Origin of the sequence: Dactylosporangium sp. NPDC049525, assembly GCF_040676755.1 — a bacterium.
Lineage (GTDB): Bacteria > Actinomycetota > Actinomycetes > Mycobacteriales > Micromonosporaceae > Dactylosporangium.
In genome coordinates this window covers 57,672-113,621 of record NZ_JBFAPO010000035.1, presented here as the reverse complement: position 1 = coordinate 113,621, position 55,950 = coordinate 57,672, and the positions used below count along the sequence as shown (strand labels likewise).

The 55,950-nt window shown below is 71.4% G+C and carries 53 protein-coding genes and 1 pseudogene (2 of these 54 running past the window's edge); 24 read left to right on the top strand and 30 right to left on the bottom strand.

Going from position 1 to position 55,950, the window contains the following annotated elements:
• The 4 genes from AB0K00_RS37220 to AB0K00_RS37205 form a co-directional block, all read right to left on the bottom strand.
• Positions 1-416 carry the 5' portion of a prepilin-type N-terminal cleavage/methylation domain-containing protein gene (locus AB0K00_RS37220; RefSeq protein ID WP_363530724.1) on the bottom strand. The gene continues 70 nt to the left of window position 1, outside the view, so 416 of the gene's 486 nt are visible here — the first part of the coding sequence; its start codon is at positions 414-416; the stop codon falls past the left edge of the window.
• A gap of 83 nt (positions 417-499) precedes the next feature.
• Complete coding sequence (locus AB0K00_RS37215) at positions 500-1,732, bottom strand: type II secretion system F family protein (protein ID WP_363530721.1); 1,233 nt, start codon at positions 1,730-1,732, stop codon at positions 500-502.
• Positions 1,733-1,744: 12 nt separating this feature from the next.
• Positions 1,745-2,830, bottom strand: coding sequence for a type IV pilus twitching motility protein PilT (locus tag AB0K00_RS37210; protein WP_363530744.1), 1,086 nt, complete (start codon positions 2,828-2,830; stop codon positions 1,745-1,747).
• Between the two features lie 46 nt (positions 2,831-2,876).
• Complete coding sequence (locus AB0K00_RS37205) at positions 2,877-4,547, bottom strand: ATPase, T2SS/T4P/T4SS family (protein ID WP_363530718.1); 1,671 nt, start codon at positions 4,545-4,547, stop codon at positions 2,877-2,879.
• Between the two features lie 189 nt (positions 4,548-4,736).
• On the opposite strand from AB0K00_RS37205, the gene AB0K00_RS37200 reads away from it, so the two are divergent.
• On the top strand, positions 4,737-5,906 hold the full coding sequence (locus AB0K00_RS37200; RefSeq protein ID WP_363530715.1) for a hypothetical protein: 1,170 nt from the start codon (positions 4,737-4,739) through the stop codon (positions 5,904-5,906).
• Between the two features lie 22 nt (positions 5,907-5,928).
• On the opposite strand, the gene AB0K00_RS37195 is transcribed toward AB0K00_RS37200, so the two are convergent.
• The gene (locus tag AB0K00_RS37195) at positions 5,929-6,777 is read right to left on the bottom strand and encodes an NAD(P)-dependent oxidoreductase (RefSeq protein WP_363530712.1); all 849 of its coding nucleotides are present in this window, start codon (positions 6,775-6,777) and stop codon (positions 5,929-5,931) included.
• 44 nt (positions 6,778-6,821) lie between these two features.
• Entirely contained in the window at positions 6,822-7,415 is a 594-nt protein-coding gene (locus AB0K00_RS37190) for a TetR/AcrR family transcriptional regulator (protein WP_363530709.1), read from the bottom strand.
• 104 nt (positions 7,416-7,519) lie between these two features.
• On the opposite strand from AB0K00_RS37190, the pseudogene AB0K00_RS37185 reads away from it, so the two are divergent.
• Both AB0K00_RS37185 and AB0K00_RS37180 read left to right on the top strand, forming a co-directional pair.
• Positions 7,520-7,924: pseudogene (locus AB0K00_RS37185) on the top strand (NAD(P)-binding protein); the annotation flags it as partial.
• A 172-nt stretch (positions 7,925-8,096) separates the two neighbouring features.
• Entirely contained in the window at positions 8,097-8,645 is a 549-nt protein-coding gene (locus AB0K00_RS37180) for an FAD-dependent monooxygenase (RefSeq protein WP_363530706.1), read from the top strand.
• On the opposite strand, the gene AB0K00_RS37175 is transcribed toward AB0K00_RS37180, so the two are convergent.
• From AB0K00_RS37175 to AB0K00_RS37165, 3 genes are read right to left on the bottom strand one after another with little or no spacing between them, the layout of a single operon-like run.
• Entirely contained in the window at positions 8,594-9,634 is a 1,041-nt protein-coding gene (locus AB0K00_RS37175) for a winged helix DNA-binding domain-containing protein (RefSeq protein WP_363530703.1), read from the bottom strand. The two genes, AB0K00_RS37180 and AB0K00_RS37175, sit on opposite strands and share 52 nt — an antisense overlap.
• 18 nt (positions 9,635-9,652) lie before the next feature.
• Positions 9,653-10,201, bottom strand: coding sequence for a Clp protease N-terminal domain-containing protein (locus AB0K00_RS37170; RefSeq protein ID WP_363530700.1), 549 nt, complete (start codon positions 10,199-10,201; stop codon positions 9,653-9,655).
• A complete protein-coding gene (locus AB0K00_RS37165) occupies positions 10,201-10,440 on the bottom strand; it encodes an HTH domain-containing protein (RefSeq protein WP_363530697.1) in 240 nt (79 codons plus the stop codon). Before AB0K00_RS37165 ends, AB0K00_RS37170 begins: the two co-directional genes overlap by 1 nt.
• 62 nt (positions 10,441-10,502) lie before the next feature.
• Between AB0K00_RS37165 and AB0K00_RS37160 the strand changes: the two genes are divergently transcribed.
• The 3 genes from AB0K00_RS37160 (at position 10,503) to AB0K00_RS37150 (ending at position 13,181) form a co-directional block, all read left to right on the top strand.
• Complete coding sequence (locus AB0K00_RS37160) at positions 10,503-11,477, top strand: 2-oxoglutarate and iron-dependent oxygenase domain-containing protein (RefSeq protein ID WP_363530694.1); 975 nt, start codon at positions 10,503-10,505, stop codon at positions 11,475-11,477.
• A 102-nt stretch (positions 11,478-11,579) separates the two neighbouring features.
• Entirely contained in the window at positions 11,580-11,705 is a 126-nt protein-coding gene (locus AB0K00_RS37155; RefSeq protein WP_363530691.1) for a hypothetical protein, read from the top strand.
• 66 nt (positions 11,706-11,771) lie between these two features.
• Positions 11,772-13,181, top strand: coding sequence for an LCP family protein (locus tag AB0K00_RS37150; RefSeq protein ID WP_363530689.1), 1,410 nt, complete (start codon positions 11,772-11,774; stop codon positions 13,179-13,181).
• Between the two features lie 9 nt (positions 13,182-13,190).
• Here AB0K00_RS37150 and AB0K00_RS37145 read toward each other — a convergent pair whose 3' ends face one another.
• Positions 13,191-13,832, bottom strand: a complete 642-nt coding sequence (locus tag AB0K00_RS37145) for a hypothetical protein (RefSeq protein ID WP_363530686.1) — start codon at positions 13,830-13,832, stop codon at positions 13,191-13,193.
• A 60-nt stretch (positions 13,833-13,892) separates the two neighbouring features.
• Between AB0K00_RS37145 and AB0K00_RS37140 the strand changes: the two genes are divergently transcribed.
• The 3 genes from AB0K00_RS37140 (at position 13,893) to AB0K00_RS37130 (ending at position 18,974) form a co-directional block, all read left to right on the top strand.
• A complete protein-coding gene (locus tag AB0K00_RS37140; protein ID WP_363530683.1) occupies positions 13,893-14,681 on the top strand; it encodes a phosphatase in 789 nt (262 codons plus the stop codon).
• Positions 14,682-14,797: 116 nt separating this feature from the next.
• Complete coding sequence (locus AB0K00_RS37135) at positions 14,798-15,832, top strand: S1 family peptidase (protein ID WP_363530680.1); 1,035 nt, start codon at positions 14,798-14,800, stop codon at positions 15,830-15,832.
• 52 nt (positions 15,833-15,884) lie between these two features.
• Entirely contained in the window at positions 15,885-18,974 is a 3,090-nt protein-coding gene (locus AB0K00_RS37130) for a BTAD domain-containing putative transcriptional regulator (RefSeq protein ID WP_363530677.1), read from the top strand.
• On the opposite strand, the gene AB0K00_RS37125 is transcribed toward AB0K00_RS37130, so the two are convergent.
• Positions 18,912-19,703, bottom strand: a complete 792-nt coding sequence (locus tag AB0K00_RS37125; RefSeq protein ID WP_363530674.1) for an ABC transporter permease — start codon at positions 19,701-19,703, stop codon at positions 18,912-18,914. The two genes, AB0K00_RS37130 and AB0K00_RS37125, sit on opposite strands and share 63 nt — an antisense overlap.
• The gene (locus AB0K00_RS37120; protein WP_363530672.1) at positions 19,700-20,653 is read right to left on the bottom strand and encodes an ATP-binding cassette domain-containing protein; all 954 of its coding nucleotides are present in this window, start codon (positions 20,651-20,653) and stop codon (positions 19,700-19,702) included. The genes AB0K00_RS37125 and AB0K00_RS37120 overlap by 4 nt, the downstream gene beginning before the upstream one ends.
• 144 nt (positions 20,654-20,797) lie before the next feature.
• Between AB0K00_RS37120 and AB0K00_RS37115 the strand changes: the two genes are divergently transcribed.
• The 3 genes from AB0K00_RS37115 to AB0K00_RS37105 are packed head-to-tail and all read left to right on the top strand — an operon-like array spanning position 20,798 to position 21,904.
• Positions 20,798-21,253, top strand: coding sequence for a cysteine dioxygenase family protein (locus AB0K00_RS37115; RefSeq protein WP_363530669.1), 456 nt, complete (start codon positions 20,798-20,800; stop codon positions 21,251-21,253).
• The gene (locus AB0K00_RS37110; protein WP_363530666.1) at positions 21,250-21,621 is read left to right on the top strand and encodes a rhodanese-like domain-containing protein; all 372 of its coding nucleotides are present in this window, start codon (positions 21,250-21,252) and stop codon (positions 21,619-21,621) included. Before AB0K00_RS37115 ends, AB0K00_RS37110 begins: the two co-directional genes overlap by 4 nt.
• A gap of 4 nt (positions 21,622-21,625) precedes the next feature.
• Positions 21,626-21,904, top strand: coding sequence for a Smr/MutS family protein (locus AB0K00_RS37105; protein WP_363530663.1), 279 nt, complete (start codon positions 21,626-21,628; stop codon positions 21,902-21,904).
• Between the two features lie 109 nt (positions 21,905-22,013).
• On the opposite strand, the gene AB0K00_RS37100 is transcribed toward AB0K00_RS37105, so the two are convergent.
• Positions 22,014-22,391, bottom strand: a complete 378-nt coding sequence (locus AB0K00_RS37100; protein WP_363530660.1) for a DUF6401 family natural product biosynthesis protein — start codon at positions 22,389-22,391, stop codon at positions 22,014-22,016.
• 163 nt (positions 22,392-22,554) lie between these two features.
• Here AB0K00_RS37100 and AB0K00_RS37095 point away from each other — a divergent pair, with 163 nt between their 5' ends.
• From AB0K00_RS37095 to AB0K00_RS37085, 3 genes are all read left to right on the top strand, one after another.
• The gene (locus AB0K00_RS37095; RefSeq protein ID WP_363530657.1) at positions 22,555-24,879 is read left to right on the top strand and encodes a M28 family peptidase; all 2,325 of its coding nucleotides are present in this window, start codon (positions 22,555-22,557) and stop codon (positions 24,877-24,879) included.
• 669 nt (positions 24,880-25,548) lie between these two features.
• Entirely contained in the window at positions 25,549-25,881 is a 333-nt protein-coding gene (locus tag AB0K00_RS37090; protein ID WP_363530655.1) for a hypothetical protein, read from the top strand.
• A 317-nt stretch (positions 25,882-26,198) separates the two neighbouring features.
• The gene (locus AB0K00_RS37085; protein ID WP_363530652.1) at positions 26,199-26,828 is read left to right on the top strand and encodes a hypothetical protein; all 630 of its coding nucleotides are present in this window, start codon (positions 26,199-26,201) and stop codon (positions 26,826-26,828) included.
• Positions 26,829-27,093: 265 nt separating this feature from the next.
• On the opposite strand, the gene AB0K00_RS37080 is transcribed toward AB0K00_RS37085, so the two are convergent.
• Positions 27,094-29,658 carry a SpoIIE family protein phosphatase gene (locus AB0K00_RS37080; RefSeq protein ID WP_363530649.1) on the bottom strand — a complete coding sequence of 855 codons (2,565 nt, stop codon included), beginning with the start codon at positions 29,656-29,658 and terminating at the stop codon, positions 27,094-27,096.
• A gap of 171 nt (positions 29,659-29,829) precedes the next feature.
• On the opposite strand from AB0K00_RS37080, the gene AB0K00_RS37075 reads away from it, so the two are divergent.
• A complete protein-coding gene (locus tag AB0K00_RS37075; RefSeq protein ID WP_363530646.1) occupies positions 29,830-31,083 on the top strand; it encodes a glycosyltransferase in 1,254 nt (417 codons plus the stop codon).
• Between the two features lie 209 nt (positions 31,084-31,292).
• A complete protein-coding gene (locus AB0K00_RS37070; protein WP_363530643.1) occupies positions 31,293-32,324 on the top strand; it encodes an RNA polymerase sigma factor SigF in 1,032 nt (343 codons plus the stop codon).
• A 20-nt stretch (positions 32,325-32,344) separates the two neighbouring features.
• Here the strand turns inward: AB0K00_RS37070 and AB0K00_RS37065 are convergent, their stop codons facing one another.
• The 4 genes from AB0K00_RS37065 to AB0K00_RS37050 are packed head-to-tail and all read right to left on the bottom strand — an operon-like array spanning position 32,345 to position 34,335.
• Complete coding sequence (locus AB0K00_RS37065) at positions 32,345-33,097, bottom strand: metallophosphoesterase (protein ID WP_363530640.1); 753 nt, start codon at positions 33,095-33,097, stop codon at positions 32,345-32,347.
• Positions 33,094-33,339: a hypothetical protein gene (locus AB0K00_RS37060; protein ID WP_363530637.1), complete on the bottom strand. Its 246-nt coding sequence runs from the start codon at positions 33,337-33,339 to the stop codon at positions 33,094-33,096. Before AB0K00_RS37060 ends, AB0K00_RS37065 begins: the two co-directional genes overlap by 4 nt.
• Before the next feature lie 11 nt (positions 33,340-33,350).
• A complete protein-coding gene (locus tag AB0K00_RS37055) occupies positions 33,351-33,938 on the bottom strand; it encodes a nucleotidyltransferase family protein (RefSeq protein WP_363530634.1) in 588 nt (195 codons plus the stop codon).
• 22 nt (positions 33,939-33,960) lie between these two features.
• Positions 33,961-34,335, bottom strand: coding sequence for a hemerythrin domain-containing protein (locus AB0K00_RS37050; protein WP_363530631.1), 375 nt, complete (start codon positions 34,333-34,335; stop codon positions 33,961-33,963).
• Positions 34,336-34,477: 142 nt separating this feature from the next.
• Between AB0K00_RS37050 and AB0K00_RS37045 the strand changes: the two genes are divergently transcribed.
• The 3 genes from AB0K00_RS37045 (at position 34,478) to rocD (ending at position 36,814) form a co-directional block, all read left to right on the top strand.
• The gene (locus tag AB0K00_RS37045) at positions 34,478-34,693 is read left to right on the top strand and encodes a hypothetical protein (protein WP_363530628.1); all 216 of its coding nucleotides are present in this window, start codon (positions 34,478-34,480) and stop codon (positions 34,691-34,693) included.
• 79 nt (positions 34,694-34,772) lie between these two features.
• Positions 34,773-35,606 carry a dimethylargininase gene (ddaH, locus tag AB0K00_RS37040; RefSeq protein ID WP_363530742.1) on the top strand — a complete coding sequence of 278 codons (834 nt, stop codon included), beginning with the start codon at positions 34,773-34,775 and terminating at the stop codon, positions 35,604-35,606.
• Positions 35,603-36,814: an ornithine--oxo-acid transaminase gene (gene rocD, locus AB0K00_RS37035; protein ID WP_363530625.1), complete on the top strand. Its 1,212-nt coding sequence runs from the start codon at positions 35,603-35,605 to the stop codon at positions 36,812-36,814. Before ddaH ends, rocD begins: the two co-directional genes overlap by 4 nt.
• A 196-nt stretch (positions 36,815-37,010) precedes the next feature.
• On the opposite strand, the gene AB0K00_RS37030 is transcribed toward rocD, so the two are convergent.
• The 5 genes from AB0K00_RS37030 to AB0K00_RS37010 form a co-directional block, all read right to left on the bottom strand.
• Positions 37,011-38,297: a nitric oxide synthase oxygenase gene (locus AB0K00_RS37030; protein ID WP_363530622.1), complete on the bottom strand. Its 1,287-nt coding sequence runs from the start codon at positions 38,295-38,297 to the stop codon at positions 37,011-37,013.
• A gap of 285 nt (positions 38,298-38,582) precedes the next feature.
• Positions 38,583-39,590, bottom strand: coding sequence for an ABC transporter permease (locus AB0K00_RS37025; RefSeq protein ID WP_363530619.1), 1,008 nt, complete (start codon positions 39,588-39,590; stop codon positions 38,583-38,585).
• Entirely contained in the window at positions 39,587-40,555 is a 969-nt protein-coding gene (locus AB0K00_RS37020) for an ABC transporter permease (RefSeq protein ID WP_363530615.1), read from the bottom strand. The genes AB0K00_RS37025 and AB0K00_RS37020 overlap by 4 nt, the downstream gene beginning before the upstream one ends.
• Positions 40,552-42,078, bottom strand: coding sequence for a sugar ABC transporter ATP-binding protein (locus tag AB0K00_RS37015; RefSeq protein ID WP_363530612.1), 1,527 nt, complete (start codon positions 42,076-42,078; stop codon positions 40,552-40,554). Before AB0K00_RS37015 ends, AB0K00_RS37020 begins: the two co-directional genes overlap by 4 nt.
• 104 nt (positions 42,079-42,182) lie before the next feature.
• On the bottom strand, positions 42,183-43,268 hold the full coding sequence (locus AB0K00_RS37010; protein WP_363530609.1) for an ABC transporter substrate-binding protein: 1,086 nt from the start codon (positions 43,266-43,268) through the stop codon (positions 42,183-42,185).
• 253 nt (positions 43,269-43,521) lie between these two features.
• Between AB0K00_RS37010 and AB0K00_RS37005 the strand changes: the two genes are divergently transcribed.
• Positions 43,522-45,627, top strand: coding sequence for an NPCBM/NEW2 domain-containing protein (locus AB0K00_RS37005; protein WP_363530606.1), 2,106 nt, complete (start codon positions 43,522-43,524; stop codon positions 45,625-45,627).
• Here the strand turns inward: AB0K00_RS37005 and galK are convergent.
• From galK to AB0K00_RS36980, 5 genes are all read right to left on the bottom strand, one after another.
• Positions 45,617-46,747 (bottom strand): galactokinase, encoded by a 1,131-nt coding sequence (gene galK / locus AB0K00_RS37000; protein ID WP_363530603.1) that lies wholly within the window; start codon positions 46,745-46,747, stop codon positions 45,617-45,619. The two genes, AB0K00_RS37005 and galK, sit on opposite strands and share 11 nt — an antisense overlap.
• Positions 46,744-47,829: a galactose-1-phosphate uridylyltransferase gene (gene galT, locus AB0K00_RS36995; RefSeq protein WP_363530600.1), complete on the bottom strand. Its 1,086-nt coding sequence runs from the start codon at positions 47,827-47,829 to the stop codon at positions 46,744-46,746. Before galT ends, galK begins: the two co-directional genes overlap by 4 nt.
• Positions 47,830-47,849: 20 nt before the next feature.
• The gene (locus AB0K00_RS36990) at positions 47,850-48,629 is read right to left on the bottom strand and encodes a DeoR/GlpR family DNA-binding transcription regulator (RefSeq protein ID WP_363530597.1); all 780 of its coding nucleotides are present in this window, start codon (positions 48,627-48,629) and stop codon (positions 47,850-47,852) included.
• A 241-nt stretch (positions 48,630-48,870) separates the two neighbouring features.
• Complete coding sequence (locus AB0K00_RS36985) at positions 48,871-51,033, bottom strand: ATP-dependent DNA helicase (protein ID WP_363530595.1); 2,163 nt, start codon at positions 51,031-51,033, stop codon at positions 48,871-48,873.
• Between the two features lie 49 nt (positions 51,034-51,082).
• Complete coding sequence (locus tag AB0K00_RS36980; RefSeq protein WP_363530592.1) at positions 51,083-51,733, bottom strand: DedA family protein; 651 nt, start codon at positions 51,731-51,733, stop codon at positions 51,083-51,085.
• Positions 51,734-51,794: 61 nt separating this feature from the next.
• Here AB0K00_RS36980 and AB0K00_RS36975 point away from each other — a divergent pair, with 61 nt between their 5' ends.
• On the top strand, positions 51,795-52,793 hold the full coding sequence (locus tag AB0K00_RS36975; protein ID WP_363530739.1) for a saccharopine dehydrogenase NADP-binding domain-containing protein: 999 nt from the start codon (positions 51,795-51,797) through the stop codon (positions 52,791-52,793).
• Here the strand turns inward: AB0K00_RS36975 and AB0K00_RS36970 are convergent.
• Positions 52,777-53,898: an alpha/beta hydrolase gene (locus AB0K00_RS36970; RefSeq protein ID WP_363530589.1), complete on the bottom strand. Its 1,122-nt coding sequence runs from the start codon at positions 53,896-53,898 to the stop codon at positions 52,777-52,779. The two genes, AB0K00_RS36975 and AB0K00_RS36970, sit on opposite strands and share 17 nt — an antisense overlap.
• A gap of 129 nt (positions 53,899-54,027) precedes the next feature.
• Positions 54,028-54,360 (bottom strand): hypothetical protein, encoded by a 333-nt coding sequence (locus AB0K00_RS36965; protein WP_363530587.1) that lies wholly within the window; start codon positions 54,358-54,360, stop codon positions 54,028-54,030.
• A 255-nt stretch (positions 54,361-54,615) separates the two neighbouring features.
• Here AB0K00_RS36965 and AB0K00_RS36960 point away from each other — a divergent pair, with 255 nt between their 5' ends.
• Positions 54,616-55,107: a DUF3145 domain-containing protein gene (locus AB0K00_RS36960; protein WP_363530585.1), complete on the top strand. Its 492-nt coding sequence runs from the start codon at positions 54,616-54,618 to the stop codon at positions 55,105-55,107.
• Positions 55,108-55,152: 45 nt separating this feature from the next.
• A protein-coding gene (locus tag AB0K00_RS36955; protein ID WP_363530582.1) for a glycoside hydrolase family 3 N-terminal domain-containing protein crosses the window boundary here: on the top strand, positions 55,153-55,950 show its beginning. Its footprint extends 879 nt past the window's final position; the window shows 798 of its 1,677 coding nt (coding positions 1-798); it begins with the start codon at positions 55,153-55,155; its stop codon lies beyond the right edge, outside the window.

Genomic DNA, 55,950 nt, shown 5'->3' with positions numbered 1-55,950 from the left:
CTGTACACGTAGACGGTCTCGCCGTCCTCGTTCGTGCCGCAGATCCGGTAGGCGCCGCTACCGAGGTTCGTGAAGCCCAGCATGTTGTTCGGCGAGACGGTGGCGACCTGCGTGATGACGCCGGCTCCCGCGGACGCGAGCGTGAACGTGATCTTCTGGCCCGGGCCGGTGGACTTGACGTTGTCCGGGTACTTGTTGCCGTTCTCCGTGTAGAACTGCTCGGCGGCGCTGACCGCGGCGCGCACGTCGGACTCGGCGGACTTGTTCGCCGCGCCCTTACGGTAGTTCAGATACATGGGGACGGCGATCGCGACGAGTACGCCGATGATCACGACGACAACGAGGAGTTCGACGAGCGTGAATCCGCCGTCTCCGGCGGCACGCTTCTTCTGCATCCTGCGCAGCGTTTCCTTCATGGTGAGCCTCCTGCTCCTGCACGGGGTGTGGGTATGGCGAGGCTCCGCTGCCTTGCGCCAGTCATGTGCACCGACGTTCTTCTTCAGTTGCTCTGGATGTTCTGGTAGATCGAGAACATCGGCAGGTAGAGGCAGATGATCATCCCGCCGACCACGCCACCCATGACGAGCACCATGATCGGTTCGATGGACGCGGTGAGTGCCTCAGCCGCGCTGTCCACCTCTCGGTCGTAGAAATCGGCAACCTTTTCCAGCATCTGACTGATTTGGCCGCTCTCTTCGCCGACCTCGACCATTTGCACGACCATCGATGGGAAGATCTTGTGCGCGCCGAGCTGCGAGGACATCGGCTGGCCCTCGCGCACGGCGTTCTGCAGGTCGGTCATGGCGGCGGTGATCACGGAGTTGCCGGTGGTGGCGCCGACGACGTCCAGGGCCTGCAGCACCGGCACGCCGACGCCGAGCAGGGTGCCGAGGTTGCGGGAGAACCGGCTCAGCGCGATCTTCGTGAACAGCGGCCCGAAGACCGGCAGTTTGAGCTTCATCCGGTCGATCCACAGGCGCACCGCCGGATTCACCGCGGCCGCCTTGCGCAGCGACACCGTGGTCACGACCAGCACCGCTATGACGAGCGGCCCCAGCCAGTACAGGGTGTGGCTGGCGTTGACGATGATGCGGGTCGGCAGGGGAAGCTCACCGCCGAGCTGTTTGAACATCTTCTCGAAGATCGGCACGATGAAGATGAGCACCGCGCTGATCATCACGACGGTGAAGACGAGCACGATCACGGGGTACGTGAGCGCGCTCTTGATCTTCCCGCGCAGGTGCGCGTCCTTCTCGAAGTTCGTCGCGATGCGCTCCAGGGCGCTGTCGAGGAAGCCGCCGGTCTCGCCGGCCCGGATCATCGCCACCATCAGGGTGGGGAACACCTTCGGGTGCTTGGACAGGGCCCCGGACAGCGACGTGCCGCCCTCGATGTCGAGCCGTACCTCGCTGACCGCCTTCTTCAGGCCCGCCTTCTGCGCCTGGTCCTCCAGCACCGCCAGGGACCGCAGCAGGGACATGCCGGACTGCGTCATGGTCGCGAACTGCCGGGCGAAGACCGACAGGTCCTTCAGGGTGGTCCGGTCGCCGAGCCCGGGGACCCGGATGTCGCGTTTCATCAGCGAGTCAGCGCTGGTGATGGCGAGGGGGGTCAGGCCCTGCTGGCGCAGCAGCTGCGCGGCGGCCAGCTCGTTGGAGGCCTCGATCTTGCCCTTGCCGCGTTTCCCGGCCTGGTCGATCGACTGGTAGTCGTAGGTTTTCGTGGCGGTCATGTGCTTCTCACATCACATCCGGCCGGCGAGACGGCGGAACTCCTCCGCCGAGTGACACAGCTCCAGCGCCGTCTCGTAGGTGACGAGCTGCTGGCGGACCCGTTCGGCCAGGTGCTGGTCGAACGAGAGCATCCCTTCGTTGCCGCTGGACTGCATGAACGACGGGATCTGGTGGTTCTTGCCCTCACGGATCAGGTTCCGGATCGCCGGCGTGGCGAACATGATCTCCGAGATGATCGTGCGGCCTTGCCCGTCGGCGCGCGGGGCCAGGGCCTGCGTGACGACGCCCTGCAGCGCATTGGACATCTGCGCCCGGACCTGCTGCTGCTGGTGCGGGGGGAAGATGTCGATGACCCGGTCGACGGTCTGCGCCGCGCTCTGCGTGTGCAGGGTCGCCAGGACCAGGTGGCCGGTCTCGGCCGCGGTCAGCGCCGTCGACGTGGTCTCCAGGTCGCGCAGCTCGCCGACGAGGATGATGTCGGGGTCCTGGCGCAGCGCGTGCTTCAACGCCATCGAGAACGACGTCGTGTCCGCGCCCACCTCGCGCTGGTTCACCAGGCACCGCTTGTGTTCGTGCAGGAACTCGATCGGGTCCTCGATCGTCACGATGTGCGAGGAGCGCGTCCGGTTCGCCAGGTCGAGGATCGCCGCGAGGGTCGTCGTCTTGCCCGAGCCGGTCGGCCCGGTGACGAGGACGAGACCGCGGTGCAGATGCGCGAAGCGGGCCACCTGCTCCGGCACGCCGAGCTGGTCGAGGGGTTTGATGTTGTGCGGGATCGCCCGGAACGCCGCGCCGAAGGAGCCGCGCTGCGCGTACAGGTTGACCCGGAAGCGCGACACACCCTCGATCGCGTAGGCGAAGTCGAGCTCCTGGACCTGCTCGAAATGCTTCCACTGGCTCTCGTTGAGCACGGCGGCGCGGACCAGCATCTCCGTGTCGTCGGGGGTGAGGTTGTCGTAGCCCGGCAGGTAGCGCAGCCCGCCGTTGATCCGCACCGTCGGCGGCGCCCCGACGGTCAGGTGCAGGTCGGAGCCGCCGACGCGGACGAGCGACACCAGCATCGCGTCGAGCGAGGCGCGCTCGTCGCTGGTCACCATGGTCTCCACACGCGGCCCATCGGCAGGCGCCGCGATGTGTTGAGGGTTACACGGCGACCCGGACGACTTCCGGGATCGAGGTCTGCCCCTCGGCGGCCTTCGCCAGGCCGTCCAGGCGCAGGTCGACGAGGCCCTCGGTGCGGGCGACGGCCTGGATCTCGTGCGCGGAGGCCCGGTTGATCGCCAGCTTCTCGATCTCGGCAGACACCGGCATGACCTCGTGCAGGGCGATCCGGCCCCGGTAGCCGGTGTTGGCGCAGGACCGGCAGCCGACCGGGCGCCACAGGTGCGGCGGGGTGCCGAGCAGGTCGTACGGCCAGCGCGCCCCGGCCAGCTCCGCCTCGCTCGGCTCGTATTCGGTGCGGCACCAGTCGCACAGCCGGCGCGCGAGCCGCTGGGCCAGGACGCAGTCCACCGACGAGCCGACGAGGAACGGCTCGATACCCATCTCGACGAGCCGGGTGACGGCGCTCGGCGCGTCGTTCGTGTGCAGGGTCGACAGCACCAGGTGGCCGGTGAGCGCCGCCTCGACCGCCAGCTGCGCGGTCGTGCGGTCCCGGACCTCACCGATGAGCACCACGTCGGGGTCGGAGCGCAGGATCGCCGGCAGCACCGCCGCGAATGTCAGGCCCGCCTTGTGGTCCACCTGCACCTGGTTGACGCCGGGCAGCCGGTACTCCACCGGGTCCTCGACGGTGATGATGTTGACCGTCGGCTTGCTGATCTCGGCGAGGGTGGCGTACAGCGTCGTCGACTTGCCCGAGCCGGTCGGGCCGGTCACCAGCAGCATGCCGTGCGGTTTGCTGTAGGACGCGGCGAACCGCTCCGCGTTGGCCTTGCTGAAGCCGAGCTTGGACAGCTTCAGGTCCATCCCGCTGGTGTCCAGGACCCGCAGCACGATCTTCTCGCCCCACACCGTCGGCAGCGTCGCCGTGCGCAGGTCGACGGCCCGCCCGCTGATCTCGACCGTGATGCGGCCGTTCTGCGGGATGCGCCGCTCGGTGATGTCGACGTTCGACATGATCTTCAGCCGGGAGATGAGCGCCGACTGCACGTGCTTGGGCACCGTGTCGACCTCGTGCAGGACGCCGTCGATGCGGTACCGCACCCGCATGCTGTGCTCGCCCGGCTCCAGGTGCAGGTCCGACGCGCGGTTCACGATCGCCTGTTCGATGAGCGAGTTGACGTACCGGACGATCGGCGCGTCCTCGTTGATCGTCGTCAGGTTCGAGATGCTCGGCGCGGCCTCCGCCCGCAGGCTCTCCGCGACGTCGCCGAGGTCGTTCTCCTCCCGCTTCAACCGGTCGATGATCTTGCGCAGCTCGGAGCGTGCCACCACGACCGGCCGCACCGTGAGCCCGGTCGCGGCGCGGACGTCATCCAGCGCCAGGACGTCACCCGGGTCGGTGATGCCGACGGTGATCTCGTGCTCATTCAGGGCGATGCCGAGCACCCGGTGCTTCAGCACCAGCGCCATCGGGATCTTGGTGACCGCCGCCGGATCGATCGGGTAGCCGACCAGGTCCAGCGTCTGGATCCCGTACGCGTCCGCGGACGCCTCGGTCAGCTGGTCCTCGGTGACGATGTGGTCGTTGATGAGGACGGCGCGGATCGACCGGCCGGTGGCCTCCGCCTCCGCGGCCGCCTTGTCGACCGCCTGCGGATCTGCCCCGCGTTCCTTCAGCGCGTCCAGCAACGGACTGAACGTCTGGTACATCTCACCCCCGAGTCCTCACCGGCATCATCGGCACCGGTTCGGGTGACTTTCGGGAATCACCCCCGCCGGATGGACGACGCTCGTTGACGCGCCCCGGCGACGTGATGAGGATGCTTCGCTGTGTCGGTTGCCGTCGTCGAAGATCCGTTGCCCGGCAAAATCAGTGTGTGGCGCGCCAGATGGGTCCTGATGCGCTACGGACGTCCGCCCGAAGCCCCGCCCGAGGGAGTCACCGCTACCGGACACCTGCTCGCCCTGGTCGCCGAGGTCGCCGCGAGGGTCGGCGTGGCCGCCCCGGACGCCGTCCTGCTGACCGGCCACGGCGCCATCCGCTCCTGGGCCAGCCGCCGGCGCCGGCTCCTGCTCGTCGGCCTGCCGCTGCTGTACTGCCTGACCGTCGACGAGATCCGCGCCCTGGTCGCGCACGAGCTCGCCGTCGTCGACCACCGCCGCGCCCACCTCGTCGCGCGGCTGCGTGACCTGTACGAAGAGGCCGCCGACCCGTCCAGGGTCGAGCTGCCGCCGCGCGCGGCGGCCGTGCTGCGCGCCACCCGCGAGTTCGCCACCGCCCTGGAGCGCAAGGCCGATCAGGCCGCCAGCAGCGCGTCCGGGCTGCACACCGCCGCCCGCGCGGTGGTCAAGGCCGACCTGGCCGAGTTCGAGTTCGCCGACCTCGCCTTCGACCTGGAGGAGCAGGTCTGGCAGCACGCCGCCGCGGCCATCCAGGACGTCCACGACGGCTGGCGGGCCGCGATCCGCGCCGGCGCCGTCAACGCCACCGTCGACGACGACACCCGGACCGAGTTGATGAGCCGGCACCCCAACCTCGCCGGCGCCATCGCGCCGCTGACCGACGCGCATCTCGTGCTGCGGGCCGCGGACCTGGTGCCCGTCGACCCCCTGTCGGCCGCCGACGAACGGGCCCTGGCCCGGCACGTTCTGCGCCGCTCGCCGGCGGAGTGGACGACGTTCGCCGCGGTGCCGGCCACCGCCTGGCCCGGCTGGGTCGTCCGGCAGGCCCGCGCCGTGCACGACCAGGTCGCCACCCTCCTGGGCCGCCAGCCGACCGGCCCGGCGGAGGTCGTGCAGGTGCTGCTGACCCGCCTGGACGAGCTGGTCGCGGCGAACTGGCCGGCCCAGCCCGAACCGCCGACCGAACCCGAGGACCTCGACGCCACCCCGTCCGTGGTCGTGGTGATGGAAGCGGCGCTGACCTCACGCGGCTGGCGCCGGATCCACCCGGCCACCCCGGGCGTCCTGGTCTCGGCGTCGGGGATCGAGTGCAACCTGCACGAGCTGGCCGCCGCCCCGACGGCCCTGGCCGACCTCCTGGCCCTGCTGCAGGCGTCGCTCGACTGACGCGCTGCGGGGCCCGGTGCGGCTACCGCTGCAGCTCGGTGCGCCAGGAGTGCTGCGGTGCGTAGCCGAGGACCTCACGGGCCCGGTCGATGCCCAGCAGCGTCTCGAACCCGGTGAGCTCACGGGTCAGCGGCACGTCGGGGAAGACCTCGCGCATCAGCTCGGCGGACGGCCGGTCCATGATCGTGTCCGCCGCGGCGATCACGTACGAGCTGGCGCCCGTGACCGGGGCATCCAGGGCGAGGCGGCACGCGGCGGCGACGTCGCGCACGTCGACGTAACCCCACAGGTTCCACTTGCGCAGGTGCGGGTCGGACCAGTAGCCCGGGACCGCCGCGTAGTCGTCGGCGGCGTGCACGTTGGACAGGCGCAGCCCGACGAACGGGATGCCGCTCCACCCGGAGATCTCCCGGGCCAGGGTCTCGCCGACGACCTTGGACAGCGCGTAGGTCGTCGTCGGGAACGGGAAGTGCTCCTCGTCGACCGGCGCATACCGCGGGGGAGTGTCGAACGGCAGGCCGAGCGTCGTCTCGCTGGAGGACCACACGACCCGGCCGACCCCGGCCTGCTGCGCGGCGTGGAACACGTTGAAGTTCATGGTCGAGTTGCGGTTGAACGTGACGGCCGGCGGATACATGCCCGGCGCCGGGATGTTGGCCAGGTGCACGACCGCGTCGGCGTCGGTCAGCACCTCGACCGCCTGCCCGTGGTCGGTCAGGTCGGCGACCAGCATGGGCGTGCCGAGCTCGCTGAGGTGGCCGGCTTTGCCCACGGCGTCGGTCGCGACGACGTGGTGGCCGTGGGCGAGCAGGTCGGTGACGACCGCCCGTCCGGTCTTTCCGTGCGCTCCGGTGACGACGATCCTTGCCATGCCTACAGTCTCCTGCTTCCCGCCCACCACTGCGCAGGCGGGTCTCAGCCTTGCAGGCCGCGCAGGAGCAGGGCGGTCAGGGTGTCGATGGCCTCGTCGTCGGGGAGGCGGGGTTCGGGCGCCGTGAGGTGCGCGTAGGCGAACATGGCCAGCATCGCCCCCATCGCGTCGGCGACGACCGCCGGGCGGCCCGGTAGCCGGTGGCCGCGGGCCTCCAGGAACTCCAGGTGCTGGCGGAGCATGCCGGTGTCCTCGGCGAGCCGCGTGCGGGCCAGGCCGCTGAACGGGGCCTCCAGCATCGAGGACTGGAAGAGGGCGACCATCACCGGCAGGTGGGTCCGGAACGTGTGCCAGGCCGCGGCGACGTGGAAGCGCAGCTGCGCCTCGTCGGACAGGTCGTGGTCCGGGTCGTGGTCGGGCAGCGCGGAGTCCGCGGTGTCCTGCATGTCCGCGAAGAGCGCCTGCAGCAGCTCCTCCTTGCTCGCGAAGTGGTCGTAGAACGAGCCCACCGCGCGGCCGGCCTCGGCCGTGATGTCGCTGATCTTGGTGTTGAGGTAGCCGCGGGTGGCGAACAGGTGGCGGGCGGCGTCCTTGAGGGCGGCGGAGGTCTGGGCCGCCTTCTCCTTGCGCGTTGCCATCGCCATCACAACCTTGTCACGCCCCAGCTCTTGACGCCCGACGGTAGCAGCCCGTAAAACTGAATCGTAATTCACCGAATGCAGATTCACTAAGGAGTGCGGGCATGGAAGCCATGGTCATCGGTGGTGGGGTGGCGGGGCCGGTCGCGGCGATCGCACTGCGCCGGGTCGGCTGGGACGTGACGGTCTACGAGGCGTACACGGACCCGGCCGGGGACGTCGGGTCCTTCGTGAGCCTCGGCGACAACGGGCTGCGGGCCCTCGATGCGATCGGCTGCCGGGCGGCGGTCGAGGCCCGCGGCACCGAGCTGCCGCTGCTGCGGCTGCACAGCGGGCGGGGCAGGCAGCTCGGCGAGGCGTCCCGCCGCCGGGTGACCCTCATGCGCGGGCACCTGGTCGAGACGCTGCGCGACCTCGCCGCCGGTGCCGGGGCGAGGATCGTCACCGGCCGCAGGCTGGTCGACGTCGGCGCCGGCCGCACGGCCGTGTTCGCCGACGGAGGCACCGCGGGCGCCGACCTGATCGTCGGCGCCGACGGCATCCACTCGCGGCTGCGCACCGTCATCGACCCGGGTGCGCCGGTCGCGGGGTACGCGGGCCTGTGGACCGTCGGCGGGCGCTCAGCACACCGGGTGGACCCCGGCGCGTTCCACATCATGTTCGGCGCGAAGGCCACGATGGTTGTACGCCCCGACCGCCGCCGGCACGCTGTGGGCCGCCCAGGTGCCCGCGGACCGGCCACCCGCGGCCACTCCCGGGCGGGACGAGCTCGCCGCGCTGTTCGCCGGGGACCGCGGGCCGGCGGCGGAGCTGGTCCGGCGGACCGGGCAGTGGCATCCACGCACCGTGATGCAGGCGATGCCGGGTGGCGTGCCGCGCTGGCACCGCGACGGCATGGTCCTGCTCGGCGACGCGGCCCACCCGATGGGCGCCGGCCAGGGCGCCAACCTCGCCGTCGAGGACGCCGTCGTGCTCGCCAAGTGCCTGCGGGACGGGCCGGAGGGCGCGCTGCCGCGGTACGAGCAGCTGCGCCGCCCCCGCACCGACCAGATGCTGAAGGTCGCCGGCGCGAACCGGGACGCGAAGGTCGCCGGACCCGTCGCGGCCCGGCTGCGGGACGTCGTGATGCCGTTCTTCTTCAAGCGGTTCGCGGAGAAGGGCGGCGCCTGGATGCACGACTACGACGTCGAGTGGAACGCCGACAGCGCTTCGGCCTCCGCGTCGACCTGACGGCGCACCGACGCCGGCAGCTTCGCGAACGGCTCCCATGCCACGACGCCGCTCTTGTTCACCGTCCAGGTGCCGGCGACCTGGCCGTCGACGAGGAACGTGCCGATCGACTGCGGCATCCGTACATGGAACACCTTCGTGCGGTGCTCCTCCGGCAGGATCAGGGTCCGGCGGGCGTGTGCCAGGAGGGTCGCGTCGTAGGTCGGCAGGAACCGCACCGGCGCCGGGGTGTCAGGGTCCGGCAGCGGCTGGTCCGGCAGGTCGACGAGCTCCCGGCCCCGCTCGTCGCGGAACCGGCGCAGGTCCATCGTGGACAGGACCTTGGTGATGTCGGTGACGCTCAGGCCGGCCCAGTCGGCGATCTCGGCGCGGTGGGCCGGGCCGAAGCCGCCGAGGTACCGCCGCACGAGCAGCTCACGGGCCTCGGCGACGGTGACGCCGGTCGGCGCGACCCAGTCCTCCGCGAGCCCGAAGAGGTCGGCGCGGCGGCGGGCCCAGGTGCCGGACGGGGGCACCCGGACCATGTCGAGATACATGCCGACACCCCCGCGCACCTCCGCGCCGTAGAGCTGGTCGATCTCGGTCCGCCGCAGCGGCCGTTCCCGCAGCAGCGCCTCCAGGCCCTTCGCGGCCTCGGCGAGCTCCGCGGGCCCGACGTTGTTGCGGATGACGCGGTGGTACCAGTCGCGCCGGGCGTCGCGGACGGCGATCACGAACGGCCAGAAGTCGGACCGCGACACGAGGTGGATGGTGGCCCGCAGGAGGGTCGCCTGGACCACCTCGCGCGATTCGAGGAGCCGGGTCAGCGACTCCCGCTCGAACCCCTCGATCCGGGTCCACAGCCCGATGTACATCGAGGGTGCGTACTGCGCCTGCAACCCGGCCATGCGCTCCAGGACGGTCGCGGCGTCATCCGGTGCCCGGGAGATCAGCGACTGCCGCGCCAGCAGGGCGCGATTCAGGTCCCGCCACGTCAGTGTCCGCTCCATGCGGAGCAACGCTAACGGTTACGCCACGTCGCGCAGCGCGGCCCTCACGAGCTCCATCGTGCGCTCGTAGCTCATGCCCTGCTCGCGCAGCAGCCGGCCGCCGGTGCCACGCTCGTCGCGCAGGACGCCCAGCAGGAGGTGCTCGGTGCCGATGTAGTTGTGCTTCATCGACAGCGCGATCCGCAGCGACAGCTCGAGGGCCTTCTTCGCGTCGTTGCCGAACCGGTTGGACAGCTTGCTGCGCCGGAACAGGAACCCGCCGCGGCGGGGTGGCTCGGCCTGCTCCAGGGCGCCCGGCCCGAACGTCTGCTCGACGCTCTCGCGCACCGCGTCGAGGTCGATGCCGATGGAGCGCAGCGCGGCCGCGTCGTCGCCGGCGGCGAGCGCCGTGCGCAGCTCGTCGGCCTCGATGCCGCAGGCGTGCAGCACGTCGGCGGCGATCCCGCCGGCGCTGAACATGGCCAGGACCAGATGCTCGGTGCCGACCGTGCGGTGGCCGAGGGCGTCGGCCTCCTCGTGCGCGGTGTGGACCACCGTGCGGGCCCGAGTGGTGAACCGCTCGAACATCACTGCTCTCCCATCTCTGCGATCACTGGGTTGCGGCCGGCGTGCTTCTTGTGCACCGCCTGGCGCGACACGTCGAGGGCGTCCGCGATCTCCTGCCACGACCAGCCGTGCCGGCGCGCGTTGTCGACCTGGAGGTTCTCGAGTGCGTCGGCGAGCCGGCGCAGCGCGACCGCGGCCCGCAGTCCGATCCTTGGGTCCGGGCTGGCCGCGGCGTCGGCGAGATCGCCTGCTTCCGTCATGTGTCAACCGTAGTTGACAACCCGACGAGTGTCAACGTTGGTTGACAGATAGTCTCCGTCGCATGGACGCGCTGCCGGTCATCGACATCTCCGACCCCGCCACCGCCGCCCCCGGGATCGAGGCGGCCTGCCGCAGCAGCGGCTTCTTCTACGTGACCGGCCACGGCGTGCCGGCCGCGCTGATCGACCGGCTCGACACCGCCGCCCGCGCCTTCTTCGCACTGCCCGAGCAGGACAAGCTGGAGATCGCGATGGCCCGCGGCGGCCGGGCCTGGCGCGGCTTCTTCCCGGTCGGCGCCGAGCTCACCTCCGGCGTCCCCGACCGCAAGGAGGGCGTCTACTTCGGCACCGAGCTCGGTCCCGACGCCCCGCAGGTGCGCGCCGGGCTGCCGCTGCACGGCGCCAACCTGTTCCCCGCGCAGGTGCCGGACCTGAAGCCGGCGGTCCTGGAATACATGGCGCTGCTCACCGAGGTCGCGCAGGCGGTCCTGCGGGGCGTCGCGCTGAGCCTGGGGCTGCCGGCCGGGTACTTCGAGCAGTCCTACACCGCCGACCCGACCGTGCTGTTCCGGATCTTCCACTACCCGCCGTCGGAGCCCGGCAGCGACGAGTGGGGCGTCGGTGAGCACACCGACTACGGCCTGCTGACCCTGCTGCTGCAGGACGGCAACGGCGGGCTGCAGGTGCGCACCCCCGGCGGCTGGCTGGACGCCCCGCCGATCCCCGGCACCTTCGTGTGCAACATCGGCGACATGCTCGACCGGATGACCGGCGGCTGGTACCGCTCGACCCCGCACCGGGTCCGCAACCTCAGCGGCAACGAGCGGCTGTCGTTCCCGTTCTTCTTCGACCCCGACTTCAGCCAGGAGGTACCGCCGCTGCCCGCGACCGGGCACGCCGGCGGGCAGCGCTGGGACGGGCAGGACCTGCGGGCGTTCACGGGCACGTATGGCGCATATCTGGTCGGGAAGGTGGGCAAGGTGTTCCCAGAGCTCAGTGCCGGCACCCGTCACCAGGAGGCACCGAACATCGGTTAGACCCTGCAAAGGCGCTGTTCGGGGGCTGGCACGATGACGGGAGCAAACCTGGGGGCGGTGTACCTACCGTTTGAGTCACCACACCGCAACAGGAGGCCCCCGATGACCACGCCGACCCCTACCACGACCCGGAAGCTCACCAACCTCGACAGCGAGCAGGGCATGCTGGTGTTCCTCGCCGTGCTCGTCCTGATCAGCGTCATCGGCGTGATCGTGGTCGGCGGCTGAACTCTCAGGTGACTGCGAGGCAACACCAAGTGCAATCACTGGCACCCCTCATACCGTCTTGGGGGTATGACCTCCGACGCCTCGCTCGAACAGGAGCTGCGGGACGTGTTCCAACGCCACGAGCATCTCGCCGAGGACCTGAGCCTCGACGACCGGCCGGCCGACGACCCGTCGTCGCGCCGGCCATCGTCGTCCTCTCGATCCTCCCGCTCGTCAGCCAGTGCCAGCTCCCGCTCCCGCTCCAGGTCCGGTTCCGGGTCCGGTTCCAGCTCCGGCTCCGGTTCCAGGTCCGGCTCCAAGTACGGCTCCAAGTCCCGGCCTTCGAAGGGCACCCCGCTGCGGCGTAGCCGCAAGGACCCGCGGTGGGCGCGCGCGCTGGTGGTGGCGGGCGCGATCATGATGGTGGTGGCGGGCAGCGCGTTCGTGGCGAAGGACGTGGTCCTCGGCTACGCCACGGGCAGCGTCAAGCAGGAGGACCTGATCGTCCCGGCGGCTGAGCAGCAGGGCAAGCACGTCACGATCAGCGGCGCGAAGAACATCCTGCTCATGGGCATCGACCCGCGCCCCGGCCAGGACGAGTCCGAGGCGATCCGCTCCGACTCGATCATCATCCTGCACATCCCGGCCGGTCACGACTCGGCGTACCTGATCTCGATCCCCCGTGACACCTGGGTGAAGATCCCCAAGTTCGACAACGGCAAGAACCGTTACACCGGCGGCCACGACAAGATCAACGGCGCGTTCGCCATCGGCGGCCTCGGCACCACGGGCAAGGAGCAGCGCAAGTTCGGCGTCACGCTGCTCGCCGAGACGATCAAGGAGAACTGGGGCATCACGTTCGACGCCGCCGGGATCATCGACTTCACCGGCTTCCAGAACGTGGTCAACGTGCTCGGCGGGGTCGACATGTACGTCGACCAGGAGGTCAAGTCCGTCCACATCGGCCACGACGCCAAGGGCAACACCAAGGTGCCCTACATCCAGCGCGACAACGGCCACGGCGGCACCGACCTCGACCCGATCGCCGGCGTCACCCCGCAGACCTACCACGTCGGCTACCAGCACCTCGAGCCGTGGCAGGCCCTGGACTACGTCCGCCAGCGCGAGACCCTGCCCAACAGCGACTACGACCGGCAGCGGCACCAGCAGCAGTTCATCAAGGCCCTGTTCAAGCAGATCCTGAGCAAGGACGTGCTCACCGACCCCGGCAAGCTCAAGAAGATCCTCGACGTCGTCGGCCAGTCGATGACGATCGACTCCGGCGGCATCGGCCTCGACGACTGGATCTTCGCGATGAAGGGCATCAGTGGCGACGACCTGCTGACCGTCAAGACCAACAACGGAACCTTCTACTCCTCGTCCGAGAACCCCGGCGCGGAGGCCCTCGACCCGACGACCCTGGAGCTGCTCGCCGCGGTCAAGGCCAACGCCGTGGAGGCGTTCATGACCCAGCACACCAGCCTGGTCTCCAGCTGACGGCGGGGCCTACTCGGCGCGGTCCTGCATCTCCCACAGGTGGTCCAGGACGTGCCACGCATACCGACGAGCCGCATACCGGGAGGTCCAGCCGTTGTCGACGAGTGGACCCCCGTCATGCGGCCGCCCGAGGATGGCGAGGACCTCGTCGTGGACGGCGGTGATCGCGGCAGTGTCGTCGATCGCCGGCTGGGGGAGCTTGAAGCCGATCTTGCGGCCGTAGCCCGCCTCGGCGCCGTAGACGTGGTCGATCATCTTGTCGCGGTCCCGGCCGCCGCCGCGCGGCCCCTTGCGCAGTGACTCGGGCGCCGTCGCGGCGAACGCGGCGAACGCCTCCCACGCGGCGATGAGCAGCTTCTTGTGCCGGTCCGCGACGGCCTTCGTCACGGCGCGGTTGTCGGCGTCGGGGTGGGCGTCCGGGACGCCGAACTGCGTGGCGGAGGTGCCCGGGACGCGTTCGACGACCTTGAACGTCGGTGCGGCCGGGAAGTTGTAGCCGGCGGCGGTGGCGATCGGCGCATACCGTGTGCCGTAGTCCGCCAGCGCGCCCAGCGCGTCGTCCTCGGTCTTGGCGAAGCGGCCCCAGCCCGGCCAGTCCAGGCTCGCCGCGAACACCTTCTTGTCAGTCACCTCGAGATACACGTCGGCCATGACTGTGACCTTAGGCCGCTTTGCTCGGCGCCGCAGAGGTGCTTGCATACCATGGGTCACATGCCTGAGCTTGTGAGTTATCTTCGGGAAGCACTCCTCGCCGGCGACGTCGAAACCACCCGGGCCTCCAACCATGGCAACGCCGCGGCGTTCGCCGACGGTCACGAGGGATACCTGTTCGGCCTCGCACCGCTCAAGACGTGGACCCTCGCTCAGGTGCTGGGTGTGATGGCGGAGCGGGTCGGCATTGACCCCGATCCGGAGCGGTCGACGGGCACCGACGTGATCGACCCGTACAAGACCGTGGCGGCGCTGGACCGGATGCGGGAGCGGCTGCGGGTCGCGGCGCGGCGCCGGGAGCGGGTCCTGGTGGCGTCCGGGCACCCGGCCGGGATCGTCGAGGTCCACCTCGCGGTCGTCGCGGCGCTGCGGGCGGCGGGGTGCGAGATCCTGAGCCCGGCGCCGGGGGTGCCGTTCGCCAACCCGGGCCGTTACGACGGCCGGGAGTTCCCGTTGGCCGTGCGCTACGTGGGCGGGGTGGCGATGGGCGCCGAGCGCGGCATCGCGCTGTGGCACACGCACTCGCCGGACGGGATGCGGGCGATGCTCGAGGAGCTCGAGTCCACCGGCTCGCCGATGCCTGACCTGGTCTTCGCCGACCACGGGTTCGCGGGTGCGGCGGCCGCCGCGGGGCTGGACGTGGTGTCGTTCGCGGACAGCAACGATCCCGCGTTGTTCGTCGGTGAGGCCGAGGGCCGGGTGTCGGTGACGGTGCCGATCGACGACAACGTCCAGCCGCACCTGTACCGGCCGATCAGCGCATACCTCCTAGAAGGGATAGTCGCTTAGTGATATGACACGGGTGCTATGGGGCAATTTGGACCTCGTATCTTGTGGGCCTCCCCGTCCGATGACAGCATCGGTCGCGGCCGATATTTATCGGCTCCGATATAGGGGAGGCTCACGTGAGACTCACAAGGTCCATACTCCGTCGCACCGTGGTCATCGCCGCGGGCACCGCCCTCGTCGCAGGCTCGTTCCTCACGGCGTCACCGGCGCAGGCAGCACCGATCGGCAGCACCGACGCGCTGGTCTCGCAGCTCGGGCTCGCCACCGCCGGTTCCTACTGGGACGCCCAGCTCGGCAAGATGGTCGTCACCGTCACCGACGCGAACACCGCCAAGAGCGTCGAGTCGACCGGCGCCGTGGCCCGCAAGGTCAAGCACAGCGGCGCCGAGCTGGCCCGCATCACCTCGACCCTCGACGCGAAGGTCTCCGTCCCGGGCACCGCCTGGGCCGTCGACCCGGTCGCCAACCAGGTGGTCGTCTCCATCGACACCACGGTCACGGCCGAGCACGTCAAGACCATCGAGGCGACCGTCGCGGCCCTCGGCAGCGGCGCGCGGATCGAGCGGCTCGGTGCCGCGCTGCAGCCGACGATCTCCGGTGGCCAGGCGATCTACGCCGGTGGCTCCCGGTGCTCGCTCGGCTTCAACGTGGTCAGCGGCAGCACGTACTACTTCCTGACCGCCGGGCACTGCACCAACATCGGCGCGACGTGGACGACGAGCAGCGGTTCGGTCCTCGGCACCCGCACCGGCACGAGCTTCCCCGGCAACGACTACGGCATCGTGCGCTACGCGGCCGGCGTCGCGCACCCCGGCAACGTCTCCCTCGGCGGCAGCTCGACGCAGGACATCACCTCCGCCGGCAACGCCACCGTCGGGCAGTCGGTCCGCCGCAGCGGCTCGACCACCGGCGTGCGCAGCGGCTCGGTGACGCAGACCAACGCGACCGTCACCTACTCGCAGGGCCGGGTCACCGGCCTGATCCGCACCACGGTCTGCGCCGAGCCCGGTGACAGCGGCGGCTCCCTCTTCGCCGGTTCGGTCGCGCTCGGCCTGACCTCCGGCGGCAGCGGCAACTGCAGCAGCGGCGGCGTCACGTACTTCCAGCCCGTCACGGAGCCGCTCAGCGTCTACGGCGTGAGCGTCTACTAACCCCTCCAGCGCGCTGTGCCACCCTTGGTTCAAGGGTGGCACAGTGGTGCGCATGCGGGTGGGGATCCTGGGGCCGTTGACGGTCACCGTCGACGGGCGGCCCGTCGACGTCACCGGCGCCCGGCTGCGCACCCTGCTGGTCCGGCTGGCCTGCGAACCCGGGCGGTTCGTGTCCGTGGAGCGGCTCGCCGCGGCGCTGTGGCCCGAGGCCACCCCCACCGACCCCGCCAACGCCGTGCAGTCCCTGGTGTCACGGCTGCGCAAGACCCTCGACGGGCACCCGGCGCTGATGTCCGGCGCCGGCGGGTACCGCCTCGACGTCCCGCCCGGCGACGTCGACGCCCACCGGTTCGAGCGGCTCGCCGGCGAGGGACGGCGGGCGCTGCGCGACGGCGACCCGGCCCGCGCGGCGACGCTGCTGGCCGACGCCCTGGACCTGTGGCGCGGCCCCCCGGACGTCGACGACGCCCTGGCCGCCCGCTGGGAGGAGCTGCGGCTCGCCGCGATCGAGGACCACGTCGAGGCCGTCGGTCCGCGTGCGTCCGGCCTGGTCGCCCGGCTGCGGGAGCTCACCGCCGCGCACCCGCTGCGGGAACGGCTCGCCGCCCACCTGATCACGGCGCTGCACGCCGAGGGCCGGCGGGCCGAGGCCCTCGCCGCGTTCGAAGACTGCCGGCACCGGCTCGCCGAGGAGCTCGGCGTCGACCCGTCGCCGCAGCTGCGCCGGGCACACCTGCTGGCGCTCACCGACCGGCCCGGCGGCAACCTGCGCACCCCGCTGACCAGCTTCGTCGGCCGCGACGACGACGTCGACCGGCTCGCCACGCAGATCCTCGACCGGCGGCTGGTCACGCTCGTCGGGCCGGGCGGCGCCGGCAAGACCCGGCTCGCCACGACCGTTGCCGCCCGGGACCCGCACGCCGCCTGGCTGGTCGAGCTCGCCCCCGTCACCGAGGCCGCCGACGTGCCGGCCGCCGTCCTGCGCGCCCTGGACGGCGGCGGGCAGCTCGAGACGCCGCCGCGGGTCCGCCGCGTCGACGTCACCGGCCGGCTCGCCGAGCTGCTCGCGCCCGCCGACGCGCTGCTCGTCCTCGACAACTGCGAACACGTCGTCGAGGCCGCCGCGAAACTCAGCGAGGACCTGCTGGGCCGCTGCCCGAAGCTGCGCATCCTGGCGACCAGCCGCGAACCGCTCGGCATCCTCGGCGAGACCCTGTTCCCGGTCGGCCCGCTGCCCCCGGAGCCCGCCGTGCGGCTGCTGCGGGACCGCGCCGAGGCGGTGCGGCCCGGGTTCGAGGTGACCCCGGCCGCCGTGGAGATCTGCCGCCGCCTCGACGGGCTGCCCCTGGCCATCGAACTGGCCGCGGCCAGGCTGCGCTCGTTCACCGCCGAGCAGCTCGTGGCCCGCCTCGACGACCGGTTCCGGCTGCTCACCGGCGGCAGCCGCACCGCCCTGCCCCGGCACCGGACCCTGCACGCGGTCGTCGCCTGGAGCTGGGACCTGCTCGAGGAGCAGGAGCGTGCGTTCGGCGCCGCGGTCGCGGTGTTCCCCGGCACGTTCGACGCCGGCGCGGCAGCCGCGGTCGCCGGTGTACGCGACGCCGAACCTTTCCTGGACATGCTCGTGGACCGTTCACTGCTGCAGGTGGTGGCGGGCGACACGGTCCGGTACCGGATGCTGGAGACGATCCGTGAGTTCGCGCTGGAGGAGCTGATCCGCGCCGGCCGGGTCGAACAGGCCAGGTCGGCGCACACGGCACACTTCCTGGGTCTCGTCGAGCGGGCCGAGCCGCACCTGCGCACCGGCGCGCAGGTCGACTGGCTGGCCCGGCTCCGGCCGGAGCGGGCGAACCTGCATGCCGCGGTCACCCACACCTGCGACACCGGCGACGCCGCCACCGCGTTCCGGCTCGGGGCCGCGTGCGCCTGGTTCTGGACGTTCGAGGACAACCACGCCGAGGCCGCCGCCCTGCTCGGGCGGATCCTCGCCGTCCCCGGCGACGTCCCCGCCGACGTGCGCACCGTCGTGCTCGCCGTGTACATCATCAACAGCGGCTTCGCCGGTGACTTCCAGTTCGCCGAGGGGCTCCTCGACGAGTGTCTCGCCCTCGCCGCGCAGGTGCCGCCGGGCACCGGGCACCCGTTCGTCGGGCTGATCGAACCGGTCGTGATGATGTTCCGCGACGACAGCACCAACGGCGCCGCCGCGATCCAGCGCCGCCTCGCCGGCCCGGTCGAGCCGTGGTCACGGGGCATGCTGCTGTCGATCCTCGGGCACCTGCGGGAGAACGACGGCGACGTCGACGGCATGCTGAGCGCCCAGGAGGCGGCCGCGGCCGCGTTCCGGGAGATCGGCGAACGGTGGGGGCTGTCGATGACGCTCGCCTCGATCGCCGACGCGCGGGCCCGCCGCGGCGACTTCACCGCCGCCGCCGCGCTGTTCGCCGAGTCGATCGAGCTGCACCACCAGCTCGGGGTCCGCACCAGCGAGGCGTACCAGCGGATCCGGCTCGCCGCGATCCGCCACCACACCGACGGGCCCGCGGTCGCCCGCGCCGAGCTGCGCCGCTTCGCCGACGACCCGGCGTCGCTGCCGCGGGACGTCTCCCACGCGATGCTGGAGCTCGGCCAGCTGGCCCGGTACGACGGGGACCTCGACGAGGCGGAGCGCTGCTACCTGGAGGCGTGGCGGCGGCAGGCGGAGTCGCCCCTCGTCGCGCCGCAGTACCGGGCCGTCGTGCTGGTCGCGCGGGCGCAGCTGGACGTGCGCCGGGGTGACCTCCCGGCCGCCGCGGCGCGGCTGGCGGAGGCGCTGGGGCTGGCGGTCCCGGTGCGGGACATGCCGGTCGTGGCGCAGATCGCGATCGGGTCGGCGGCCCTCGCCGCCGCCCGCGGCGAGCCGGTGACCGCGGCCGAGATCCTCGGCGTGGCCCGCGTCCTGGCCGGCGGCGACGACCTGTCCAACGCGGACCTGATCACCCAGTCGGCGGCGCTGCGCGAGCTCCTCGGCGCCGCCGGTTACGACGACGCGGTCCGCCGCGGCGCGGGAATGGACCGCGCCGCGGCGTTGTCGCTCATCTCACGCTTTGCGCCGGTAGGCGCGGACGGCCAGGGGCGCGAAGACCGCCAGGATGCCCAGTGACCACAGCAGTGTCTTGACGACCGAGTCGAGCACCGGCCCGCCGACCATCAGGCCGCGGGCGGCCTGCATCGCGTCGGCCACCGGGTTGACCTTCACCCACGCCTGCAACCAGCCCGGCAGCGTGTTTGTCGGCACGAGCACGTTCGTACCGAACGTCAACGGGAACATGATCACGAAGCCGAGGCCCTGGACCGCGCCGGGTTCCCGCACCAGCATGCCCAGCAGCACGAACATCCAGCTGAAGCTGAACGCCAGGAACATCACCAGCAGGCACGCGGCGAGCACCGCGAGGGGGTTCGTGCCGAAGCGGAAGCCCAGAAGGTACCCGAACCCCAGCATCACCACGATCGACACCACGAAGCGGATCATGTCGCCGAGCACCCCGCCGATGAGCGGCGCGGACCGGCCGATCGGCAGGCTGCGGAACCGGTCGAAGACCCCCGTCTTGATGTCGGTGTTGAGGCTGACCCCGGTCGGTGCGGAGGCGAACAGCACGTTCTGCACCAGCAGCGCCGGCAGCAGGAACTGCAGGTAGTCGTGCCGGGAACCGGCGATGGCGCCGCCCAGCAGGTACACGAACAGCACGATGAAGATGATCGGCTGCAGCGTCACGTCCAGCAGCTGCTCGGGAGTGCGCATGGTCTTGATGAGGCTGCGCCGGGCCATCACCAGGCTGTGCCTGACCAGCCCGAACGGCCGACCGGGCACGGCCGCGATGAGCGTGGTCACACCGTCACCTCCTGCTTCTTGTCGGTGCCACGGGTCAGGGTGAAGAAGACCTCGTCGAGGCTCGGCAGGTGCAGCGACAGCTCGATGACGTCGATGCCGGCCTCCTCCAGGCGCCGCACGACCGTGCCGAGGGTCCGGGCGTCGTCGACCGGCACCGACAGCACCCCGCGGCCGCGGGACTCGACCTGCCCGCCGGAGACCCCGGCGAGGATGGTCGAGACGGTGTCCAGGTGCGCCGGGTCGGCCGGGCGCACGCTGATCGTCTGGCCGCCGACGATGTGCTTGAGCTGGGCCGGCGTGCCGTGCGCGATCACCTTGCCGTGGTCGATCACGGAGATCTCGTCGGCGAGGGCGTCGGCCTCCTCCAGGTACTGCGTGGTCAGCAGCACCGTGGTGCCCTCCGCCACCTGCGCCCGGACCATGTTCCAGACGTCCTCGCGTTTGGCCGGGTCCAGGCCGGTGGTCGGCTCGTCCAGGTAGACGATCGCGGGCCGCCCGACGAGGCTCGCGGCCAGGTCGAGGCGGCGCCGCATGCCGCCGGAGTAGGTCTTGACCGGCCGGTCGGCGGCCTCGCTGAGGTCGAAGTCGGCGAGCAGGCCCGCCGCCCTGGACTTGGCGTCGCGCCGGCGCAGGTCGAGCAGCTGGCCGATGAGGACCAGGTTCTCGGTCCCGGTCAGGTCCTCGTCGACGGAGGCGAACTGCCCGGTCAGCCCGCTGATGCGGCGGACCGCGGCGGGGTGCTTGACGACGTCGTACCCGCCGACGACCGCGGTGCCCGCGTCGGGGCGCAGCAGGGTGGCGAGAATCCGCACGGCGGTGGTCTTGCCGGCGCCGTTGGGTCCGAGGACACCGAGCACGGTGCCGGGCTCGGCGGCGAGATCCACGCCCGCCAGGGCAGTGGTCTTGCCGAAGCGCTTGACCAGGCCGGTGGCCTGGAAAGCGAAGCTCATGGTGCGTTCCCCCTTTGGTGTGTCCACCGTCAGGGTGCAGCACGCCGCTGTCATTTCACGCACATCCGCCTGTCGCCGTCGCACACGGCGCCCGCGTGTGGTAGTAATTCCTACTAAGTAGATGAGAATAATGGAGTATCTGCCATGACTGTCTCGACCCGGACGGACCTGCTCTCCGTCGCACGCTGGCACGCCGAGGACCCGTCGGCGTGGCCGTTCGCACCCCGCTTTGACCCGCGCCAGCGGTGGTACGGGCGGCTGCACACCGCCGACGACCACGAGGTGTGGCTGCTCACCTGGCTCCCGGGCCAGGCCACCGACCTGCACGACCACGGCGGATCGGCCGGCGCGTTCGCCGTCGTGTCCGGTGAGATCGTCGAGCAGACCGTGCGCGACGGCTCGCTGCTCAACACCACGATGGCCGAGGGTAGCGCCCGGCGCTTCGGCGCCCACCACGTGCACCGCGTCGTCAACGCCGGCACCCGCCCCGCCGTCACCGTGCACGTCTACGGCCCGGCACTCACCGTCATGACGCGGTACCGGCTGCACGAGGGCCGCCTCAGCGTCGAGTCGATCTCACAGGCCGGAGCCGACTGGTGACCGGGCGTTCGATCGACGACATCCTCGCCGACGCCCGGGCCCGGCTGTCGCGGGTGACCCCGTCCGAGGTGCCCGCCGACGCCGTCCTCGTCGACATCCGCCCCGCCGCGCAGCGCGCCGCCGAGGGCGAGATCCCGGGTGCGCTGATCGTCGAGCGCAACGTCCTGGAGTGGCGGTTCGACCCCCGCAGCGACGCCCGCCTGCCCATCGCCGACCGGTTCGACCTGCCCGTCGTCGTCTTCTGTTCCGAGGGCTACACGTCCTCCCTCGCGGCCGCCGCCCTGCAGGACCTGGGCCTGCACCTGGCGACCGACCTGACCGGCGGCTTCAAGGCGTGGAAACGCGCCGGACTGCCGGTGTCAAACTAAGGGCGTGAAACTGAAGCTGGACCTCCACGACGTCTTCAACCGCAGCGGCGACATCGACCGCGCGCTGAAGGGGATCATCGACGAGGCGGTGGCCAAGCGGGCCACCCTCGTCGAGATCATTCCGGGGAAGGGGTCGGGGGCGCTGAAGAAGCGGGTCCTGCGGTTCCTGGACCAGCGCGAGATCAAGGCCCTGTACCACCGGGTGGAGAAGGACTCGGACAACTTCGGCCGGGTCTTCGTGCACTTCCGCTGGAACGAGTCCGCCGGCCGCGGCCGGCGCTGACCGTTCCGGCCTGCTGGGCTTTGCTGGGCCTTTGCTGGGACGCCTGGCTTTGCTGGGACACCTGGCTTTGCTGGGACGCCTGGCTTTGCTCAGGGCGCGTGGGCTTTGCTCAGAATGCGTCCGCGGCGTCGGCGAGGGAGCAGACGGACACCAGGCGCAGGACGGTCCAGTCGGCGTCGGACCAGTCGATGCTGTCCGGGGTCGGCAGCGGCCGGCCGTGCCGCTGGTGCACGGCGAGGACGCTGCGGGCATACCCGGCGAGCGAGATCGAGTCGATGGCCTTCCCGGCGGCGGTGATGCTCTGCCGGACCGCGGCCGCATGCTGGTCGACCTTCGCCAGCAGGAACGGCTGCGCGAGCGCCTCGACCAGGCCGTCGACGCCGACCATGGCCATCACCTGGTCGAGGTAGAAGCGGGCGTCGAGTTCGGCGGTGGCGAGGTAGCCGGCGTCGAAGGCGGCGGGGGCGGGGGTGAGTTCGTTGCTCATGGACGATGACGCTAGGCAGTCCGGAGCCTCCTGGGACCCCCAACAACCATCCGGCACCCGTTCATGACCCACTGCACTCCGTACGGGCGACGTCCCTTGCCTTCCCTCGCTGTTTCTGTCGGTGGTGCCGTGCAGAATGTGGTCACCCCACAGGAGGCACACCTTGTCCGACCGAAGCTTCGCCGCACCGCCGCGGCGACCCCTCGCGGCCGCCGCAGCCATCGTGGCACTGGCACTGCTCGCGTTCCTCGGCATCGCTGACGTCCAGCCGCCGGCGCCCCGCCCCGCCTCGGCGCCCGCCGGTGACTTCTCCGCCGCCCGCGCGTTCACCCACGTCGAGCGCATCGGCCAGGAGGTCCACGTCACCGGCAGCCCCGCCGCCGACCGGGTCCGCGAGCACATCGTGACGACCCTCACCGGCTATGGGCTGCGTCCCGAGGTCCAGGACACCGTGGGGGTCAACGCCGGCAAGTTCGGCGACGGCGGCATGGCCCGCGTCCGCAACGTCGTCGCGGTGCTGCCGGGGTCCGCCTCCACCGGCCAGGTCGTCCTGCTGGCGCACTACGACTCCGTCCAGGTCAGCTACGGCGCCAACGACGACGGCGCCGGCACCAGCACCCTGCTCGAGGTCGCCCGCGCCCTGACCGCCGGCGCGCCACCCCGCAACGACGTCGTGTTCCTGTTCACCGACGCCGAGGAGGCCTGCCTCTGCGGCGCCGAGGCGTTCGTCAGCCAGCACCCCCTCGGCCAGAAGCCGTCCGTCGTCCTCAACTTCGAGGCCCGCGGCAGCAGCGGCCCCGCCGTCATGTTCCAGACGTCCGTGGGCAACGCCGACCTCATCGACGTCTATGCCCACACCCCGCACCCGGTCGGCACCAGCCTCGCCGTCGAGGTCTACCGGCTGCTGTCCAACGACACCGACTTCACCCCGTTCCTCGCGCAGACCCGCTTCACCGGCCTCAACACCGCCTACATCGACGGGTCCAGCGTCTACCACAGCCCGTTCGACCGACCGTCGACGATGAACAAGGCCAGCCTGCAGCACCACGGCGACAACGCCCTGGCCCTCGCCCGCGAGCTCGGCGGCGCCGACCTCCCGCCGCTGCTGCGCCCCGCCTCCGGCGACGCCGTCTACTTCCCGTTCGCCGGCCTGCTGCTGCGCTACCCGTCCGCGCTCACCTGGCCGATCGCCGCCCTCGCCCTGCTCGCCGTCGCCGCCCTGGTGTTCCTGGCCCGCCGCCGCGGCCTGACCTCCGTGCCCCGCACCCTCGCCGGCCTCGGCCTGGCCCTCGTGCCGCTCATCGCCGCCGCCGTCGCCGCCCAGCTGTTGTGGGCGCTGCTGGTCGCGCTGCGCCCCGGCTATGGCGAGCTGATCGACCCGGCCAGGCCCACCTGGTTCCGCTTCGGCGTCGTCGCGCTCACCGCCGCCGTCCTGCTGGCCTGGTATGCGCTGACCCGCCGGCGGCTCGGCCAGGTCCCGCTCGCCACCGGCGCCCTCGGCCTCCTCGCCGTCCTCGGCCTCGTCTTCGCCGCCGCCATCCCCGGCGGCTCCTATCTCGTCGCCCTGCCCGCCCTGTTCGGCGCTCTCGCCGGCATCGCCGCCCTGTATGTGCCGAAGCCCTGGCTCGCGACCGCCGTCCTCACCGCCGGCGCCGGCGTCGCCGTGCTGATCCTCGCCCCGACGGTCGCCCTGTTCCTGCCCGCTCTGGGCCTCGCGACCGGCGCCGCCGCCGCGATCCTCACCGCGCTGCTCGGCCTCGCCGCCCTGCCCGCCCTCGAGCTCCTGTTCCGCCCCGCCGACGCCGCCCGGCACCGCCCGCTCGGCGCCGCCCCGGCCGCGGCGGCCCTCGCGGTCGCGCTCGTCTGCACCACCACCGGCATGGTCGTCGACCGCTGGGACGTCGGCCACCCCGAGCCGACCCACCTCATGTATGCCCTGGACCGCGACACCGGCACCGCCGAATGGGTCAGCCTCGAGCAGTCCCCGGGCGCCTGGACCTCCCGTTACGTCCGCAACCACCAGGCCCTCGACCGCCTCTTCCCGGTCCTGCCCGCCGGCCAGCTGTCCGTCGGCCCGGCCCAGGCGGCGCCGCTGCCCGCCCCGGCCGTGACAGTCCTGTCCGACACCACCGCCGGCGACCGCCGCACCGTCCGGTTCCAACTCGCCTCCCAGCGCCAGGTCCGCTTCGTCTCCTTCTACGGCGAGGTCGGCTCGCACCGCGTCCAGCAGGCCACCGTCGCCGGCCGCGACGCCCTGACCTACCTCACCGAGCAGGACCGCTTCGGCGTCGTCTTCCACGGCCCGCCCACCGACGGCATCGAGGTCACCCTCGTGCTGCAGGGCTCCGGCCCGCTGAAGCTCCGCCTGGTCGACGGTAGCGACGGCCTCGATACGCTGCCCGGCTTCACTCCCCGCCCACCGACGGTCGGGGTGTTCGGCAGCCACTCCAGCGAACTGGCTGCCGTCGCCGTCACCGCAACCCTCTGACCCCTTTTTGCGGCGCCGTCGCATCGGCGGCGGCGCCGCGCTTGGCTGGCTGATTCGCTGGTTTGACGTCATTGCGGTTCGCGTGCGGGTCGTCATGCCCGTAATAGAAGAGCCATCGAGTGCTGCGGCCTTTGTGGTTCCGCGCAGCCTGGCGGCTGCGCGATGGGTGGCGTGGTTGCGGTGTGTGCCGTGTCGAGGTGATCCCAAGCCAGGTCCGCGCTCGCATGGTCCAGCGCCGTCGAGGTCATCATTCGGTGGTGCCACACCGTCGCTGGTTTCAAAAACGAACAACCCGAAAGATCCCAGGGGTCAGGGCCCCGCAGATCTTTCGGGTTGTTCGACCGATGATCGATGGCTTTTGTTTTTTGACCAGCGACGGTGTTGTAGCACCGAATGATGCGCTCGACGGCGCTGGATCATGTGAGTTCGGGCCTGGCTTGGGATCACCGCAACTACGGCACGGACGGTGACCGCGCTACCCATCGCGCAGCCGCCAGGCTGTGCGGAACCACAAAGGCCGCAGCACTCGATGGATTTTCTATTACGGGCATGACGACCACGCACGCGAACCTCAACCGATGGGCAACCAGCGCATCAGCAAACCAAGAGTTATCCACAGGAAAAAGATCTTGCTTCCAGAGCGCAAGCGGCCGCAACTACCGTCGAGGCATGACTGCGGCGATCACGGTCGACGATGTGTGGCGAGTCCGCGGCGACTGGCGGGCGATGCGGGAAGCTGCCCTGCGACTGCGAGACGAGCGCCGCGCCACCGCTGACGCGCTCCGCAGGTCGGCGGCGGCGCTACGGCACGGGCAGGAGCTGCTCGGCGCGATCCTGGACCGGGTCGACGTGCCGATGACGTTGCACGACGACGGCCGGTTGACGTTCTACCCTGCCGACGCCGCGGACCTGGCGGCGCTGCGCCGGGCGGAGCTGGCCGCGCGGGAGATCCAGGCCGCCCTGGAGACCATCCTCGCGCAGCACCGAGCGGCGGCCTTGTAAAGCCCCCGCCTCGCGCGGCTCGCCCGGTGAAACGACCGGCCGCCCCGCCGTGAACGGTGGCACAGCCGCAAGGCGCAGGCCCGCTACGTCGCCGCGCCTGCCTTGTCCAGGGCGGGCGACGTCACCGCGATGCAGCGGCGGGTGCGGGCACGGCTGGCGCGTGTGCCGCGTCGTCGTGCCGCCCGGCTCGGGGGAAGGGCCAGCGCCGGCGCCCGGAGCGGGGTTCACCCACTGCCGAGGAGCACAAGGCTTCATAAATATTCGCAATGGTGATTGTTAGCTTTTGGTCGCGAATCGGCGACGGTGAGTCACCAGGCATGATTTGGGACGTGTACGAGCTCGACGTGATCGCCGACGACAGCCTCGGTCGCTTCGTCGCCCGGTGGTACGGGCTGCCCGACCGTCCCCGCCGCGACCTCGACCTGCCCGGCGTCCCGGCCCTGCTGCCGGACCCCTTGGCCGAATGGCACCGCGTCGCGGCCAGGTACTCGCTGCCGCTGAGCCGCGACCACGTGATGATCGACCCCGGTGACCTGGTCGAGTCCGGCGGCCTGGTCCGGTTCTGGGTCGGCGCCGACGACTGGTACTCGTACGCACCGGGCGCCTTCGACCCGCTCGTGGTCGAGAACGACACGGTCAGCACCGGCGTGCCGCTGTCGCGGTTCCTGGTGTACGCGGCGGTGTACGAGGCGACCTACACGCCGCTGCACGGCCTCGTCTACATGTCGCCGACCCCCGAGGAGGTGCGTCAGGTCCGGCTGCGGCTGCGCGAGCTGGACGATCCGCTGTGGCGCTGGCCGGACCCGGGCACCCGCTACTACGGCGACGACGACCTGCTCGGCCACCTCGGCCCGGACCGGGTCGTCCTGGCCGGCCGGCACCGTGACGCCCTCGGCCGCTTCGACGGTCTCGGCCTGCCGTGGGACTGGGACACCAGGACCGTGTGACTGACCAGGCCGGGCGGCAGCTCGGGACCATGCGGCGGGTCAGGCCGCGTGACACGTGAGGACCGTGTGACAGGTCAGGCCGGTGGCAGGTCAGGCAGTCCGGCCCGGTCCAACGGCACGGCCTGGCTGGTACAGCGGCACGGCCGGCAGGTCCAATGGCACGGCCTGGGCGGTGGCGCGCGACTGCTTCACAAGCACCCTACCCCAGCTCACCTAATCGTCCTCCGGCCGCGTCACCATCCGTGACCGCGGTCGGTCGCGGGGGTCACGGCACGTGCACCAGCATGGCGCAGACGTCCTCGTCGTCGGGGATGTTGAGGCTGGTGACGAGGTGGTTCACGACGGCGTCGAAGTCGCTGAGGTCGATGTGCTCGCCGGCGCGGCGGACCAGGTCCAGACCGCCGCCGCGGCGGCGGTCCACGCGGGCCTGGCCGCCGGTGTAGAGCAGCACCCGGTCGCCGGGCTCCAGGGTCACCGTCGTATCGGAGTATTGCATCTCGGTGACCTCGCCCAGCGGCAGCCCCAGCGGGCCGGACAGCACGGTGCCCTGGCCCGCCGCGGTGTAGCGGATCGGGGCGACCTGCCCGGCGGCGGCCCAGCGCAGCTCGCGGGTCGTGGGGGAGTAGCGGGCCACGACGAGGCAGGCGGTGTGCTCGACCTCCATCGCGCACAGCATGCCGTTGACGGCGCTGAGGATGTCGCCGGGCTTCATGTCCAGGGCCGCGTACGCCCGCACCGCGTACCGCAGCCGCGCCGCCGTCGTCATCGAGGACAGGCCGCGGTCGTCGACGTCGCCGAGGACCAGGATCGTGCCGCCGTCGGGCAGGGACGTCGCGTCGAACCAGTCGCCGTCGACGGTGCCGACCCGCTCGGGGGAGCGGCAGTGGCCGCAGATCTCGACGCCCTCCATGTGGCCGAGCTCGGGGTCGGTCGGCAGGAGCGCCTTCTGCAGCGCCTGGGCGGCGCGGCGCTCGTCGGCGAGCCGGTGCCGTTGCGCGGCCAGGGCCTCCTCGGCGCGGCGGAGGCGGGCCTCGATCGCACGCTCCTCGGTGACGTCCTGGACGGTGCCGCGCACCGCGTACACGTTGCCGGTGTCGTCGAAGAGCGGCTCGGCGGTCAGTCGCAGCCGGCGGCCGTTGACCCGGCCCGCGCCGCGGACCTCGGCGAGCAGGTTCTTGCCTTCCACAACGGTGCGGCGTACCGCGTCCTGCACTGCCAGGAGGTCGTCGGCGTGGACGCTGGCGGTGAGGTCGTCGACCGGCACCCGGGCGGCGTCGCGGCCGCCGTGGAAGAGCCGGATCAGCTCCGGTGAGCAGCGGGGTTCGGGGTCTCGCAGCTCCCAGCAGAAGGAGCCGACGCCGGCGATCCGCTCCGCCTGCAGCAGCTGGTCGTAGAGCAGGTCGGCCTCGGTGGCGATCCGCCACACCGCGAACACCCGGTCCCACAGGCGCACGGCGTGCACGGAGATGGTCTGCGCCGCCGGGACGCCGTCGGTGCGGGGGTCGGCCCGCAGCCCTTCCAGGCGCCGCGGCTGGCCGTCCTGCAGCATCCTGGCGAACTCCGGCAGCAGGGTCGTGCTGCCCAGCGTCGGATATGCCGCCAGCAGCGTCGCCTCGTCGGGGTCGACCCGGGCGGTGGCGAGGACCTGCCGGGCCATGACGTTGGCGTACTCGACGCGGAAGTCGACGAGCTGGCCGTCGACGGTGACCGGGGACAGCAGCGCCGCGGGGTTGTGCAGCACGTCCACGACGGTCGGCAGCCACACCTGCGCCGGGGCGGCCTGCGCGCTCTCCTCGCCCTCGACGTGGAACCAGGCGCTGGCGATCTCGTCGCCGATGAGCGTGTCGATCTGCCGGGCGACCGGCTCCAGCAGCGCCGCCACGTACCGCCGCAGCTCGTCGCTGTCGGGCAGGCCGTCGGCCCAGCTCATGATGATCGCGCCGAGGACGCGTTCACCGGAGATCAGGGGCGAGGCGAGCACGGTGTCGCCGCTGAACGGCAGCTGGTCCATCACCGGGAACCGGCGGGTGACCTCGCCGCCGCCGACGAGCCAGATCGTCTCGACCTCCTGGACGGCGACGACCAGCGGCAGCGCCGGGTCCGGGGGGATCCGCGACCAGCGGCTGCGGACCTCGCCGGGGATGCCGAACGCGCCGACGCCGCGCTGCGCGCCGTCCGGGTCGAGCAGTGTGATCATGATCGCGCTCGGCGGGGGCCACGCGGTCGGTGCGGTGCCGAGGACCTCGGCGATCTCGTCGTAGCCGCGCGCCGAGGCGATCCGGGCGCTGAGCAGCTGGTGCTGCGACTGCAACGCCTCGACCTCGGGAGTGCGGCTGGCGCGCCGGCGTGGCTTCTCAGCGGCCGGGGCCCGCACGTCGGAGGCCGGGGCCGTCCGGGTCCGGCTCCGCGCGACGTGCTGGCGCAGCTCGTCGTCGATGAGGTTCACCACATCGGGTGCGTCCGGGTCGGGGGACGTGGTGCCGACGATCGCCGCGGCGACCTCGATCAGCTTGATGTTGGTGCGCTGCGACAACCGGACCAGCTGGTCGAACCCCTGGTCGGGGCTCACCCCGAGCCGCTCCACGAGCACACCCTTGGCCTGCTCGATCACGGCCCGGTTGCGCATCGCGGTGCGGACGCCGGTGAGCTCGGCACGCAGCTTGGCGACGAGCGCGGCGAGTGCCTCGGCCGGTTCGGCGCTGCCGCCCTCGGCCGGCGCCTGCCCAGACGCCTGCGCAGGCGGCCCGGCACCCGGCCGACCAGTGCCCGACGGCTTGGCCACCATGCCCTCCACATCCTCGCCTCGTGCTGCCGCACGCCCGGCGTCCATACCCGCGTTCATACCCGTGTCATCCGAGCCGGTTGCGACTCGACCGTTGATGTTTACCACCATCCTGCCCGGGTAGGGGCGTTGGCAGGTCAGCGCAGTCGGCCAGGTGGAGGTGCGCACAGTGCAACAGGCATCTTCGTCGCGGGCGGGTGCAGTTTGAGGATCGCGATCGTGTCCGTGCATGCGAGCCCCCTGGCACTCGGGGGCTCGGGCACCGGCGGCCAGCACACCCACGTCACCGCCCTCGCCGAGGCCCTCGGACGCCGCGGGCACGACGTGCGGGTCTACACCCGCCGGGACGCCGCGGCACCCGACGACGTCGTCAGGACCGCGGGCGGTGTCACCGTCGAGCACGTGCCCGCCGGCCCCGCCGAGGACCTGCCCGTCGACGCCCTGCTGCCGCATGTCGGCGACTTCGGCCGGTGGCTCGCCGCGCATTGGCGCGACGACGCAGCCCGCCCGGACGTCATCCACGCCCACTTCTGGCTCAGCGGCCTCGCCGCCCTCACCGCCACGGCGGAGCACCGCATCCCGGTCGTGCAGACGTACCACGGCCTCGGCACGGTCAAGCGGCGCCTGCTGAAGGACCGCGACGGCAGCCCCGAGGCGCGGGTCGGCCTGGAACGCACCCTCGGCACGATGGTCGACCGGGTCGTCGCGCAGTGCGAGGACGAGGTCACCGAGCTCGGCCGGATGGGTATCCGCCGCTCCGACACCGTGATCGTGCCGTCCGGCGTCGACGGTGAAATGTTCGCGCCGAGCGGCCCCCGCGCCGACCACCTGCGTCCCGGCATGCGCCGGATCCTCAGCGTCGGGCCGCTCGTGCCCCGCAAGGGCTTCGCCGACCTCGTCGAGGCGCTGCGCCGCGTCCCCGGGGCCGAACTCGTCGTCGTCGGCGGGCCGGCACCGGACCAGATCGACCGTGACCCCGAGGCGCGCCGGCTGGTGGAGTTCGCCGACCGGTGCGGCGTCGGTGACCGGGTCCGGCTCGTCGGCGCCGTCCCTCAGCAGGACATGCCCGGCTGGTACCGCTCGGCCGACGTGCTCGCCTGCGCGCCCTGGTACGAGCCGTTCGGCCTCACGCCCCTCGAGGCGATGTCGTGCGGGGTGCCGGTCGTCGCGTACGAGGTCGGCGGCATCGGGGAGAGCGTCATCGACAACGTCACCGGCCTGCTGGTGCCGCCCAGGGACGTCCCGGCGATGGCGGGCGCGCTGCGGGGGCTGCTCGGCGACGAGGTGCGCCGGATGAGCTACGCCAGCGCCGCGATCGACCGGGTTCGTTCCCGGTACACCTGGGAGCGTGCTGCCAGTGACGTCGAACGGGTCTACCGGGCGGTGACCGGGCAGGGCACCACGACCGGTGACGCCGAGGCCGACGTCGATGCGGACGCCGACGACGAGGCTCTCACCGACGTCACTTCGTAACCTTGTCATCACAGGGCGGCAGGCGTACGTTTGTATGACCCGCAACATCAGCCGAACAGCTGATCGGCCGCGATCGTCAAACAGCCGCGATCGCCGGCGGCGGGGGCGCGCCGGACGCTCGAGACCAGGGCGTCATCTGGCGACATCCTTACGTGGCAGCACCCCGCATCCGGGGCGCACAGCCATGGCAGCAGGCAGGGGGATCCCCCATGACCGCCATCGCCCACCATCCCGTAGCGAAGTCCGGGACCACACGCCGTCCCGGCACCAAGCCCGCACGGCAGCCCGGCACCAAGGCCGTCGCCCGGACCGCTGCCCAGCCACCGGCGCAGGCACTGGCCCACCCCGCGGCCCCGCCGCTCACCGAGTCCACACCGCAGCCCACCACCGCCCAGCCCGCCGCCCAGCCCGCCGCCCAGCCCGGCGGGCCGTCCGTCGACTGCGCGCCGCCGGCTCGCGCCCAGGGCCGGACCCGTCCCGCCCGGGACGCCGAGGTCGAGGTGCACGCGCTGCTCGCGCTCCTGCCCGGCCTCCCCGCCGGTAGCCCCGCCCGGCACCGCGCCCGGGCCCGGCTCATCGAGCTGCACCTGCCGCTGGCCGAGTACCTTGCCCGGCGGTTCCGTAACCGTGGTGAGCCCCTGGACGACCTGACCCAGGTCGCCAACGTCGGGCTCATCAAGTCCGTCGACGGCTATGACCCGACCCGCGGCGCCGCGTTCACCAGCTACGCCATCCCGATGATCGTCGGCGAGCTCAAGCGGCACTTCCGTGACAAGGGCTGGGACGTCCGCGTGCCCCGCCGCCTCCAGGAGCTCCGCCTGGAGATCTCGAAGGTCTCCGGCGACCTCGCGCAGGAGCTGGGCCGTTCACCGACCGTCGCCGACCTCGCGAAGAAGCTCGGCGTCAGCGAGGAGGACGTCATCGAGGGCATCGAGTCCGGCCACGCCTACCGGGCCCTGTCCATCAACGCGCCGGCCAACGGCGACGAGGCCGGCGCCGACCTCGCCGACCTCCTCGGCGGCGTCGACCGTGACCTGGAGGCCGTCGACGACCGGGAGTCGCTGCGGCCGCTGATCGCGCAGCTGCCGGAGCGCGAACAGAAGATCATCGCGATGCGGTTCTTCGGCAACATGACCCAGACGCAGATCGCCGACCGGCTCGGCATCTCCCAGATGCACGTCTCCCGGCTGCTCGCCCACGCCCTGACCCACCTGCGCGGCGCCCTGGTGACGCCGCTGTGACCCCGTTGTAGCTGGAAACGTCAGGCCGGGGCCGGTGTGAGCACCGGCGCCAGCTGGTACACGTTGTACGCCTGCTTGATCACCGGGTGGGCGACGTTGCGGACGGGCACACCGCCGGGCGTCGTCCCCCGCTCGGATCCGGCGTGCGCGTGGCCGTGGACCGCCAGCCCGACCGCCGTCGCCGCGTCGATCGCCTGGGCGAGGTGGTAGGAGCCGAGGAACGGATAGATCTCCAGCGGCTCGCCCAGCAGCGTCTCCGGTACCGGCGAATAATGCGTCAACGCGATCCGCACGTCACAGTCCAGCTCGGCCAGGACGACCCCGAAGCGCTCCGCCAGCTCCCGGCCGTGCCGGGTGAACGTCTTCATCTCCGGTTCGCCGAACTCGCTGGCGCACGCGCCTGCGAACCCGCCGCCGAACCCCTTCGTCCCGGCGATCCCGACGCGCATGTCACCGACCCGCAGGACGGTGCTGGAGCACTCGAGGACGGTGATGCCGCCGTCCTCGAGGACCTTCGTCACCTCGGCCTCCTGGTCGCAGTGATAGTCGTGGTTGCCGAGGATCGCGATCACCGGCACCGCGAGGCCGCCGAACTCCTGCGCCACGCACCGCGCCTCGTCGGCCGTGCCGTGCCGGGTCAGGTCGCCGGCGAGCAGCAGCATGTCGGCCTTGTCGCCGAGGTGTTCGAGGGCCGGGCGGTACCGGCCGAGGACGTCGGCGTCGAGGTGGACGTCGCCGACCGCGGCGACCCGGACGCTACCGTCGGACGTCATAGTTCCTCCACGTCATGCGGCTCGTGGACCCTGGTGAGCCCGATGTTGCAGTGCACCGGCAGCTCCGGGAACGTCTCGGCGATCACCGCGCAGATCAGGTCGCGGCGTTCGGTGCTCTCCACCTCGCCGACGAGGCTGACCCCGTCCTCGGTACGGACCACGCGGATGCCCTGTTCGGCGATGCGTGCGTCCTCGATCAGCAGTTGGTGCAGCTCGCTCTCGACGTGTTGGTCAATGATCATGAGTGCCGTCCTCACAGGGAAGCGGCGAGGGCGCTGGTCTCGTCCAGCGACATGACGCCGAGCCGGTCGATCAAGAACAGGAAAGCATGCGCGTACGGGGAGTGTGCCGTTTCCCGGTAGACGCGGGGCCAGTCGATCTGTTCGCGCAGTGACCGCGCGACCGGCAGCCCGCGGGCGTAGTCGCAGTAGTGCGCCGACCACGTCAGCACCTTGTGGATCATCAGTTCGGTCGCGGACAGCACCGGCATGTGGCACGCGTTGACGGCGATCACATCGGTGTCGGCGAGGGTCGCGTCCGTCACCGGCCGCTGCACCGGGCAGAAGATGAAGTCGATCAGGTTGTCCTCGTCGAACGCCTTCACCAGCCAGCCCTCGGGTGGCACCTCGCCACGGAACCCGACCTCCGCGAGGGCGGTGAGGACCCGTTCGGCGTCCTCGGCCTTGATCAGGAAGTCGATGTCGTGGTCCACCGACTCGCCGCCGCGCGCGTAGACGGCGAAGCTGCCGGCCAGGCAGAACGGGATGCCCGAGTCCTTCAAGTGGTACGCAGCCCGCTTGAGCGTGGCGATGAGCGGCTGCCTGTCCTCCGGAACTGCCATGAACAGTGGCTTACCCGTCAGGTCATTCCGTCACACGCACCGATTGCGGCAGCCGCGGGAAGAGTTCCGTTTCCTCTTCCTGTACGTGCTCGCGGACCGCCTCCAGCAGCGCCGCCAGGAGCAGCTCGAACGCGGGATCCACGTCGTTGACCTCCGTCAGCCGGGCCACGAGGTCGTCGATGCGATGGTGCTCGGCGGCCTCGTACTCGGCGAGCTCCGCCGGCAGGTGCGCGTGCAGCAGCCGCTCCTCGGTCGCGGTGTGCGCCGCGAGGGTCGTGATCGCGGCGTCGAGGGCGGCCCGGCGCGCGGCCGGTGACCGTGCCGTCTCGATGTCGGCGAACAGCGACTCGAGCCGGCGGTGGTCGGCGACGAGCAGGTCGACGAGGTCCTGCTCCATGGTCAGCTCCCCAGATTCCGTGGCTCAGGCAAGCGTTGGCGTACCCGGCGCGCCACCCGGCTAACCGTCATGCAGCAGACTTGATCGATATCGGCGTGGCGGACTTCCATCAGGGTTGGCACGTGTGTTCGAATGTCTCCTCATGGAGCGAAGGAAGCACTGGTGGAACGGCACCTGGGGGCGGCTCGCCCGCCGCGACGTCTATCTGTTCGAGGACGCCGGCCACTGGTGGGTCGAGTCCCGTGAGGGCGGCGCCGACGGGCGCGCCCGCACCTATGAGTTCGACGCGGAGGAGCCCGCGATGGACTGTGTCTCCGGCCTGCTCGCCCAACCCGGCGACTGGCGGGAGCTGCACTGACCGCACCCTGGTTCCCGGCGCAACGAATCGCCGCCTGATGGCCTGAGCAGACAAGGAAAACGCGGCAAGAAGCAAACTTCTGCAATGGAACGCCGGGCCCGCCGCGCCTAGGTTTGAGCCCATGAGCCGTCGCTACCTGATGTGTCGACCCACGTACTTCGCCGTTGACTACGCGATCAACCCCTGGATGGACCCGACCGCGCCCGTCGACGCCGACCTCGCCGTCGCACAGTGGACCCGGCTGCACGAGCTCTACCTGTCCCTCGGCCACACCGTCGACCTCATCGACCCCCTGCCCGGCCTGCCCGACATGGTGTTCGCCGCCAACGGCGCCACCGTCGTGGACGGCAAGGTCTACGGCGCCCAGTTCCGCCACCCGGAACGCGCCGACGAGGGCCCCGCCTACCTGGCGTGGTTCGAGCACCACGGCTTCGACGTCCACGCGGCGAAGAGCGTCAACGAGGGCGAAGGCGACATCCTCCTGGCCGGCGAGCACCTCCTCGCCGGCACCGGCCTGCGCACCGAGCTTGCCGCGCACGCCGAGGCCCAGGAACTGTTCGGCCGGCCCGTGATCACCCTGCAGCTCGTCGATCCGCGCTACTACCACCTCGACACGGCGCTCACCGTCCTGTCGCCGACGAACGTCGCCTACTACCCGGGCGCGTTCTCGCCGGGCAGCCAGGCGGTGCTGCGCCGCCTGTACCCCGACGCCGTCATCGCCACCGCCGCGGACGCCGCCGTCCTGGGCCTCAACGCCGTCAGCGACGGCCACCGCGTCGTCCTGCCGGCCGCCGCCACCCGTCTCGCCGAAGAGCTAGCGTCGAAAGGGTTCCAGCCGGTGCCGGTAGACGTGTCCGAACTGCACAAGGCCGGCGGCGGACCGAAGTGCTGCACGTTGGAGGTGCGCGCATGACCACGGCTCTTTCCGGTCTCACCGGCCCGCTGCTTGATCAGGCCGAGCGCTGGACCGCGCACAACTACCACCCGCTGCCCGTCGTTCTCGCCTCCGGTGAGGGCGCCTGGGTCACCGACGTCGACGGCCGCCGCTACCTGGACTGCCTGGCCGGTTACTCGGCGCTCAACTTCGGCCACCGCCACCCGGCCCTCATCGCCGCCGCGCACGCCCAGCTGGACCAGATCACGCTGACCAGCCGCGCGTTCGTACACGACCAGTTCGGCCCGTTCTGCCAGGAACTCGCGGAGCTGTGCGGCAAGGACATGGTCCTGCCGATGAACACCGGCGCCGAGGCAGTCGAGACCGCGATCAAGGTGGCCCGCAAGTGGGGCTACAAGGTCAAGGGCGTCCCCGACGGCCAGGCCACCATCGTCGTGGCCGCCGACAACTTCCACGGCCGCACCACCACGATCATCAGCTTCTCCACCGACCCGGACGCCCGCGCCGACTATGGCCCGTACACGCCCGGGTTCCGGATCGTGCCGTACGGCGACCTGGCCGCCCTCGCCGACGCCATCGACGACACCACCGTCGCCGTGCTCGTCGAACCCATCCAGGGCGAGGCCGGCGTGCTGGTCCCGCCCGCGGACTACCTGCCCGGCGTCCGGCAGCTGTGCACGTCCCGCAACGTGCTCTTCGTGGCCGACGAGGTCCAGTCCGGCCTCGGCCGCACCGGCGACACGTTCGCCTGCGTGGACGTCATTCCCGACGTGTACGTGCTGGGCAAGGCCCTCGGCGGCGGCATCGTGCCCGTGTCGGCGATCGCGGCGAACCGCGACGTCCTCGGCGTCCTGCGCCCCGGCGAGCACGGCTCCACGTTCGGCGGCAACCCGCTCGCGTGCGCCGTCGCCCGCGCCGTCATCGAACTGCTGAACACCGGCGAACCCCAGGCCAACGCCAGGGTCGTCGGCGCGCACCTGCACGAGCGCCTCAACGCCCTCGTCGGCCGCGGCCTCACCGCGGTCCGCGGCCGAGGCCTCTGGGCCGGCATCGACATCGACCCCGCGCTGATGACCGGCCGGCGGGCCTGCGAGATGCTGATGAACCGCGGCGTCCTGGCGAAGGACACCCACGGCTCGACGCTGCGCTTCGCCCCGCCGCTGCTGGTGACCAATCCGGACGTGGACGTCGCCGTCAACGCTTTGACCGGGATCCTGCATTCGTAGAGAGTGGAGCCCAAGGGCGTAGAGAGTGGAGCCCAAGGGGCGTCCTGCAACCCCTGGGCTCCACACTCCTGCGACGATCGCCGCTTCCACCCGCAACACGATGCGGGGGTTACGGATGGCGACGGGCCGGTGACGACTTTGGAGATCGATTAGGCCGGTCGGTGTACCGTGCAAATGACAGGTGACGGCGTCACGGTCAGGTGCGGTGGAACAGGCGGCCGAACCAGCCGCGGTGCTCAGGTAAGGCGGCCGGCTCTGGTTCATGGAACGGGCACGACGCCGGCTCGTCCGGCACCTGCGGCACGATCGGCGAGCGACCCCGCCGGCCGAGCTCGCGCGCGTCGGTGTCCAGGTAGAAGGCGGGCCGCTGGTCCGCCTCGTGGTAGTACCGGTGGAACACGCCGGTCGCCGCGCCGCTCATCGGCGGGACGATCCAGCTCCACTCGGCCGGAGTCTCCCGGCCGGCGCGTTCCTCGCTGGCGATGTGGGCGAGGAACCGCTCCGACTCGCTGTGATGGTCGCTGATCCGGGCGCCCGCCTGGTCGAAGGACCACAGGACGGCCCGGTTGAGCTCGAGCAGGGCACCGTCGCGCCACAGGGACCGTTCGGTGCTGGTGTCCAGGCCCATCCGCTCGGCGATGACCGGCAGCAGGTTGTACCGGTCCGCGTCGGCGAGGTTGCGGGCGCCGATCTCGGTGCCCATGTACCAGCCGTTGAACGGGGCGATGGGGTAGTCGACGCCGCCGATCGTGAGGCGCATGTTGGAGATCGCGGGGACGGCGTGCCAGCGCAGGCCGAGCTCGGCGAACCAGCGCAGGGTCGGGTGTTCGATCGGCACCTCCCAGACCGCGGACTCGGGCAGGTCGTAGAGGTTGACGTCGCCGCCCGGGCCCTCGATCGCGATGGGGAGCACGTCGAAGGGGTTGTCGGGCTTGCCGCGCCAGCCGTACTGCTGCAGCGTCTCGGTGAACTGCGTGTAGCGGGGGTCGCCGACGATCGTGCCGGCGTGGGGACCCTCGGCGTGGCGGTGGCCGGCGTAGCGGATCAGCTGCTCGTTCCACAGGCGGGAGCCGTCGCGGCCGGGCACGTGCTGGGCGAAGACGGAGATGACGGGGCGGATCACGTTGCGTTCGCGCTGGCCGGCCAGGCGCAGGTGACGCACGAGCTCCTCGAAGATCTCGTCGGGGGCGCCGACCTTGCGCAGGTCACGCACGACCAGGCTGCGCCAGTAGAGCCGGCCGATGCACCGGCTCGCGTTGCGCCACGCCACCCGGCAGCCGAAGACCAGCTCGGCGTACGTGTGGGTGTAGGTGCCCGTCTCGGCGATCTCGTCGACGATCCGGGCCAGACGTTCCTTGATGTCGCCTCGTTGCGGGTTCTCCCGGTAATACTGGTCGAGGAAGTCCTCTGCCTCCCGGGGATCCACCGGCAGGTGCGGATCCCACTGCTGACCTGGCATGTCGCGGTATCCAGGCACGCTCACACTGACCTCCCAACGCCGACGGGGGTTCCCATAGGGTTCTTCCGACGCGGCAAGAAGTTCATGTTGGGTGCCTCACACCCGCCAGAGTCGCACAACGTGTGCGGCCTGTGTCGGTGAGTCAGCGATGCAAGATGCAAAACGGCAGGGGCACTCTGGCCGAAAGTACGACCGGAGTGCCCCACCAACCCAACCGGAGTGCCCCACCAACCCAACCGGAGTGCCCCACCAACCCAACCGGAGTGCCTCACCAACCCAACCGGAGTGCCTCCACCAGCACGAAAGCGGCTAGCCCGAGGCCACCCGCCGCAGCCTGGCCAGGTACGTCTGGGCGACGACGACGAGCGCGATGAATGCCCCGCTGATCACCGTCTGCCAGGCCGAGGTGACCCCGTTGACCTGGTTGATCAGGTTCTGGATCACCTGGAGCAGCAGCACCCCGGCGATCGTGCCGCCGAGGGTGCCGGCGCCGCCGGTGAGCAGCGTCCCGCCGATGACGACGGCGGCGATCGCGTCGAGCTCCATGCCGGTGCCCAGGACGGTGACGCCGGAGCCGAGCCGGGCCGCGTTGATCGCCCCGGCGAGCCCGGCGAGGAGCCCGGACAGGACGTAGACCCGGATCTGGGTGCTGCGGATCCGCACGCCCATCAGCCTCGCTGCGTCCTCGCTGCCGCCGATCGCGTACACGGACTGGCCGAAGCGGGTGCGGTACAGCACCACCATGCCGACCGCGAAGAGCGCCACGACCAGGTAGACGGGGTACCCGAAGCCGAGCAGCTCGCCCTTGCCGAACTGCTTGAACTGGTCGGCCTTGACGAGGAACGTGGTGCGGCCCTCGCCGGACAGGGCGAGCATGAGTCCCCGCGCACCGAGCAGCCCGGCGAGGGTCACGATGAACGGCGCGAGCCTGGCGTAGGCGATGACGAGGCCCTGGACGAGGCCGAACAGCCCGCAGGCGGCGAGCGGCACGGCGAACGCGGCCGCGACGCCGTACTGCGACGCCCACGCGGCCAGGACCCCGCCGAGGACGTAGAGGGAGCCGACGGACAGATCGATCCCGCCGGTGATGATCACGAAGGTCATGCCGAGCGCGATCAGGGCCGCCGGCGCGGCGGCGATGAGGATCGTGCCGGCGTTGTCGGCGGTGCGGAAGGTGTCGAACGAGACGATGCCGACGACGAGGACGATGCCGAGGACGGCGAGGGCGCCCTGGCGCTGGACGAGCTCGACGATCCGTTCGGTGCGCAGCGAGGCGGCCTCGGCCTTTTCGAGCTGGGGTTCGGCGACGAGCGTCATCGTGTCCTCCGTTCGCGTGCCGTGTAGACCGCGACCAGGATGATGACCGCCTGGACCATCTGGGCGGTCGAGTCCTTCAGGTTGTTGGAGATCATCGTCGCGGTCAGCAACTGCATGAGGAACGCGCCGGCGACGGTGCCGAGGACGCGGATCTTCCCGCCGGTGAGCGGGGTGCCGCCGACGACGACGGCGGTGATCGCGGACAGCTCGATGAGCAGGCCGATGCGGGAGGCGTCGGCGGAGCCGATCCGGGACACCTGGATCACGCCGGCGATCGCGGCGAGGACCGCGGCGATGATGTACACGGTGACCAGGACCCGTTTGACGGGGACGCCGGCGAGCTGCGCGGCGGCCCGGTTGTCGCCGATGGCGAGCAGCCGCCGGCCGAACACGGTGCGGCGGATGACGAACCCGACGACGACGGCGAGGACGGCGGCGATCCACACGGTGTAGGGCACGCCGAGGAACGCGTCGGTGCCGATGGCGAGGAAGTCCTTGTCGCGGATGTCCTTGTACCGCCCGTTGGACACCACCAGGGCGACGCCGCGGCCGGCGACGAGCATGGCCAGGGTCGCCACGATCGGTTGCAGGCCGACGAACGCGACGAGGCCGCCGTTGATCAGGCCGACGAACACGCCGCCGAGGACGGCGAGCACGATCGCCGGGATCATGCCGTAGCCCAGGTACAGGGGGATGAGTGCGGCGCCGAGCGCCATCACCGAGCCGACGGACAGGTCGATGCCCTCGGTGCCGATGACCAGTGCCATGCCGAGCGCCACGATGACGACGGGGGTGACCTGGACCAGCTGGATACGCAGGTTGCTCCAGGCGAGGAAGTTGTCGGTCCAGGCGATGTTGAACAGCACGAGGACGGCGAGCGCCACGTACACGCCGTAGGCGGGGAGCAGGCGGCGGATCGTAGCGCCGTTCAAAGAGGACGAGGGGGAGGCAGCCGCGGTCGTCATGACGCCGCCGTCGCGATCACGTTCATCAGATGCTCCGTCGTCACTTCGTCGCCGCGCAGCATGCCGGCGACGGCGCCGTCGCGCAGCACGACCACGCGGTCGGAACCCTCGATGAGCTCCTCGGCGTCGGAGGAGACAAGGACCACGCCGAGCCCCTCGGCGGCGAGCTCGTCGATGAGCGCCTGGACCTCCGCCTTGGCGCCGACGTCGATGCCGCGGGTGGGCTCGTCCAGCAGCAGCACCTTGGGCCCGGTGGCGAGGAGCCGGGCGAGGAGGACCTTCTGCTGGTTGCCGCCGGACAGGTCGCCGACCCGCTGGTGCGGGCTGGACGCCTTGATCCGCAGGCGTTGCATGAACGTCTCGACGATCTTGTCGACCTTGCGTTCGGAGACGACGCCGGCGGTGGACAGCCGGGGCAGGACGGCGAGGGCGATGTTCTCCCGGACGGACAGGCCCAGGGCGATGCCCTCGGCCTTGCGGTCCTCGGGCTGCACGGCGATGCCGGCCTTGAGGGCAGCGACCGGGTTGGGGCGGCGCAGCACCTTGCCGTCGATCTCGACGGTGCCGCGGTCCAGCGGCAGCGCCCCGGCGACGGCCTTGATGGTCTCGCTGCGCCCGGCGCCGAGGAGGCCGCCGAGGCCGACGACCTCGCCGGGGAGCACCTCGAAGCTGACCCCGGTGAGCTTGTGCCGGCTGGTGAGGTCGCCGACGCGCAGCACGGGGCGGCTGTCGGCGGCGGCGTGCTCACCGGCGAAGCTGGTGAATCCGGCCTTGCGCACCTCGGACATCGGCCGTCCGAGCATGTGCGAGACCAGTTGCAGCCGGTCGAGGTCCTTGATGAGGCCGGTGTGCACGAGCCTGCCGTCCCGCAGGACGGTGACGCGGTCGCAGATGCGATACAGCTCGTCGAGGCGGTGGCTGACGTAGACGATGCCGACGCCGCGCTCGTGCAGGCGGGCGATGACGCCGAAGAGCGTCTCGACCTCGCGGGGTTCCAGCGAGGACGTCGGCTCGTCCATGACGACGACGCGGGCGTCGACCATGACGGCGCGGGCGAGGGCGACCATCTGCTGCGCGCCGAGCGCCATGAGCCCGAGGGGGCGGCGCACGTCGGAGGTGATGCCGTAGCCGGCGAGGATCCCGGTGGCCTCCCGGTTCATCCGGGCGACGTCGACGAGGCCGAAGCGGTTGCGGGGTTCCCGGCCGAGGAAGAGGTTGCGCGCCACGCTCATCAGCGGGACGAGGTTGACCTCCTGGTAGATGGTCGAGATCCCGGCCGCCTGCGCGTCGAGCGGGCCGGGGAACGTGACCGGCTGCCCCAGGTGCCGCAGGTCGCCGCCGTCGGGCCGGTAGACGCCGGTGAGCACCTTGATGAGGGTCGACTTGCCGGCGCCGTTCTCGCCGACGAGGGCGTGCACCTCACCGGCGCGCAGGGTGAACGAGACGTCGTCGAGGGCGAGTACCCCCGGGAACTGTTTGCTGACGCCGACCACTTCGAGCAGCGGCGCGTCCGGAGCGGACATGCGAGAGGTCCCATCTTGAAGGAAAAGCCCAGGCCGGGATCATCCCCGACCTGGGCCCTGCTGCAAACGGTCAGTTGCAAAGGTCAGTTGCAAAGGCCGGAACGTCAGTACGCGAGGCCCAGGTCGGCCGCGGCGTTGGTCGAGTCGTACTCGCGGTCGGAGATGATGATGTTCTCCGCGATCGCCTCGCCGTTGAAGAACTTGGTGGCGGTGCCGAAGGCGAGCGGGCCGAAGCGCGGGTTGGACTCGATGACCGAGTAGATCCAGCCGTCGACGATGCCCTGGACGGCGCCCTTGGTGCCGTCGATCGTCACGATCTTGACGTCGCCGGCCTTCTTGCTGGCGTTCTTCAGCGCGGTGATCGCGCCGAGGGCCATCTCGTCGTTCTCGGCGTAGATGCCGTTGATGCCGGGCTTGGACTGCAGCAGCTGCTCAGAGACCTTCAGGCCCTCCTCGCGGGAGAACTGCCCGGTCTGCTCGAACTCGATCTTGATGTTCGGGGCGACCTTGGCGATCTGGTCCTTGAAGCCCTGCGTCCGCAGCGTGGTCACGTTGTTGCCGGGGGCGCCCAGCAGGATCGCGACGGTGCCGGTGTTGTTCAGGGCCTTGGCCATCTTGTCGGCGGCGCGCTTGCCCTGCTCGGCGAAGTCCGAGCCGATGAACGTCAGGAAGTCGGTGCAGTGCTTCGCGTTGATCTTCCGGTCGATGGTGACGATCGGGATCTTCTTCGCCGCCGCCTTCTGGAACACCGAGTCCCAGCCGTCGGAGTTGAGCGGCGCGATGACGAGCAGTTGCACGCCCTGGTCGATCATGGTGCTGACGTCGGTGATCTGCTTGTCGAACTTCGAGTCCGCGTTGGTCACCTTCAGGTTGGCCGCCGGGATGCCCAGCTTCGCCGCCTCGTCCTTGATGGACTGGGTCTCGGCGATGCGGAACGGGTTGGCCTCCTTCTCCGACTGGGAGAAGCCGATGGTGGCCGTCTTCAGGTCGACCTTCGTGCCGCCGAACTGCGTCAGGGTGCAGGTGGAGCCTCCGGCGGCGGCGGACTTCGTCGTCTGCACCGCGGCGGAGCTGTCGGCGGTCGTCTTCGCGGCCGGGTCGTCCTCGGACTTCGCGCAGCCGGTCATCAGCAGGGCGGAGGCGCTGAGAACGGCCAGAGCGGGCCGCCAGCGGCCACGCATATCGATCATGTTCGTCACTCCCTTGAGCGAGGGGCGGGTTGCGGCGCGAGCGGCACCGCGTTCGGGGTGTACCGCATTCACTCATCCTCCAACTTTTTCTGTCAAGACTTTCCACCCACCCGCCCAAAACCAAACACCAACTGTCACATGTTCGAGACCTTGCCGAAGTTGTCCCGACACCGGGGCGATCGATCGTGTCCAATCGCCGTCGCGTATGCCACAATATTCAACACTTTCGATCTTACTCGACCTGGGAGCTGGGATGACCCGAAGTCCCCGGGCGCTGCAACGCGCCCTGACGGCCGCCGCCACGGCCTTGCTCGCATCCACCGTCATGACTGTGATCGCGACAAAACCGGCGGCCGCCACCGCCACCCCGCAGCCCGGCCCCGTCGCCGCCCCGGTGATGGGCTGGAACAGCTGGAACCGGTTCGGCTGCAACATCGACGAGAACCTCATCAAGGCGACCGCCGACGCCATGGTGAGCACCGGCCTGCGCACGTCCGGCTACACGTACGTCAACATCGACGACTGCTGGATGGCGCCGACCCGCGACGCGCAGGGCCGGCTGCGCCCCGACCCGGTCCGCTTCCCCGGCGGGATCGCCGCCGTCGCCGACTACGTGCACGCCCGCGGGCTCAAGCTCGGCATCTACTCCTCGGCGGGCACCGCCACCTGCCAGGGCCTGCCGGCCAGCCTCGACCACGAGACCATCGACGCGCAGACCTGGGCGTCGTGGGGCGTCGACCTGCTCAAGTACGACAACTGCAACAACCAGGGCCGCCCCGCCCTCGCCCGCTACAAGGCAATGGGCGACGCGCTGAAGGCCACCGGACGGCACATCGTCTACAGCATCTGCAACTGGGGCGACGACGCGCCGTGGGAGTTCGCGCCGAACGCGGGCGGCAGCCTCTGGCGCACCACCGGCGACATCAACGCCAGCTGGGGCAGCATCACCTCGCTGCTGGACCAGCAGGCCGGCCTGGAGACCTTCGCCCGCAAGGGCTTCTACAACGACCCCGACATGCTCGAGGTCGGCAACGGGCCGCTCACCGCCGACGAGAACGTCGCGCACTTCTCGCTCTGGTCGGTGCTGTCCGCGCCGCTGCTGCTCGGCAACGACCTGCGCAGCGTCTCCGCGGCCACGCTCAACGTCCTGCGCAACGCCGACGTCATCGCCGTCAACCAGGACTGGGGCGGGTCACAGGGCCGCCGCGTCGCGGACAACGGCGACGCCGAGGTGTGGGCCAAACCGATGAGTGACGGCTCCGTCGCGGCGGTGCTGTTCAACCGCGGCGGATCGGCCACCACCGTGTCCACGTCCGCCGCGGCACTCGGGCTCGGTGGCTCGTCGTCGTACACCACGAAAAACCTCTGGACGGGTGCCACCGGAAGCACGGCAGGAACGCTGTCGGCGACCGTGGCCGCACATGGGGTCGCCATGTTCCGGGTGACCCGCGCCGGCACCCTGGCCGCCCCACCGGCCGCCGGGACGCTCCAGGTGAGCGACCTGCCCTGGCTCGCCTCCAGCGGCGGGTGGGGACCGGTGGAACGCGACCGTGCCAACGGTGAGCAGGCCGCCGGCGACGGGCCGGGCCTCACCATCGGCGGGACCGCGTTCGCGAAGGGCATCGGCACGCACGCCGACGCCGCCGTACACGTCTACCTCGGCCGGGCCTGCCGCACGTTCACCGCCCAGGTCGGCGTCGACGGCGAGGTCGGGACCAACGGCTCCGTGCGGTTCGCGGTCTACGGCGACGGGCGGCTGCTCGGCTTCACCGGCGTCAAGACCGGCGGGCAGGCACCGACCCGGCTGACTGTCTCCACCGGCGGCTACCTGACCCTGGAGCTGCGCGTCACCGACGCCCGCAACAACGGCATCAGCTATGACCACGCCGACTGGGGAGCCCCGACGCTCGTCTGCGGCGGCAGCGGCGGCGGTACGGCGGTGAGCGACCGCACCTGGGGCGCAGCCGTGAACGGCTGGGGTCCCGCCGAACGCGACATCTCCAACGGCGAACAGGCCGCGGGCGACGGCAGCCTCATCACCGTCGGCGGGGTCAGCTACCCGAAGGGGGTCGGTGTCCACGCCGCCGGCGACGTCACCGTCCCGCTGGGCGGGGCGTGCAGCCGGTTCACCGCGGTCGCCGGCATCGACGCGGAGGTCGGCACGTCCTCGACCGGTGTGGTGTTCAGCGTCGTCGCCGACGGCGTCACGCTGTGGACCAGCCCGACCGTGACCGCGGCCGCACCCGCGACCGTCGACGTGGCCGTCGCCGGGCGCACCAACCTGCGGCTGGTCACGTCCGGCGCCGGCTCCATCGACTTCGACCACGCCGACTGGGCCGACGCACGGCTCATCTGCTGATCTTGGACGTCCCCTGACCGGGGGTGACCACGAAGGTGTCGGGAGGCGTGAAGCCGGCGACGGCGAACGCCTCCCGCACCGCCGCCTCCACCGCGTCGCACCGCTGCTCGTCGACCAGGGCCAGGACGCAGCCGCCGAACCCGCCGCCGGTCATCCGGGCGCCGTGCGCGCCGTGCTCCAGGGCCACCCGGACCGCGGTGTCGACCTGCGGCACGGTGATCTCGTAGTCGTCGCGCATCGACGCGTGCGACGCCGTCATCAGCGGCCCCGCCGCGCGCAGGTCACCGGCGCGCAGCGCGGCGACCGTGTCCAGGACCCGCTGGTCCTCCGTCACCACGTGCCGCACCCGGCGGCGGGTCGTGTCGTCGTCGAGCTTGGCGAGGGCGTCGGGCAGCGCGTCCACGTCGACGTCGCGCAGCGCCGCCACGCCCAGGATCCCGGCGGCCTCCTCGCACGTCCTGCGGCGGGCCGCGTACTCCCCGTCGACGTGCGCGTGCGGCGCCTTGCTGTCCACGACCAGGATCTTCAACCCGGCCGCGGCGAGGTCGAACGGCACCTGCTCGGTGGCCAGGGAACGGCAGTCCAGGAACAGCGCGTGGCCCTCCCGGCACAGGGTCGACGCGGCCTGGTCCATGATGCCGGTCGGCGCGCCCACGTACTCGTTCTCGGCGCGCTGGGCCAGCCGCGGCCGGTCGTGCATCGGCAGGTCGGCGCCGGCCAGGTCGGCCAGGACGGCCATGGCCGCGCACTCCAGGGCGGCGGAGGAGGACAGCCCGGCGCCGAACGGCACGTCGGAGGCGATCGCCAGGCGGGCACCGGGCACGTCGACGCCGGCCTCCCGCAGCGCCCAGACCACGGCGGCGACGTACGCGGCCCAGCCCTCGACCTTCGCGCTGAGGTCGAACGTCACCGTCTCGCCGGTCTGCTCCGACGTGACCACCCAGTGCTTCCGCGGCAGCAGGGTCCCGCTGACCGCCGTCGCCTGCGGCAGCGCGAACGGCAGCACGAAACCGTCGTTGTAGTCGGTGTGCTCGCCGATGAGGTTGACCCGGCCGGGGCTCACCCACAACGTGTCGGCCTTCTCCCGGCCATCCTTCAGGCGTTCGGCGGCGGGCTTCACAGCTGGACCTCCCGCAGCATCTCGGCGGCCTGCTCCGGCCGCACGTCGTTGACGAACACACCCATGCCGGACTCCGAGCCGGCGAGGTACTTGAGCTTGCCCGGCGCCCGGCGGGTGCTGAACAGCTGCAGGTGCAGGTAGGCCAGGTGCCGGTCGGCCCGGACCGGGGCCTGGTGCCAGGCGGAGATGTAGGGCATCTGCAGCCCGAACATGCCGTCGAGGCGGCGCAGCACCTCGAGGTAGATGGGGGCGAACGCGTCGCGCTCGGGCACGCCCAGCGCCGGGATGTCGGGGACCTGCCGGTGCGGGTACAGGTGGACCTCGAACGGCCAGCGGGCCACCGCCGGCACGAACGCCGTCCAGTGCGCGTTCTGCGCCACCACCCGCGACCCGTCGGCCCGCTCGGCGGCCAGGACGTCGGCGAAGAGGTTGCCGTGGGGGTGTTCGCTTCGATACGCGCGGGCCGACGCGAGCATCCGGCGGGTCCGCGGCGTGATGAACGGGTACGCGTAGATCTGCCCGTGCGGGTGCGACAGCGTCACCCCGATCTCGGTCCCGCGGTTCTCGAAGCAGAAGACCTGTTCGATGTCGTCGCGGGTCGACAGGTCCGCGGTGCGGTCCGCCCAGGCCTCCATGACGGTGCGGACCCTGGCCTGTGACAGCGACGCGAACGACGCGTTGTGGTCCGAGGTGAAGCAGACGACCTCGCAGCGGCCCGCGCCCGGCCGGGTCGGCACCAGGTCGGGCAGGACGTCGCCCTGCCCGGGCCCCACCCGGTGGCTGAACGACGGGAACCGGTTCTCGAACACGACCACGTCGTATTCACCGGCGGGGATCTCGCTCTGCCAGTCCGGTGTGGACGGGCACAGCGGGCACTGGTCGGACGGCGGATGGAAGGTCCTGGACTGCCGGTGTGCGGCGATGGCCACCCACTCGTCGAGGATGGGGTCGTGACGCATCTCTGACGCGGCGGGCGGGGGCTGCAGCTCCCGCTGGTCGACGGCGTCCCGGGACGCGTCGTCGCGTTCGTCGAAGTAGATGAGTTCCCGACCGTCGGCGAGGTGGGTGACCGTGCGCTTCACTCGTTCTCCAGTGGGGGTGGCTAACCGTTCGGATCGACCACGATGAGTTCACCGACGCGCTCTGCGAGCTGCACCCGTGCCTCGGCGGGAAGCCCGATGTCGGTGATGAGGATGTCCGCCTCGTCGAGCGGGGTGATGGTCGCGATGCCGACCATCTCCCATTTCGTGTGATCGGCCAGCACGACCAGCCTGCGGGCGGCGGAGACCATCAGGCGGTTGGTGCCGGCCTCCATGAGGTTCGGCGTGGTGAAACCGGTGCGGGGGCTCATGCCGTGGACGCCGAGGAACAGCACGTCGACGTTGAGCGAGCTGATCGCCGCCTCCGCGACCGGGCCGGCGAGGGCGTCGGACGGGGTGCGGATGCCGCCGGTGAGCACGACCGTCTGGTCGGGCCGGCCGGCGTGGTACAGGGTGTCGGCGACCGGGATCGAGTTGGTGACGATGGTCAGTCCCGGGACGTCGACGAGGTGCGCGGCGAGCGCCGCCGTCGTGGTGCCGGCGGACAGCGCGACCGCCGTGTGCGGTTCGATGAGCTTCGCGGCCCGCTCGACGATCGCGGCCTTCTCGTTGCGCTGGCGCACCGACTTCGCGTCGAAGCCGGGCTCCTCGGTGGATCCGGGGCCGGCGATGGTGGCACCGCCGTGGACCTTGTCGACCAGCCCGCGGTCGGCGAGGGCCTCCAGGTCGCGGCGGATGGTCATGTCGGACACGCCGAACTGGCGCACCAGCTGACTCACCCGCACGCCACCGTGACGGCGCACCAGATCCAGAATGGCCGTTTGACGTTGCTGTGCGAGCATCACGCCGTTCCCTTCGCAGGCGCAGCGGCTGGCGCGGCTGCGCGGATGGCAAAACCCATCGCAGATTCCAACGCAGACGTTACGTCGCCAGGGACGGTGTGCACCCCGGTGGCCCGGCCGAAGTTGACGGCCGGGTGGACACCCCCTCGAAGGGCGGCTGGGTGCGCTCGCATGCGCTACAGCTTCGAACCTAGCCGACCAGAAGTCAACAAACTCGAACAGAGAACTGTGCGAACGATGTTCAGAAGGGCGCGGTTCCAACCGTGGTCAAACGTTGGGTTGCCCGGGACAACGCCACGTACAGGGTCCGGAACCCGGTCTTCGCCTCGTCCCGGATCTGCGCCGGCTCGACCACCAGCACCGCGTCGTACTCCATGCCCTTGGAGTCCAGCGCGCCGACGGTCTGCACCCGCTCGTCGAGCCCGTCGACCCATTTCGCGATCTCGTCGCGGCGGGCCGTCGGGGTGATGACCCCGACCGTGCCCTCCACCTGCTCCAGCAGCGTCTGCGCGGCGGCCCGGGTGGCCGCCTCGAGGTCCGGGACCGTCACCGTGGTGAGGACCGGCGCCACGCCGGCGCTGCGCACCGCCGTCGGCAGCTCGATGTCCGGCTGCGCCTTGCGGATCACCCGGGCGGCGACCTCGAAGATCTCCGCCGAGTTGCGGTAGTTGGTGGTCAGCGTGAACGCCGAGCGCCGCCGGCTGCCGATCGCGCCGTCCATCGCCCGCTCCGCCTCGGCCGCGTCGCCCCATGCCGCCTGCGCCGGGTCGCCGACGATCGTCCACGTCGCGTTGGGTCCGCGCCGGCCGATCATCCGCCACTGCATCGGCGACACGTCCTGCGACTCGTCGACGATGATGTGCGCGTAGTCGCGGTAGTCGGCCGCGCGCTCCACGGCCTGCGCCCGGGCCGCCGCCATCCGGTCCGAGTAGGTGGTGACCTCCCGGACCCCCTCCGCGACCTGGAACGGGTCCCGCGCCGCGCGCTTGCGCACCGGCGGGTCGCCGAGCAGCTCCTGCAGCTCGTCCAGCAGCGCCACGTCCTCGACCGACGGGTCGTCCGGGCGGATCGCGCCGGCGAGCACCGCGATCTCCCGGTTGCTCAGCACCCCGTTCGCCCACCGTGACAGCCGGTGACGGTCGGTGAGCCAGCCGAGCACCTGCGCCGGGCGCAGCACCGGCCACCAGGACCGCATGAACGCCACGAACTCGGGGCGCTCGGCGATGTCCGGCGCGAACTCCTCACGCTTCTGCTGCCGCCCCGACGGCAGCAGCTCCACGCTCTGCCGCCACAGCGCGTCCAGCACGTGACCGGCCGCCTTCGCCCGCGCCGCGTTGCGCCGCACCCCGAGGTTGAGCACCGTGCGGCGCAGGTCGTCCAGCGCCGGGCGCTCCAGGACCAGCAGCTCGCCGCGGTACAGCACCCTGAGCCGGTCCGGCGAGTCGGGCACCGGGCCGCGGGCCGCCCGGCTCAGCACCCGCTGCATGCGCAGCGAGCCCTTGACCGCCGCGACCTCCGGCGGCTCGTGCCGGGTGCCCAGCACGCCCTCGAGGAGCTGCCCGAGGGAGCGCAGCGACGCGGTGTCCTCACCCAGGGACGGCAGCACCCGCGACACGTACCCGACGAAGACGTCCGACGGGCCGACGACGAGCACGCCGCCCGACTCGTACCGGTTACGGTCCGCATACAGCAGGTACGCCGCGCGGTGCAGGGCGACCGCGGTCTTGCCGGTGCCCGGGCCGCCGCGCACGATCGTCACGCCCAGGCTGGGGGAGCGGATCGCGTCGTCCTGCTCCCGCTGGATCGTGGCAACGATGTCTTTCATGCCCGTGCCGGTCGCGCGGGACAGGTTCGCCAGCAGCGCCCCGTCGCCGATCACCGCCATCTCGCTCGGCGCGGCCTCCGGGTCGAGCAGGTCGTCCTCGATGCTGATGACCTTCTCGTTGCTGCTGCGGATGCTCCGCCGGCGCACGACCCCCATCCGGTCGGTGGGGGTGGCGCGGTAGAACGGCGCCGCCGCCGGCGCCCGCCAGTCCACGACGAGCGACTCGTAGGTCTCGTCGCGCAGGCCGAGCCGCCCGATGTAACGAACCTCACCCCCGGGCACGACCGGATCCGCCGAAGCGGCGTCCGCGCCGTCGCCGGAACGGCCGTCCGGGCCGAGGTCGAGCCGGCCGAACACCAGGCCGTCGTGCTCGCTCTCCAGAGCCCGGCGCCGCTTCGCGGCGTGGTAGACCATCGCGTCGCGCTCGACCAGCGCGCCGAAGTTACCCACCCTGGCCAGGCTGTATCCCTCGCGCTCCACCTCGGCGGCCGTGATCCGCAACTGATCGAGGCGGGTGTAGACCCGGACAAGATATGCCTGTTCGGCGGCGATCTCCGACTCGCGAACCGCGTCGTTCAACGCCCCACCCCTAGCACCCGGGTTGAAAAAACAACCCTACGAGCCTACTTCACGGCGTGGGTGCCGGCGTTTTCTCGGCTTCCTCGCGGCTGGCCCGGGCCTCCGCGGCCGCCCGGCGGCGCAGGAACAGGGTCGTGACCAGGCCCGCGACGACGGCGAGGGCCAGCGCGATCCAGGAGAAGTCCTTCAGCCACTTCTCGGCCACCCGGCCCACCGAGTAGATCGCGAAGACGGTGCCGAACGACCAGGTCAGGCCGCCGAGGGCATTCGCGATCAGAAACTTGCCATACGGCACGCGCAGCGCGCCGGCGAGGGGACCGGCGAGGATCCGCAGCAGCGCGATGAACCGGCCGAAGAAGACCGCCCACACGCCCCACCGCTGGAACGCCCGCTCGGCCTTCGCCAGGTGCGCCGGGCCGAAATGCTTCGGGAACCGCCGCCCGACCCGCTCCAGGAGGTGCCGCCCGCCGCGCCGGCCGATGAAGTAGCCGATCGAGTCGCCGATGATCGCTCCCGCGGACGCCGACGCGGCAACCAGCCACGGGTCGATCCTCGTCGTCACCGACAGCAGCGAAGCGGTGACGAGTGTGATCTCGCCCGGGACCGGGATCCCCATGCTCTCGATCCCGATCACACCGCCGACCAGCAGGTAGACCCAGATCGGCGAGAGCGTGGCCATCCACGTCTCGATGTGATGCACAGTCGCCTCCCCGCCGTGGTCGTCGCATCCACCCTCTCATACCGTGACGACCGTGACGTGGATGGTGTATGGCGCGAACGGTTACAGCGGGTCACTTCTTGCCCGGCTCGCCGCCGAACGCGGTGAACGTCCCGTGCTCGCCGGCCGGTCGGCGGCCGTGGCGGCGCTCGCCGCCGAGCTGGGGCTGCCGCACCGGGCGTTCCCGCTCGCGGCGCCCGACCTCGACGGTGTCACCGCCGTCGTCAACTGCGCCGGGCCGTTCGCCGCGACCGCCCGCCCCCTCGTGGACGCCTGCCTCGCCGCCGGCGTGCACTACCTCGACATCACCGGCGAGCTCGACGTCTTCGACTGGATGTTCGCCCAGTCGTCACGCGCGGTGACCGCCGGGGTCGTGCTGCTGACCGGCGCAGGGTTCGACGTCGTGCCGACCGACTGCCTCGCCGCGATGCTCGTCGCCGCCCTGCCCGGCGCCGTGCGCCTGGAGCTCGCGTTCGACGCGCCGGGCGGGCTCAGCCGCGGCACCGCCCGGACCAGCCTCGGTGAGGCCGCGTCCGGCGGCCGCCGCCGCGTCGACGGCAAGCTCGTCGCGACGCCGTTCGGCACGCCGTCGCGGACGGTGCCGTTCCCGTCGGGGGAGCGGACCGTGGGCGCGACCCGGTGGGGCGACCTCGTGACCGCCCACCACTCCACCGGTGTGCAGAACATCACGGTGTACATGCGGCTGCCGCGCAACGCCGCGTCGCCACTGGTGCGGCTGCTCGGGTTCCGCCCGCTGCGCGCTGTGGCGCAGGCTCTGGTGCCCGCCGGCGGCCCGTCCACGACCCGCCGGGCCGGGACCGGCTGCGAGGTGTGGGGTGAGGTGACCGACGGCGCCGGCGGCACGCGCACCGCGACGCTGACCGGTCCGAACGCCTACGCCCTGACCGCCGACGCGTCCCTGCGGGCGGTGCAGCGGGTCCTCGAGGGCGGGATCGCGCCGGGCACCCACACGCCCGCGACCGCGCTGGGCGCCGACTTCGTGCGCACCCTCGACGGCGTCACCGTCACGCCACCGCACTGACCTCCGCGTCGCCGGGGTGGGTCTCGCCCGGGCCGGCCGCACCCGGGTCGGCCTCGCTCCGCCCGGCCCGCCGCGCCGGCTTGCGCGCCGACTTGCCGATCTTCGCCACGGGAGCGGTCCCGCCGGCCTTCGCCGCGGTCGTCCGCTGCCGGACCACGCGGGTCCTGTCGGCCGCGCGGGCGATCACGCCGGCGATCGCGTCGGTGACCGCGTCGGGCCGCTCGATCGGCAGCATGTGGCCCGCGTCCTCGCACGTGATCAGCTCGGCGTCGGGCAGCTCACCGGCGATCGTCGCCGCGCACGCCACCGGTGTCAGCCGGTCCAGGGTCCCGACCAGCACCGCGACCGGCAGCCCCCGCATCGCGGCCAGGGTCTCCACGCGATGGTGCAGGTCGACCGACGGCCGGAACCCACCGATCGCGCACAGCGGCGCGTTGCCGACCATGGACGCGGTCAGCGCCACCCACGACGTGTCGACCCGGTGCCCGAACACCAGCCAGCGCACCCCCGGCGCCAGCAGCGGCATCAGCCGCCGGTGCGGCCGCCAGGCGCCGGAGCGGGCGAGCAGGCCGGCGCCCTGGATCTCGACGACCCGCATCACCCGGGCCAGCCGCGGGCTCAGCCCGTAGCTGGTCCGCGACGAGCCCTCCGCCGACGTCGACACGAGCACCACGCCGACGACCCGGGCGGCGAACGCCGTGGCGTGGCGTTGTGCGTACTCCATGATCGCCATGCCGCCGAGGGAGTGCCCGACGAGCACGATCGGCCCGTGCGGCACCAGCTGGGTGACGACCTCGGCCAGGTCGTCGCCGAGCTGCTCCAGGGTCGCGTCGGTGCCCGAGGTCGCGGAGGAGCGGCCGTGGCCGCGCAGGTCGAAGGCGAGCAGCTGGACCGGCATGTCGACGACGGCGCCGAGGCGGGCCGGAAGGTCGGCGATCTGCTGCTGCCAGAGGCGGTTGTCGAGCGTCCAGCCGTGCAGCAGGACCACCGTCACCGGGGTCCGCGCCACGCCGTCACCCGGGGCGGGCGCGGCGGGATACAGCACGCTGTACAGGCCGGCGCCGTCCGCGAGCCTCACGGTGGAGGTGGAGACGACGGTACCCATGGCCCATTGTTACCCGGAAGTACGTCGAAATACCCCGGTGATCTGCGGGAGCATTTCAGGAGTGAACCGGTTGCAGCGCACAACCGCCGCCCGGGACGTCCCGGGCGGCGGTTGTGGAGGCGAAACGCGTCAGGCGGCTTCGAACACGCCCGCGTCGACGAGGCGCTGCTCCGTCGCGTCCCAGCCGTGGCCGGGGTGGGCGGAGTTGAGCGCCTGCAGCTCGACCCGCAGCTTGGTGGCGTGGCCGGCGCCGGCCAGCACCCGGATCTCCTCGACGAAGGCGTCGGAGGAGGTGCTGAGACGGTTGGTCTTGCCGTTGGTCAGGTTGCGCACGTAGACGTGCTTGCCGCCGTTGAGCGGGATGAGGTATTTGAACTCACCCAGCACGCTCAGGGCGCCGGATGCGCCGGCCTGGCCTGCGCGGACTGAGGCCCGCGCGGTCTTGGAGGTGTTTTGGGCCACGGCGGGTGCTCCTTGTCGAGGCTGAAACTGCTGAAGGCAGCAAAACTGTAACACCCGCCAGGTCCGGCCAAAAAAACGAGTTACCTGGTGGGGGCTCCACCCGTTGGACATTTCGTGGGACCCGAGTTGCCGATTCTCTGGCGCACCGCGCACAACATCGTCATCATGAGTCCCACAAGCACATAGCCATAGGGCAGACCGTGCCGGGTTCGAGGTCGTAGGGGAAGACGCACCTCGGTCTCCGGGAGGTCATACGTGCCCACGCGTGGCGTCATATATGTTCACTCGTCACCGCTCGCCGTGTCATCGCACGTCGAGTGGGCGATCGCGCGCGTCCTCGGAGCGCCGGTCAGACTCGAGTGGACACCGCAGCCTGTCGAGCCGTCGGCTCGCCGGGCCCAATGCTCATGGTCCGGCGCGACCGGGACCGGGGGCGAGCTGGCGGCTGCCCTGCGGCAGTGGCCCATGATCCGTTTCGAGGTCACCGAGGAGCCGAGCCCCGGCGTCGACGGCGAGCGGTTCATGCACGTGCCCGGCCGCGGGCTCTTCCACGGCTCGACGAGCGCCAACGGCGACATCGTGCTGTCCGAAGACCGACTCCGCAGCCTGATCGCCACGTCGCGGGGCTACGAGACGCTCGCCCACGCAATGGAGAAGGCCCTGGGTGGACCTTGGGACGCCGAGCTGGAGCCCTACCGGCACGCCGCCGACGGCGTCCCCATGACGCTGCTCACCCGGGTTGGGTAACTTGCACGTGCGTGGTTGAGTGGCACGGTGCTGCGCCCTGGACCCATGTCACGCCTGCTGGTGGCCACCGCCGTCCTGCTCGGTGGGTGCACCGGCGGCGGGCCCGAGACGCCGTCGCCGTCCGCGACGGCGCAGGACTCCGCCGTCATCCCCGGCGGTGACCCGGCGAAGCAGGCCGCGGAGCTCGTCGCCCGGCTGTCCGACGAGGAGCTGATCGGGCAGCTGCTGATGCCGTACGCCTACGGCAACGACGCCGACAAGGTCTCCTCCGGCTCCGCGTCGGGGAACAAGGCCTACGCCGGTGCCTCGACCCCGGCGGAGATCGTCCGCAAATATCACCTCGGCGGCATCATCCTCGTGTCCAGCAGCGCCGACGACCCGACCGCCGGCACCAACAAGACCACCAACGTCGAGTCGCCGGCCCAGGTCACCAAGCTCACCGGCGGCCTGCAGGCGGCCGCGCTCGGCCTGCCCGCGAGGATCCCGCTGCTCATCGGCACCGACCAGGAATACGGGCAGGTCACCCGCATCCGCGACGGCATCGTGCAGCTGCCCAGCGCCATGGCCCTCGGTGCCGGCGGCGACCCGGCGCTGACCGAGGCCGCGTGGAAGGCCGCCGGCACCGAGCTCGCCGCCATCGGCGTCAACGTCGACTTCGCCCCCGACGCCGACGTCCTCGGCGCCCAGCCCGGCGGGGTCATCGGCTCCCGCTCCTTCGGCAGCGACCCGAAGCTCGTCGCGGCCCAGGTGGCCGCCGCGGTGAAGGGCCTGCAGTCCGCCGGCGTCGCCGCGACCGTGAAGCACTTCCCCGGGCACGGCCACACCACCGTCGACAGCCACAGC

Bases quoted from the DNA above. Each gene is read 5' to 3' on its own strand.
- rocD (WP_363530625.1), top strand. From the start codon at position 35,603: ATGACCACGGCTCTTTCCGGTCTCACCGGCCCGCTGCTTGATCAGGCC.
- AB0K00_RS37080 (WP_363530649.1), bottom strand. From the start codon at position 29,658: ATGGACGCCGGGCGTGCGGCAGCACGAGGCGAGGATGTGGAGGGCATG.
- AB0K00_RS37065 (WP_363530640.1), bottom strand. From the start codon at position 33,097: ATGACGTCCGACGGTAGCGTCCGGGTCGCCGCGGTCGGCGACGTCCAC.
- AB0K00_RS37115 (WP_363530669.1), top strand. From the start codon at position 20,798: ATGACTGTCTCGACCCGGACGGACCTGCTCTCCGTCGCACGCTGGCAC.
- AB0K00_RS37090 (WP_363530655.1), top strand. From the start codon at position 25,549: ATGACTGCGGCGATCACGGTCGACGATGTGTGGCGAGTCCGCGGCGAC.
- AB0K00_RS36970 (WP_363530589.1), bottom strand. From the start codon at position 53,898: ATGGGTACCGTCGTCTCCACCTCCACCGTGAGGCTCGCGGACGGCGCC.
- AB0K00_RS37165 (WP_363530697.1), bottom strand. From the start codon at position 10,440: ATGACGGAAGCAGGCGATCTCGCCGACGCCGCGGCCAGCCCGGACCCA.
- AB0K00_RS37070 (WP_363530643.1), top strand. From the start codon at position 31,293: ATGACCGCCATCGCCCACCATCCCGTAGCGAAGTCCGGGACCACACGC.
- AB0K00_RS37170 (WP_363530700.1), bottom strand. From the start codon at position 10,201: ATGTTCGAGCGGTTCACCACTCGGGCCCGCACGGTGGTCCACACCGCG.
- AB0K00_RS37020 (WP_363530615.1), bottom strand. From the start codon at position 40,555: ATGACGACCGCGGCTGCCTCCCCCTCGTCCTCTTTGAACGGCGCTACG.
- AB0K00_RS37015 (WP_363530612.1), bottom strand. From the start codon at position 42,078: ATGTCCGCTCCGGACGCGCCGCTGCTCGAAGTGGTCGGCGTCAGCAAA.
- AB0K00_RS37155 (WP_363530691.1), top strand. From the start codon at position 11,580: ATGACCACGCCGACCCCTACCACGACCCGGAAGCTCACCAACCTCGAC.
- AB0K00_RS37100 (WP_363530660.1), bottom strand. From the start codon at position 22,391: ATGAGCAACGAACTCACCCCCGCCCCCGCCGCCTTCGACGCCGGCTAC.
- AB0K00_RS37010 (WP_363530609.1), bottom strand. From the start codon at position 43,268: ATGATCGATATGCGTGGCCGCTGGCGGCCCGCTCTGGCCGTTCTCAGC.
- AB0K00_RS37060 (WP_363530637.1), bottom strand. From the start codon at position 33,339: ATGATCATTGACCAACACGTCGAGAGCGAGCTGCACCAACTGCTGATC.
- AB0K00_RS37205 (WP_363530718.1), bottom strand. From the start codon at position 4,547: ATGTACCAGACGTTCAGTCCGTTGCTGGACGCGCTGAAGGAACGCGGG.
- AB0K00_RS37195 (WP_363530712.1), bottom strand. From the start codon at position 6,777: ATGGCAAGGATCGTCGTCACCGGAGCGCACGGAAAGACCGGACGGGCG.
- AB0K00_RS37200 (WP_363530715.1), top strand. From the start codon at position 4,737: ATGCGCTACGGACGTCCGCCCGAAGCCCCGCCCGAGGGAGTCACCGCT.
- AB0K00_RS37025 (WP_363530619.1), bottom strand. From the start codon at position 39,590: ATGACGCTCGTCGCCGAACCCCAGCTCGAAAAGGCCGAGGCCGCCTCG.
- AB0K00_RS37045 (WP_363530628.1), top strand. From the start codon at position 34,478: ATGGAGCGAAGGAAGCACTGGTGGAACGGCACCTGGGGGCGGCTCGCC.
- AB0K00_RS37145 (WP_363530686.1), bottom strand. From the start codon at position 13,832: ATGGCCGACGTGTATCTCGAGGTGACTGACAAGAAGGTGTTCGCGGCG.
- AB0K00_RS37055 (WP_363530634.1), bottom strand. From the start codon at position 33,938: ATGGCAGTTCCGGAGGACAGGCAGCCGCTCATCGCCACGCTCAAGCGG.
- AB0K00_RS37005 (WP_363530606.1), top strand. From the start codon at position 43,522: ATGACCCGAAGTCCCCGGGCGCTGCAACGCGCCCTGACGGCCGCCGCC.
- AB0K00_RS37175 (WP_363530703.1), bottom strand. From the start codon at position 9,634: ATGGAGCGGACACTGACGTGGCGGGACCTGAATCGCGCCCTGCTGGCG.
- AB0K00_RS37050 (WP_363530631.1), bottom strand. From the start codon at position 34,335: ATGGAGCAGGACCTCGTCGACCTGCTCGTCGCCGACCACCGCCGGCTC.
- AB0K00_RS36990 (WP_363530597.1), bottom strand. From the start codon at position 48,629: ATGCTCGCACAGCAACGTCAAACGGCCATTCTGGATCTGGTGCGCCGT.
- AB0K00_RS37150 (WP_363530689.1), top strand. From the start codon at position 11,772: ATGACCTCCGACGCCTCGCTCGAACAGGAGCTGCGGGACGTGTTCCAA.
- AB0K00_RS37085 (WP_363530652.1), top strand. From the start codon at position 26,199: ATGATTTGGGACGTGTACGAGCTCGACGTGATCGCCGACGACAGCCTC.
- AB0K00_RS36975 (WP_363530739.1), top strand. From the start codon at position 51,795: ATGGTGTATGGCGCGAACGGTTACAGCGGGTCACTTCTTGCCCGGCTC.
- AB0K00_RS37130 (WP_363530677.1), top strand. From the start codon at position 15,885: ATGCGGGTGGGGATCCTGGGGCCGTTGACGGTCACCGTCGACGGGCGG.
- AB0K00_RS37215 (WP_363530721.1), bottom strand. From the start codon at position 1,732: ATGACCGCCACGAAAACCTACGACTACCAGTCGATCGACCAGGCCGGG.
- AB0K00_RS37120 (WP_363530672.1), bottom strand. From the start codon at position 20,653: ATGAGCTTCGCTTTCCAGGCCACCGGCCTGGTCAAGCGCTTCGGCAAG.
- AB0K00_RS37160 (WP_363530694.1), top strand. From the start codon at position 10,503: ATGGACGCGCTGCCGGTCATCGACATCTCCGACCCCGCCACCGCCGCC.
- AB0K00_RS37190 (WP_363530709.1), bottom strand. From the start codon at position 7,415: ATGGCAACGCGCAAGGAGAAGGCGGCCCAGACCTCCGCCGCCCTCAAG.
- AB0K00_RS37210 (WP_363530744.1), bottom strand. From the start codon at position 2,830: ATGGTGACCAGCGACGAGCGCGCCTCGCTCGACGCGATGCTGGTGTCG.
- AB0K00_RS37140 (WP_363530683.1), top strand. From the start codon at position 13,893: ATGCCTGAGCTTGTGAGTTATCTTCGGGAAGCACTCCTCGCCGGCGAC.